The 57,671-nt window shown below is 40.2% G+C and carries 51 protein-coding genes, 1 tRNA gene and 3 pseudogenes (2 of these 55 only partly in view); 50 read left to right on the forward strand and 5 right to left on the reverse strand.

The window, feature by feature from the left end; translation table 11 throughout:
• The 14 genes from M1G14_RS01835 to M1G14_RS01900 form a co-directional block, all read left to right on the forward strand.
• Positions 1-2,590 carry the 3' portion of a phage tail spike protein gene (locus tag M1G14_RS01835; protein WP_247926206.1) on the forward strand. It extends 1,334 nt beyond the left edge of the window, so 2,590 of the gene's 3,924 nt are visible here — the last part of the coding sequence; the start codon falls outside the window, past its left edge; the stop codon is at positions 2,588-2,590.
• A gap of 12 nt (positions 2,591-2,602) precedes the next feature.
• Complete coding sequence (locus M1G14_RS01840; protein WP_247926207.1) at positions 2,603-2,824, forward strand: hypothetical protein; 222 nt, start codon at positions 2,603-2,605, stop codon at positions 2,822-2,824.
• Positions 2,824-3,495, forward strand: a complete 672-nt coding sequence (locus tag M1G14_RS01845; protein WP_247926208.1) for a hypothetical protein — start codon at positions 2,824-2,826, stop codon at positions 3,493-3,495. Before M1G14_RS01840 ends, M1G14_RS01845 begins: the two co-directional genes overlap by 1 nt.
• Before the next feature lie 19 nt (positions 3,496-3,514).
• Positions 3,515-3,979, forward strand: coding sequence for a phage holin family protein (locus M1G14_RS01850; protein ID WP_247926209.1), 465 nt, complete (start codon positions 3,515-3,517; stop codon positions 3,977-3,979).
• Positions 3,963-4,292 (forward strand): phage holin, encoded by a 330-nt coding sequence (locus tag M1G14_RS01855; RefSeq protein ID WP_129824211.1) that lies wholly within the window; start codon positions 3,963-3,965, stop codon positions 4,290-4,292. The genes M1G14_RS01850 and M1G14_RS01855 overlap by 17 nt, the downstream gene beginning before the upstream one ends.
• 9 nt (positions 4,293-4,301) lie before the next feature.
• Complete coding sequence (locus M1G14_RS01860) at positions 4,302-5,048, forward strand: CHAP domain-containing protein (RefSeq protein WP_247926210.1); 747 nt, start codon at positions 4,302-4,304, stop codon at positions 5,046-5,048.
• Positions 5,049-5,340: 292 nt separating this feature from the next.
• Positions 5,341-5,428, forward strand: a tRNA-Ser gene (locus tag M1G14_RS01865).
• 83 nt (positions 5,429-5,511) lie between these two features.
• Positions 5,512-8,613: a DNA polymerase III subunit alpha gene (locus M1G14_RS01870; RefSeq protein WP_247926211.1), complete on the forward strand. Its 3,102-nt coding sequence runs from the start codon at positions 5,512-5,514 to the stop codon at positions 8,611-8,613.
• Positions 8,614-8,697: 84 nt separating this feature from the next.
• Positions 8,698-9,711 carry a 6-phosphofructokinase gene (pfkA, locus tag M1G14_RS01875; RefSeq protein ID WP_021152956.1) on the forward strand — a complete coding sequence of 338 codons (1,014 nt, stop codon included), beginning with the start codon at positions 8,698-8,700 and terminating at the stop codon, positions 9,709-9,711.
• Positions 9,712-9,780: 69 nt separating this feature from the next.
• Positions 9,781-11,286, forward strand: coding sequence for a pyruvate kinase (gene pyk / locus M1G14_RS01880; protein ID WP_049472257.1), 1,506 nt, complete (start codon positions 9,781-9,783; stop codon positions 11,284-11,286).
• Between the two features lie 159 nt (positions 11,287-11,445).
• Entirely contained in the window at positions 11,446-12,006 is a 561-nt protein-coding gene (gene lepB, locus M1G14_RS01885; protein ID WP_070673890.1) for a signal peptidase I, read from the forward strand.
• A gap of 100 nt (positions 12,007-12,106) precedes the next feature.
• A complete protein-coding gene (locus M1G14_RS01890) occupies positions 12,107-12,748 on the forward strand; it encodes an amino acid ABC transporter permease (protein ID WP_024055964.1) in 642 nt (213 codons plus the stop codon).
• Between the two features lie 12 nt (positions 12,749-12,760).
• Entirely contained in the window at positions 12,761-13,390 is a 630-nt protein-coding gene (locus tag M1G14_RS01895) for an amino acid ABC transporter ATP-binding protein (RefSeq protein WP_024055963.1), read from the forward strand.
• A 9-nt stretch (positions 13,391-13,399) separates the two neighbouring features.
• A complete protein-coding gene (locus M1G14_RS01900; RefSeq protein ID WP_247926212.1) occupies positions 13,400-14,227 on the forward strand; it encodes an amino acid ABC transporter substrate-binding protein in 828 nt (275 codons plus the stop codon).
• A gap of 295 nt (positions 14,228-14,522) precedes the next feature.
• On the opposite strand, the gene M1G14_RS01905 is transcribed toward M1G14_RS01900, so the two are convergent.
• Positions 14,523-15,713 carry a cation diffusion facilitator family transporter gene (locus M1G14_RS01905; RefSeq protein WP_247926213.1) on the reverse strand — a complete coding sequence of 397 codons (1,191 nt, stop codon included), beginning with the start codon at positions 15,711-15,713 and terminating at the stop codon, positions 14,523-14,525.
• Between the two features lie 151 nt (positions 15,714-15,864).
• Between M1G14_RS01905 and pcrA the strand changes: the two genes are divergently transcribed.
• From pcrA to M1G14_RS01925, 4 genes are all read left to right on the forward strand, one after another.
• Positions 15,865-18,150 (forward strand): DNA helicase PcrA, encoded by a 2,286-nt coding sequence (gene pcrA, locus M1G14_RS01910; protein WP_247926214.1) that lies wholly within the window; start codon positions 15,865-15,867, stop codon positions 18,148-18,150.
• A gap of 157 nt (positions 18,151-18,307) precedes the next feature.
• Positions 18,308-19,582, forward strand: a complete 1,275-nt coding sequence (locus M1G14_RS01915; protein WP_049474800.1) for a DUF2130 domain-containing protein — start codon at positions 18,308-18,310, stop codon at positions 19,580-19,582.
• Positions 19,583-19,591: 9 nt separating this feature from the next.
• Positions 19,592-20,035 (forward strand): GNAT family N-acetyltransferase, encoded by a 444-nt coding sequence (locus tag M1G14_RS01920; protein ID WP_049482313.1) that lies wholly within the window; start codon positions 19,592-19,594, stop codon positions 20,033-20,035.
• Positions 20,036-20,065: 30 nt separating this feature from the next.
• Complete coding sequence (locus M1G14_RS01925; protein ID WP_049474798.1) at positions 20,066-20,866, forward strand: alpha/beta fold hydrolase; 801 nt, start codon at positions 20,066-20,068, stop codon at positions 20,864-20,866.
• 35 nt (positions 20,867-20,901) lie between these two features.
• Here the strand turns inward: M1G14_RS01925 and M1G14_RS01930 are convergent, their stop codons facing one another.
• Positions 20,902-22,218, reverse strand: coding sequence for an FAD-containing oxidoreductase (locus M1G14_RS01930; protein WP_049474797.1), 1,317 nt, complete (start codon positions 22,216-22,218; stop codon positions 20,902-20,904).
• Between the two features lie 181 nt (positions 22,219-22,399).
• Here M1G14_RS01930 and truB point away from each other — a divergent pair, with 181 nt between their 5' ends.
• The 13 genes and pseudogenes from truB (at position 22,400) to M1G14_RS01995 (ending at position 35,018) form a co-directional block, all read left to right on the forward strand.
• A complete protein-coding gene (truB, locus tag M1G14_RS01935) occupies positions 22,400-23,296 on the forward strand; it encodes a tRNA pseudouridine(55) synthase TruB (RefSeq protein ID WP_049472264.1) in 897 nt (298 codons plus the stop codon).
• 4 nt (positions 23,297-23,300) lie between these two features.
• Entirely contained in the window at positions 23,301-24,236 is a 936-nt protein-coding gene (locus M1G14_RS01940) for a bifunctional riboflavin kinase/FAD synthetase (RefSeq protein ID WP_129299387.1), read from the forward strand.
• A gap of 308 nt (positions 24,237-24,544) precedes the next feature.
• Positions 24,545-24,946 carry a Spx/MgsR family RNA polymerase-binding regulatory protein gene (locus tag M1G14_RS01945; RefSeq protein WP_021152971.1) on the forward strand — a complete coding sequence of 134 codons (402 nt, stop codon included), beginning with the start codon at positions 24,545-24,547 and terminating at the stop codon, positions 24,944-24,946.
• 12 nt (positions 24,947-24,958) lie between these two features.
• The gene (locus tag M1G14_RS01950) at positions 24,959-25,237 is read left to right on the forward strand and encodes a UPF0223 family protein (protein WP_049472021.1); all 279 of its coding nucleotides are present in this window, start codon (positions 24,959-24,961) and stop codon (positions 25,235-25,237) included.
• Positions 25,227-25,997: an inositol monophosphatase family protein gene (locus tag M1G14_RS01955; RefSeq protein WP_129299386.1), complete on the forward strand. Its 771-nt coding sequence runs from the start codon at positions 25,227-25,229 to the stop codon at positions 25,995-25,997. Before M1G14_RS01950 ends, M1G14_RS01955 begins: the two co-directional genes overlap by 11 nt.
• On the forward strand, positions 25,998-27,302 hold the full coding sequence (locus M1G14_RS01960; RefSeq protein ID WP_247926215.1) for an RsmF rRNA methyltransferase first C-terminal domain-containing protein: 1,305 nt from the start codon (positions 25,998-26,000) through the stop codon (positions 27,300-27,302).
• A gap of 106 nt (positions 27,303-27,408) precedes the next feature.
• Entirely contained in the window at positions 27,409-28,275 is an 867-nt protein-coding gene (locus tag M1G14_RS01965) for a phosphate ABC transporter substrate-binding protein PstS family protein (RefSeq protein ID WP_247926216.1), read from the forward strand.
• Between the two features lie 16 nt (positions 28,276-28,291).
• Positions 28,292-29,202: pseudogene (gene pstC, locus M1G14_RS01970) on the forward strand (phosphate ABC transporter permease subunit PstC).
• Positions 29,192-30,076, forward strand: a complete 885-nt coding sequence (gene pstA / locus M1G14_RS01975; protein ID WP_003006597.1) for a phosphate ABC transporter permease PstA — start codon at positions 29,192-29,194, stop codon at positions 30,074-30,076. The pseudogene pstC and the gene pstA overlap by 11 nt, the downstream one beginning before the upstream one ends.
• Before the next feature lie 10 nt (positions 30,077-30,086).
• Positions 30,087-30,890: a phosphate ABC transporter ATP-binding protein PstB gene (pstB, locus tag M1G14_RS01980; protein ID WP_003011874.1), complete on the forward strand. Its 804-nt coding sequence runs from the start codon at positions 30,087-30,089 to the stop codon at positions 30,888-30,890.
• A 29-nt stretch (positions 30,891-30,919) separates the two neighbouring features.
• Positions 30,920-31,678 (forward strand): phosphate ABC transporter ATP-binding protein PstB, encoded by a 759-nt coding sequence (pstB, locus tag M1G14_RS01985; protein WP_003003393.1) that lies wholly within the window; start codon positions 30,920-30,922, stop codon positions 31,676-31,678.
• Positions 31,679-31,690: 12 nt separating this feature from the next.
• Positions 31,691-32,344, forward strand: coding sequence for a phosphate signaling complex protein PhoU (gene phoU, locus M1G14_RS01990; RefSeq protein WP_031577047.1), 654 nt, complete (start codon positions 31,691-31,693; stop codon positions 32,342-32,344).
• Positions 32,345-32,474: 130 nt separating this feature from the next.
• The gene (locus tag M1G14_RS01995; RefSeq protein ID WP_247926217.1) at positions 32,475-35,018 is read left to right on the forward strand and encodes a M1 family metallopeptidase; all 2,544 of its coding nucleotides are present in this window, start codon (positions 32,475-32,477) and stop codon (positions 35,016-35,018) included.
• A gap of 56 nt (positions 35,019-35,074) precedes the next feature.
• On the opposite strand, the gene M1G14_RS02000 is transcribed toward M1G14_RS01995, so the two are convergent.
• Positions 35,075-35,608, reverse strand: a complete 534-nt coding sequence (locus tag M1G14_RS02000) for a biotin transporter BioY (RefSeq protein WP_247926218.1) — start codon at positions 35,606-35,608, stop codon at positions 35,075-35,077.
• Positions 35,609-35,812: 204 nt separating this feature from the next.
• On the opposite strand from M1G14_RS02000, the gene M1G14_RS02005 reads away from it, so the two are divergent.
• The 5 genes from M1G14_RS02005 to M1G14_RS02030 all read left to right on the forward strand — a co-directional run bounded on the left by M1G14_RS02005 (position 35,813) and on the right by M1G14_RS02030 (position 40,563).
• Entirely contained in the window at positions 35,813-36,352 is a 540-nt protein-coding gene (locus tag M1G14_RS02005) for a hypothetical protein (protein ID WP_247926219.1), read from the forward strand.
• Between the two features lie 135 nt (positions 36,353-36,487).
• Entirely contained in the window at positions 36,488-37,168 is a 681-nt protein-coding gene (locus tag M1G14_RS02010) for a response regulator transcription factor (protein WP_021152983.1), read from the forward strand.
• Positions 37,152-38,513, forward strand: a complete 1,362-nt coding sequence (locus M1G14_RS02015; RefSeq protein ID WP_247926220.1) for a sensor histidine kinase — start codon at positions 37,152-37,154, stop codon at positions 38,511-38,513. Before M1G14_RS02010 ends, M1G14_RS02015 begins: the two co-directional genes overlap by 17 nt.
• A 29-nt stretch (positions 38,514-38,542) precedes the next feature.
• Positions 38,543-38,923 carry a lactoylglutathione lyase gene (gene gloA / locus M1G14_RS02020; protein WP_003006623.1) on the forward strand — a complete coding sequence of 127 codons (381 nt, stop codon included), beginning with the start codon at positions 38,543-38,545 and terminating at the stop codon, positions 38,921-38,923.
• 257 nt (positions 38,924-39,180) lie between these two features.
• Positions 39,181-40,563 (forward strand): polysaccharide deacetylase family protein, encoded by a 1,383-nt coding sequence (locus tag M1G14_RS02030; RefSeq protein ID WP_247926221.1) that lies wholly within the window; start codon positions 39,181-39,183, stop codon positions 40,561-40,563.
• Between the two features lie 42 nt (positions 40,564-40,605).
• Here the strand turns inward: M1G14_RS02030 and M1G14_RS02035 are convergent, their stop codons facing one another.
• The gene (locus M1G14_RS02035) at positions 40,606-41,691 is read right to left on the reverse strand and encodes a DEAD/DEAH box helicase (protein WP_247926222.1); all 1,086 of its coding nucleotides are present in this window, start codon (positions 41,689-41,691) and stop codon (positions 40,606-40,608) included.
• Positions 41,688-42,668 (reverse strand): Gfo/Idh/MocA family protein, encoded by a 981-nt coding sequence (locus tag M1G14_RS02040; protein ID WP_247926223.1) that lies wholly within the window; start codon positions 42,666-42,668, stop codon positions 41,688-41,690. Before M1G14_RS02040 ends, M1G14_RS02035 begins: the two co-directional genes overlap by 4 nt.
• Before the next feature lie 102 nt (positions 42,669-42,770).
• On the opposite strand from M1G14_RS02040, the gene M1G14_RS02045 reads away from it, so the two are divergent.
• From M1G14_RS02045 to M1G14_RS02105, 14 genes and pseudogenes are all read left to right on the forward strand, one after another.
• Positions 42,771-43,505, forward strand: coding sequence for a glycosyltransferase family 2 protein (locus tag M1G14_RS02045; protein ID WP_247926224.1), 735 nt, complete (start codon positions 42,771-42,773; stop codon positions 43,503-43,505).
• 1 nt (position 43,506) lies between these two features.
• The gene (locus tag M1G14_RS02050) at positions 43,507-43,842 is read left to right on the forward strand and encodes a DUF2304 domain-containing protein (protein WP_049472006.1); all 336 of its coding nucleotides are present in this window, start codon (positions 43,507-43,509) and stop codon (positions 43,840-43,842) included.
• Positions 43,826-45,109 (forward strand): lipopolysaccharide biosynthesis protein, encoded by a 1,284-nt coding sequence (locus M1G14_RS02055; RefSeq protein ID WP_247926225.1) that lies wholly within the window; start codon positions 43,826-43,828, stop codon positions 45,107-45,109. Before M1G14_RS02050 ends, M1G14_RS02055 begins: the two co-directional genes overlap by 17 nt.
• Positions 45,093-45,875 carry a glycosyltransferase family 2 protein gene (locus tag M1G14_RS02060; RefSeq protein WP_049482506.1) on the forward strand — a complete coding sequence of 261 codons (783 nt, stop codon included), beginning with the start codon at positions 45,093-45,095 and terminating at the stop codon, positions 45,873-45,875. The genes M1G14_RS02055 and M1G14_RS02060 overlap by 17 nt, the downstream gene beginning before the upstream one ends.
• A 98-nt stretch (positions 45,876-45,973) precedes the next feature.
• Positions 45,974-46,948, forward strand: a complete 975-nt coding sequence (locus M1G14_RS02065) for a glycosyltransferase family 2 protein (RefSeq protein ID WP_239683028.1) — start codon at positions 45,974-45,976, stop codon at positions 46,946-46,948.
• Between the two features lie 56 nt (positions 46,949-47,004).
• Entirely contained in the window at positions 47,005-47,931 is a 927-nt protein-coding gene (locus M1G14_RS02070; RefSeq protein WP_247926226.1) for a glycosyltransferase family 2 protein, read from the forward strand.
• A gap of 65 nt (positions 47,932-47,996) precedes the next feature.
• Positions 47,997-48,848, forward strand: a complete 852-nt coding sequence (rfbD, locus tag M1G14_RS02075) for a dTDP-4-dehydrorhamnose reductase (protein ID WP_247926227.1) — start codon at positions 47,997-47,999, stop codon at positions 48,846-48,848.
• Positions 48,849-48,907: 59 nt separating this feature from the next.
• Entirely contained in the window at positions 48,908-49,120 is a 213-nt protein-coding gene (locus tag M1G14_RS10970; protein ID WP_214255186.1) for an acyltransferase family protein, read from the forward strand.
• Between the two features lie 13 nt (positions 49,121-49,133).
• Complete coding sequence (locus tag M1G14_RS02080; protein WP_345773023.1) at positions 49,134-49,958, forward strand: acyltransferase family protein; 825 nt, start codon at positions 49,134-49,136, stop codon at positions 49,956-49,958.
• Positions 49,959-50,034: 76 nt separating this feature from the next.
• Positions 50,035-50,278 (forward strand): annotated as a pseudogene (locus M1G14_RS02085) (glycosyltransferase family 2 protein); the annotation flags it as partial.
• A 315-nt stretch (positions 50,279-50,593) separates the two neighbouring features.
• Entirely contained in the window at positions 50,594-52,120 is a 1,527-nt protein-coding gene (locus M1G14_RS02090; RefSeq protein WP_247926228.1) for a beta-carotene 15,15'-monooxygenase, read from the forward strand.
• 212 nt (positions 52,121-52,332) lie between these two features.
• Positions 52,333-53,179, forward strand: a pseudogene (locus M1G14_RS02095) (IS30 family transposase); the annotation flags it as partial.
• 292 nt (positions 53,180-53,471) lie between these two features.
• A complete protein-coding gene (locus tag M1G14_RS02100) occupies positions 53,472-56,423 on the forward strand; it encodes a rhamnan synthesis F family protein (protein ID WP_247926269.1) in 2,952 nt (983 codons plus the stop codon).
• Positions 56,410-57,671 carry the 5' portion of a DUF2142 domain-containing protein gene (locus M1G14_RS02105; protein ID WP_049496030.1) on the forward strand. The gene runs 40 nt beyond the window's last position, so only the first 1,262 of its 1,302 coding nucleotides appear in the window; it begins with the start codon at positions 56,410-56,412; its stop codon lies beyond the right edge, outside the window. Before M1G14_RS02100 ends, M1G14_RS02105 begins: the two co-directional genes overlap by 14 nt.

Raw genomic sequence — 57,671 nt, forward strand, 5'->3', positions numbered from 1 at the left:
CTTTAAGAATACAACTGACCAATTAAAGACCAGCGATGCAGATATCAAGAAAATAATCAATGACTTCAAAGCTCAAACACAAAGCCAATTTGTAGGAGTCCAAGGCGCACAATCACGCTTTGAACAGACCACAGAAAAAGCTATCTCTGACCTGACCAATGTAACGAATGGCAAGGCTGATCGGTCATTTGTTGAGCAGACGGTGGCAAGAGTCAAAGAAGAGTTCACAACAATCGGTGTTGTTGGTGGCCCTAACATGCTCAGGAACTCAAGGGCAGATGAGGGTTTGAAATATTGGACGGAAGTAAATAACAGATTAGCTTTCACAGCCCATCAATTCTACTTCAATGGTCAAAAACGAATGTTTGAATTGAGACCTGGTGCAGTCGTTAAAAGTCCTCGTTTCATTGTGAAGCAAAATGCAGACTATACATTGAATTTTTTAGGTTTTGACAACAATTCCAAAATGTTCAAGGTTTATTTCTGCAAACGCAGAAAAGGATCAACAGCAGATTTTGAAGAAAAACAACTAGTATATGATGGGAAACCAAGATGGACAGATGGACCTATTTTGGATGAAAATAGAGCAATCAAGAAATCATTCCAATTTAATGTTGGAAATTTTGATGATGGTTATCTCCAATTTGAATACGATAAAAACAATCCAAATAAATGGGGCGGCCTATTTTTGACAGAGCTAGACTTCTACGAAGGTACCAATGACCGCAAGTGGCAGCCTGCTCCAGAAGATCAAAATTATCTGGTAGAGCAAGCACAGGCTACTTTTGAGAAGACAGTGGAAGGCCTAACCACTCAATTAACTAAATTAGAGACCAAAACTGGTCCAAGTGGTGAACTTGAACAGCGCATGCTGACATACTCTGAGAAAGCTGCTGTGGACGCTTTAAAAGCAACCAGACAGATTCTAGAACAAGGGTATGTTGCTAAATCTCAATATACGGAAGATGTGGCTGGAATCACAAGAAGATTTGATGAAATCGTGCAAGCAGGGGAGAACCTGCTTAAAAACAGCGGTAATCCTCAAAATGTGGAGGGATGGGGGTATTATGATCCCGGATTGAGTCCAGCAGTAACGGTCTCAACTAATCCAATCTACTACAATGAATCAAGAAAACTCTTCAAACTTGATAATTCAACTGATAATGTCAAGGTAGCAGCATCCCAACGCTTCAACATCAAAAGAAATACAACTTACACAATTTCATTTGATGCAATTGGATCAGATAATCTTAAGAATGCCACATTCTACTTCCTAGCACGAAAAAAAGGTGAGACGGGGACTTTTACAAAAGTCTTTACTCTTGCTGATAAGATCACAGTGCCACAAGACAGAATCACACGTTACTATTTCACAGTCAACTCTGAAGACTACGATGAAGCATTCTTGCGATTTGACAATAACGGATCATCAAATGGACAGCCATCAAGTCTCTTTTTTGGTGACATTGATGTGTATGAAGGATCTATCAAGAGAGCTTACCAACCGCCAACAGATGACGGTTCACCAGTGATTGAAGCTAAACTTGCTGAATTTAAACAGACGGTGGATGGACAATTCACGACAATCACCAATCAAATGGGTGACACGTTGAGAAAAACAGACATCCAGATCACATCTGGTCAGATATCATTCGGCACAGGTAAGACTATCAACGGAAGAACCATCAGCTCCTTGCTGGTGCAAGAGCCAGAATCCATTGCTTTGATCGCACAATTGATCAAGGTTAAAGGTGATATGGTAGTTGATGGATCAATCACAAGCAGGCATCTGGCATCTCAAAGTGTCCGAACAGGACACATGGAGTCTGGATCAGTAACCACTCAGATCCTTGCTAGTAATGCAGTAACAGCGGATAAGTTACTGGTGGACTCCGCAATGATTAACAAGCTTGTATCAAATCAAGCATTCATCAGAGAGTTGACTTCACAGAAGGCATTCATTACTCAATTAAACTCTATTGACATCGCTTCAAATCGTTTTACTGGTGATAGAATAGCCTCTTCTGATGGATCACTAACTTTTGATTTGGTAAAAAATCAATTAAGAATGACGAACAACACAGCTTCGATATCAAGAGAAGACGCTGGATATCCAACCCAATTCATATGTTACGAGTCTTCTATTGAAAACGGACAAAAACATTCCAAAACAATCATTGGTAGCAATCGGGATGGCTCAAAAAATTGGAATTCCGTATCATTCTCTGGGATCGTAATAGATAACAACTCGAACAATAGTGTTGATAAAGTTTTTCAGTATGGAGACTATAACAACATGCGTCATGCTTCGTCTGACGAAGGTTGGAATTTTAGCGTAGTAACTCAAATACTAACACCGGGTATTTGGAATAAAAACTCAGAAATTTGGTGTAGGCATTTTGTTATTCCAAAGAAAACAAAATCAGATACGGACGTACCAACGGAATTTATCCGTCTAGACGAAAGCGTGGCTGCTTTGTGGAAGTTATTCGAGCATTTAAATGGACAAATTTCTACGACTGGTGCAATGCATGCAAAAATAACACAAATGGTCAATGATTTTGGATACAAACGGGATCATATTAAATAATGGAGTAAATAAATGAAAGAAAACACTTATGTATCAATCATCACAGATCTAGCCAATCAATTGGCTAGTAAATCAATCAATGAAGCTGAGTTCAAGGCACGATTGACTGAATCACAGCAGGAAAAAGAACAGCTCATCAAAGAGCTAGAAATCTATCGCTCTGTCCTTGAATCTGACAAAGATTTGAAGGACCTATTTGAAGAAGTTAAGAATAAGAATGAGGTAAATGCTTAATGAATTATAAAGTACAGTTCAAATCCTATGATCCCGTAGCGAATGCCACAAAGGTTTCCATCAAACAAGATTATCCTTACCGTGTGTTTGAAGAATCCCTTCCAAACAACCGCATGGGAGATGAAGAATCAACTCTTGTGGAAGCTGTTCTAAACCTTGTACGAATGGAGTTAGACCCTTCTTGCGCTATCGTAGCCCTCAAAAAAGAGCTTGACAAGTCTGTTGATGCCAATAAGAACGCAATCCTGAAAATTCAAGAACTCACTCAAGAGAACGAAAAGAAAGATGTCCTAATCCAAAATAACAAAGCTCTTGCTGATTGGTCTGTCCTTGTAGCTGTAACCAATCAAGACAATCCACTTGATCCAACACTCTACAAACGGGCGCTTGAGCTTGTGGAAGCTGCTCAAGTAGGTAAAACCTACAAACAACATGACATCTTCACCCTCGTAGATTCTGATCACACTGAAAAATACAGTGAAGGAAAGCGTGTCCTTGTACAAGTTAACTATGATTTCACATACAATGGGGAATCAATCAAAGACTTGAAAGGCCCACTACTCCAAAATGGTAAGCTTGCAATCTACAATTGGGAAGTTCCCAAAGAAGAGAATCAGAAAAAACCTTCAGGAGATCTTGAAACCCAACCAGTAGCACAACCTGAATCATAAATTGAGAGGAGTGTGATTGATGTATCAAGAACCAGATGGAATCTTTGGAATTATTGAAGTAGTACGGGATTTCTATGATCACGGAATTGATGAACACATGATTGTGTTCATGTTCATGGCCATTGTTGCTCTAGATATCGTTATAGGAGTATCTAGAGCGTGGGCCTATCACGAGTTTTCAAGTCGAAAATGGAGAAAAGGGCTGGTAAGTCACACAGCTATGATCTTAATTGTAGCCATTGGCTATCCATTCGCCTTATATATGAATCTTGGAGCTGTGGTTGATGCCTTCATTGTAGCAATGATGGCAGCATACGGTTCCAGTATTCTTGCCAGTCTCTCAGCTTTAGGAGTTGAAATTCCTGGCCTAGATCGTCTTGTGAAACAAAATATTGATCATGAGAAATTTCAGTTAAAAGATGGCTTGGAAGAGCCTAGTAAATTAATCAAAAGAGGAGAAAAGAAAAATGAATCAAATCACTGATATTGTTACAAGTAGCGCAATGAGTATTCTTGTAATTCTGGTTGGAATTGTTGTTCAAGCAGTCAAGAAATATCTTTTGACTCGTGGAGGGAAGAAAGCTCTTGAAGTGGCTGAAATCCTTGCAAACAATGCTGTCCATGCCACTGAACAAGTAGCAGGAACATTGGACATCCACGGCAAGGATAAGATGGAGCATGCTAAAACTAGCTTGATTGAAGGACTAGAAGCATATAACATCAATTTAACCAATGACCAACTAAACACATTCATTGAAGCGGCTGTGAAAAAAGCAAATGAACAATGGAAGAAATGAGGTTCTAAAATGGCAACACTAAATGACATTCTAAATTATGCAGAATCTTTGGCAAATCAAGGTGTGGGAGCTGATGCAGATGGTGCATACGGAACCCAATGTGTAGACCTCCCAAATTCAATTTCTATCAACTTTTTTGGGAAAGCTCTCTGGGGAAATGCTATTGACCTACTTAATTCAGCCGCTGGGTTAGGATATGAAGTAGTATATGACGCAATTGGAGTCAATCCACGAGCAGGAGCCATCTTTGTCATGGACACAACTTATCTATGCGGTCATCCCTACGGTCACACAGGAATTGTAATTGAAGACAGCGATGGAGTCACTATGAAAACCATTGAACAGAACATTGATGGGAATGCTGATTCCCTTTATGTTGGAGGTCCTGCACGATACAACACACGCAACTTTGATGGAATTGTTGGATGGTTCTATTTCCCAACTGATGACACATCTGTGACATTTGAACAGCCAGAACCATCAGAACCATTGACAATTGAATCAAATGGATTCAATCCAGAAACAGGAACATTCACTGTTGAAGTATCTGCTCTAAATGTACGAACTGAAGCCGGTCTTGGAGCTGAGATTGTAGCTGTATACAGTACAGGTCAAGAAATCAATTACGATGGATGGATTGATAATGATGGATATATCTGGATCACATACATTGGCGGTTCTGGAAATCGTAGATATGTAGCTGTAGGAAAATCCGAAAACGGTCAACGCATCACAGACTTTGGATCTTTTAAATAAGAAACAGAAACCCTCCTCATCGGAGGGTTTTTCTGTTATAACGGAAAGTTTCAGAAATGTCCGGTATAACCTCAAACAATTATCGAAAAATCTTTTCCTATTAAATGACTTTCTTTTGTCTCTAAGATAAAAAAAATAAAACTTGAACTTTCTTGAAAGCTATGCTAAACTAACAATGTGAGCAATGGACTTGTGGAGTTTTAGAGTCAGTACCTAAAACAGACCCTAAAAGCTAAAAACAGCGATATGAACAACTTTCAGAAACTCCCACCGGCTCCATATTTTTATTCATGGAAGATTACTCAAGAGGCTTAAGAGGCCGTGTTGGAAACGCGGTAGGCGTGTAAAAGCGTGCGTGGGTTCGAATCCCATGTCTTCCGTTGTTGAGACATCATTGTGTAGCAGTGGTGTTTTTTTGTACAAAAAAGAGTCCCAAAAATAGACAAGTGAGGGAGGAGAAAAAGTGATTGCACAGCTAGATACCAAATCAGTCTATACTTTTATGGAAAGCCTTGTGACCATAAAAGATTATGTCCACGTGGCTAAAAGCATGGGGTATGGCGCTTTGGGAATCATGGATGTAGATAATTTGTATGGTGCCTATGAATTTATCGAAGCCTGTCAGGCCCAAAAGCTCAGCCCCTTGGTCGGTTTAGAAATTGGACTAGAGGTAGACAATGTAACAATTTCGTTTCGAATGATCGCCCTGTCAACGAAGGGCTACCAGAATCTGATGAAGATGTCGACCGTCAAAATGATGGGGAAGAGCAATTGGGAGGATGTGAAGCACCTAACAGAAGGAGTAGCAGTCATTGTCCCTGCGCCTTTTGCTAGTGGAGACTTGCCGCCTGGTCTAGATTACTTCATCGGAGTTTTTGCGGATACGCCGGTCCAAGAGTTTAGCCACCCTGTGCTCCCTCTTCATACCGTTCGATTTTTTGAGGCTGGGGATGTGGAAGCCATGCAGATGCTGGCAGCCATCAAGGACAATCAAAGCTTGACAGAAACAGGGCCAATTGATCCGACAACAGTCCTAAAAACTCCTCAGGATTTAAAGAATGATTTTGCAGAGCGATTTCCGCAAGCTATCACAAATCTGGAAAACCTTGTCCAAGGGATTCAATATGATATTGACACCCAGTTGAAATTGCCTCGCTTCAATCCCCAGAAACCAGCTGTTGAGGAACTGAGAGAATTAGCACAAGCGGGTCTTCTTCGAAAGAACTTGACCAGTCCGGTCTATCAAGAACGTCTGGAGTATGAATTAGACATTATTCACCAAATGGGCTTTGATGATTATTTCTTGATTGTCTGGGACCTTCTTCGTTTCGGACGGAGTCAAGGCTATTATATGGGAATGGGGCGTGGGTCTGCTGTCGGCTCACTGGTAGCCTATGCCTTAGAGATTACCGGGATTGATCCTGTGGAGAAGAACCTCCTATTTGAGCGCTTTTTAAATGTGGAGCGCTACACCATGCCGGATATTGATATTGATATTCCAGATATCTATCGTCCAGAATTTATCCGTTATGTGAGAGACCGTTATGGAAGTTACCATGCGGCACAGATCGTGACCTTTTCAACCTTTGGGGCTAAACAAGCCATTCGAGATGTCTTTAAACGTTTCGGGGTCCCTGAGTATGAATTAACCTCTATTACCAAGCGGATTGGCTTTAGGGATACACTGACGACGGCTTATGAACAGAACCTAGCTTTTCGGCAAGTGATTCATAGTCGAGCAGAATTTGAACGTGGCTTTGAAATTGCCAAAAGAATTGAAGGTCAACCAAGACAGACCTCTATCCACGCGGCTGGGGTTGTGATGAGTGACCAGGATTTGACAGATCACATTCCTCTCAAGTATGGAGAAGACATGTTTGTCACCCAGTATGATGCCCATGCGGTTGAAGCCAATGGTCTGTTAAAGATGGACTTTTTGGGTCTGCGAAATTTAACCTTTGTTCAGAAAATGAAGGAAGCCGTCTATGAAAAGTACCAAGAAAAGATCGTGATTGAAGCCATTGATTTAGAAGATCCAGAAACCTTGGCCTTGTTTGCTGCTGGGGATACCAAGGGGATTTTCCAATTTGAACAGGCTGGAGCCATTCGCCTCTTGAGACGAGTGAGACCCAATCATTTCGAAGAAGTGGTAGCGACCACCTCTCTCAATCGTCCAGGGGCTAGTGATTACATTGATAATTTCGTCAAAAGAAAGCATGGCCAGGAAAAAGTTGACATTCTGGATCCAGCTATTGAAGAAATCTTACGGCCCACTTATGGGATTATGCTCTATCAAGAGCAAGTCATGCAGGTTGCCCAACGTTTTGCAGGCTTTAGCCTGGGAAAAGCCGATATTTTACGTCGGGCTATGGGCAAAAAAAATGCAGCTGAAATGCACAAGATGGAAGACGATTTTGTCTCAGGTGCGCTTAAACTTGGGCATACGGAAGAAAAAGCTAAAGAGGTCTTTGCGATCATGGAAAAATTCGCAGGCTATGGGTTTAACCGTTCCCATGCCTATGCCTATTCTGCCTTGGCCTTTCAGATGGCCTATTTCAAGGTCCATTATCCAGATGTTTTCTTTGATGTCATGCTCAATTATTCGAGCAGCGATTATTTGACAGATGCTCTCCAGTTTGATTTTAAAGTCGCACCATTATCCATCAATACCATCCCTTACAGAGATAAGTTCCAGGATCGAAAAATCTACTTGGGAATGAAAAATATCAAGGGACTCCCAAGAGATTTAGCGTATTGGATCATTGATAATCGTCCCTTTGAAAGTGTCGAAGATTTTATTTTACGACTCCCCAATCAGTATCATAAATTGCCTTTGTTAACACCTTTAGTGGAGCTTGGATTGTTTGATATTTTTGAAAAAAATAGGCGCAAGGTGCTTCACAATTTGCCGAATTTGTTTGTCTTTGCCGATGAGCTAGGTAGTTTATTTGCAGATTCTAACTATTCCTGGACAGAAGCAGAAGACTTTAGCCAGGCTGAAAAATATGAGAAGGAAGAGGCCATTATTGGTGTCGGGCTCAGTACTCACCCATTGGTTGCGATTGGGCAAACGAGTCCCTACGAGATCCAACCAATTTCTCAACTCATACAAGGAGAGCAGGTACGCATTCTCATTGAGGTACAAAGCATTCGAACCATTCGAACCAAGTCAGGTGATCTCATGGCTTTCTTACAAGTCAGTGATACCAAGAAAAAATTGGATGTGACCCTTTTCCCTGAAACCTACAATCGATTTTCCTCCTTGATAAAAGAAGGTGGCTTTTATTACTTGACAGGGAAAATACAAGAGCGTGATGGGCGCTTGCAGATGATTCTAGCAGAGGCACAACTGGCAACCAATGAAAAGTTCTGGATCCAGTTGCTCGATCATCGTCAGGATAAAACGATTCTTTCTATCTTGAAAAAATATCCGGGCCCATATCCTGTGATATTACGCTATGAAGACGAGAAAAAAACTCTTCAATTGAAGGGCTATACAGTCCAGAAAAACAAAGAATTGGAAGATGAACTAAAGAATCTCGTTATGAAAACGATTTATCGGTAAAAACTGCGAAAAATACGAGAATTTTAGTCTTCTTTGTGTTATAATTACGTAGAATGTAAAAGAAAAAAAGGAGCAAACAACGAAATGAAACGTATTGCTGTTTTAACTAGTGGTGGAGATGCCCCTGGTATGAATGCTGCCATCCGTGCAGTTGTTCGTCAAGCAATTTCAGAAGGAATGGAAGTTTTCGGTATCTATGATGGATATGCGGGAATGGTTGCTGGTAAAATTCAGCCCCTTGACGCCTCATCTGTTGGAGATATTATTTCCCGTGGTGGTACCTTCCTTCATTCAGCTCGTTACCCTGAATTCGCACAACGCGAAGGTCAATTAAAAGGGATCGAGCAATTGAAGAAACACGGGATCGAAGGTGTTGTCGTTATTGGTGGAGATGGTTCTTACCATGGTGCGATGCGCTTGACTGAGCTTGGATTCCCAGCTGTGGGTCTTCCTGGTACGATCGACAACGATATCGTCGGAACTGACTTTACAATTGGTTTTGATACGGCAGTCACAACTGCAATGGACGCGATCGATAAGATCCGTGATACTTCATCTAGTCACCACCGTACTTTCGTTATCGAAGTGATGGGACGTAACGCTGGAGATATCGCTCTTTGGGCAGGGATTGCATCTGGTGCAGATGAAATCATCATCCCTGAAGAAGGATTCAAGATCGAAGATGTTGTTGAGAGCATCAAAGAAGGTTACGCAAAAGGTCGTACCCACAACATCATCATCTTGGCTGAAGGCGTGATGTCTGCAGATGAATTTGGTAAAGCTTTGAAAGAAGCTGGTGATGAAAGTGACCTTCGTGTGACTGAGCTTGGCCACATCCAACGTGGTGGTTCACCTACAGCGCGTGACCGTGTTCTTGCTTCACGTATGGGAGCACACGCTGTTAAATTGTTGAAACAAGGAATCGGTGGTGTAGCCGTTGGTATCCGTAATGAAAAAATGGTTGAAAACCCAATCCTTGGTAAAGCAGAAGAAGGAGCCCTCTTTAGCTTGACAGAAGATGGTAAGATTGTGGTAAACAATCCACATAAAGCTGATCTTGGTCTTGCCGAGTTGAACCGTAGCTTGTCTTCAATCTAATTTTATTTCATTAATTCGTTAACCTTGTCTTAAAAAGACAGATATATTAAAAAAGGAGTCATATATATCATGAACAAACGTGTAAAAATCGTTGCAACTTTAGGTCCTGCGGTAGAAATCCGTGGCGGTAAAAAATTCGGTGAAGATGGATACTGGGCTGAAAAACTTGACGTTGAAGCTTCAGCACAAAACATTGCTAAATTGATCGAAGCTGGCGCTAATACTTTCCGTTTCAACTTCTCACACGGTGACCACCAAGAACAAGGTGAACGTATGGCGACTGTTAAACGTGCAGAAGAAATCGCTGGTAAAAAAGTTGGTTACCTTCTTGATACAAAAGGTCCTGAAATCCGTACTGAATTGTTCGAAGGCGAAGCTAAAGAATATTCATACAAGACTGGTGAACGTATCCGCGTTGCTACAAAACAAGGTATCAAATCAACTCGTGAAGTGATTGCTTTGAACGTTGCTGGTGCGCTTGATATCTTTGATGATGTTGAAGTTGGACACCAAGTATTGGTTGATGATGGTAAATTGGGTCTTCGCGTTGTAGAAAAAGACGCTGCAAAACGTGAATTCGTTGTTGAAGTTGAAAACGATGGTATCATCGCTAAACAAAAAGGTGTAAACATCCCTAATACGAAGATTCCTTTCCCAGCACTTGCTGAACGTGATAACGACGATATCCGCTTCGGTTTGGAACAAGGTATCAACTTTATTGCGATCTCATTTGTACGTACTGCAAAAGATGTTCAAGAAGTTCGTGCTATCTGTGAAGAAACTGGTAACAGCCACGTTCAATTGTTTGCGAAAATCGAAAACCAACAAGGTATCGAAAACTTGGATGAAATCATCGAAGTTACTGACGGTATCATGATCGCTCGTGGTGACATGGGTATCGAAGTACCATTCGAAATGGTTCCAGTCTACCAAAAAATGATTACTTCTAAAGTAAATGCTGCTGGTAAAGTTGTTATCACTGCAACAAACATGCTTGAAACAATGACTGAAAAACCACGTGCAACTCGTTCAGAAGTATCTGACGTCTTCAACGCGGTTATCGATGGTACTGATGCTACAATGCTTTCAGGTGAATCTGCAAACGGTAAATACCCACTTGAATCTGTAGCTACAATGGCGAAAATCGACATGAATGCTCAAACACTTTTGAAAGAATATGGTCGTTTGAACCCAGCTACATTCGAACGTAACTCTAAGACAGAAGTTATGGCTTCAGCTGTTAAAGATGCTACAAACTCAATGGATATCAAATTGGTTGTAACATTGACTAAGACAGGTCACACTGCACGTTTGATCTCTAAATACCGTCCAGATGCTGATATCTTGGCATTGACATTTGATGAATTGACTGAACGTGGATTGATGTTGAACTGGGGTGTTATCCCAATGTTGACAGATGCTCCTTCATCAACTGACGATATGTTCGAAATTGCTGAACGTAAAGCAGTTGAAGCTGGTCTTGTTAAATCTGGTGATGATATCGTTATCGTTGCTGGTGTACCAGTTGGAGAAGCTGTTCGTACAAACACAATGCGTATCCGTACAGTACGTTAATAGACAATTCTATCTTAAAGCCTTGCTGGTTGGTCTGAAAGGACTGACCGCGAGGTTTTTCTTGTTTAGAGCGCTAACAAGAATTCTCACTAATGCTTACTTTCTCTTTTTTAAAGATCAAAAAAATGGTATAATAAACAAAAAGGAAGGGAGACATACATGCCAAGGAGAGATTTAATTAGAAATGTCATCATTGTCGGTGTTCTGGTTTTAGCACTGATTTTGCTTCGTATCTTTGTATTTCATCCATTTAGTATCAATGATAAGATGGCCAATGCTTCTGTGAAAAATGGAGATCTTGTGGTAGCGACTAGAAATGCTCAGGTAGATCGCAGTGATTTGGTCTTATACAAGGTCGGTGGAAAAGAATACCTTGGACGTGTTATTGCCAAAGAAAACGATGAAGTCAGCTACGTAGATGACGTCCTCTATTTGAATGGACAGGCAACACCAGAACCTTACCTGAATAAAATGCTGAACAAACATCTAGCTGCTCCAACGAGTAATGGGTATTATACTGATGATTTCTTTTTATCAGAGTTAAAAGGGACCAAGGCTGGTCGTGTACCATCCGATACCTTTCTAGTCTTAAATGATAACCGTGGGGATACAGAAGATAGTCGTGAGTTTGGTTATATCCATAAAAATCAGATCGAAGGAGTCGTGAATCTACGTCTCTACCCTCTCAATAAATTTGGATTTATAAAAGTAGAAGAATAGCCGAAAGGCTATTTTTTTTATAAATATCAAAATGAACTAGTTATTTTTTTCATTTTTGTGGTAAGATGTTCATTAAATAATTTTTTAGGAGGAGAATGCTATGCAGTATGCTTTGGAAATTTTACCAAGTTTGTTAAAGGGAGCAAGCCTCACCTTGCAAGTGTTTGCTTTCGTATTGATTTTATCGATTCCACTTGGAATCGTTGTTGCCTTTTTGCTTCAATTGCGCTCAAAGATCCTGCATGGACTCCTAACGATTTATATCTGGATCATGCGAGGGACCCCTCTATTGCTCCAGTTGATCTTTATTTATTATGTCCTTCCAAGTATTGGGATTCGGATTGACCGCTTGCCTGCGGCTATTATGGCCTTCACCCTTAATTATGCAGCCTATTTTGCGGAAATCTTTCGTGGAGGAATTGTCGCCATTCCGACAGGTCAGTATGAGGCGGCTAAGGTCTTAAAACTGAGTTCATGGCAAACGATTCGCTACATTATTTTGCCTCAGGTGGTGAAGATCGTTCTTCCAAGTGTATTCAATGAAGTCATGTCCTTGATCAAAGACACTTCCTTGGTCTATGCTCTGGGAATCAGTGATTTGATCCTCGCAAGTCGGACGGCAGCCAATCGTGATGCCAGTCTAGCACCCATGTTTTTAGCGGGAGCTATTTATTTAATCCTCATTGGGATCGTGACCATCATTGCCAAGCGGGTTGAAAAGAACTTTTCATATTATAAATAGGAGGAGAAGCATATGTTAGAATTAAAACAAATTTCGAAACGTTTTGGGGATAAGCAGATCTTATCAGATTTCAATCTTCTCGTTCCTGAAAAACAAATCGTTGCCATTGTTGGACCTTCTGGAGGAGGAAAGACCACCTTGCTTCGTATGCTAGCTGGTCTTGAAACGATCGACTCTGGTCAGATCATCTACAATGGTGAAAACTTGCCTCTGGATGCCTTAGAAAAACGAAATCTTCTCGGATTTGTCTTCCAGGACTTTCAATTATTTCCACACTTATCGGTCATGGAAAACCTCATTTTGTCCCCCATCAAGACCATGAATATGAGTAAGGAAGATGCTAGTAAAAAAGCCATGAGTTTACTGGAGCGCTTGGGGCTCGAACATCATGCGGATGCTTATCCCTTCTCCCTATCGGGTGGTCAGAAGCAACGGGTGGCATTGGCACGTGCCATGATGATCGATCCGGAAATTATTGGCTATGATGAGCCGACTTCGGCCTTGGATCCAGAATTGCGATTAGAAGTTGAGAAGTTAATCTTGCAAAATCGTGAACTGGGGATGACCCAGATCGTTGTTACCCATGATATTCCATTTGCAGAAGCGATTGCGGATGTTCTTCTCAAGGTTGAGCCTAAATAGGAGGAGAGGATGAAACGAGTAATACCATGGTTGCTAGGTGTCCTTAGTCTTGTCTTTCTGACAGCCTGCGGGCAGACAGTGAGTGATCCTAAAGTGGACAATTGGCAAAAATACCAAAAAGAGCAGTCCATCACGATTGGTTTTGATAATACTTTCGTTCCTATGGGCTTTGAACAAAAAGATGGAACCTATGCGGGTTTTGATATTGATTTGGCCAATCAAGTCTTTGAATCTTATGGGATTCATGTGAACTGGCAACCCATTGATTGGGACATGAAAGAGACGGAACTAAAAAATGGGACTATTGATGCCATCTGGAATGGCTATTCGGCTACAGATGAACGTCGGGAAAGTGTTGCTTTTACAAAGCCCTATATGAAAAACGAGCAAGTCTTGGTTACAAAGAAAGCATCTGGGATCCAATCAGTCGATGGGATGAAAGAGAAACGATTAGGTGCCCAGACCGGATCGTCTGGCTATATGGATTTTGAAGCCAATCCTAAAATCTTGAAAAATAAGGTCAAAAATCAAAAGGCTACCCAATACCAGAGTTTTAATGAGGCACTGATCGATCTCCAGAACGATCGGATCGATGGTCTTTTAATCGACCGTGTCTATGCCAACTATTATTTACAAACAGAAGGAATTTTAAAAGACTACAATGTCTTTCCTGTCGGTTTTGAGACAGAATCCTTTGCAGTAGGGGTACGCAAGGCAGATAAAACTTTGAAGAAAAAAATTGATGAAGCCTTTGTAATACTCTATCAAAAAGGCCAGTTCCAAAAGATCTCTAAGAAGTGGTTCGGAACTGATGTAGCAACAGACGATATCAAGTAAAAAAGCTAGAAAATACTTCCTAGCTTTAGATAAAAGACAAAGTTATCTTAAAAACTTTCCTTAGGTGAGTACGGACGTCAGCGAACTTCTACGAAGTTCCATGACTTAGTTTTGAACCTAAGGTTTCAAAACTCCCGAGTGCTAGAAACATTACTGTTTCTAGCACTTTTCTCACAGCGGAAAGTTTTGGTATACTTTTGATTCATTTTAAAAATTAGAAAATTTTTAGAGAATCAATTAACTTTTTTTATAAGATTTGGATACTCTCTCAAGCTAGGAAATGATTCCTAGCTTTTTAGTCGGTTTTATTAGTGATTTGATGGAAAATCTTTTGCCAAGTTTCGTGGCGACGCCAGAGACTGGTATGGATTTGACCGTCTAGTTCATAGCGTATGAGTTTGGTTTTTTGGCTGATGGACTCCAGTTCAAAGTTTTGGAATTGAACTTGGTCGCTTGCGAGAGCCTCTATTAATTCTGCCTTGTTGTGTTCGTGACCGGTATCGTCAATCAAGGTATAATTATCCGCTAGCAATGTATCAAACTCTTGCTTAGCATAGAGGCGTTTTTCGTAGGTCAAGAGTTTCTTTTCAACGTTTTCGATCAGCTCATCTTCAGGAATTGAGCTAGGTTCCACATGGACGTCAATGTCAAAGACTCCAAATTCTTCTTTCAGGAGATTCTCGACTTCTTCTGTGATCGCATGACTTTCATAGACGGAAAGGTCGGGATTCATCTCCAAGACAACGTCCAGATAGATATTGCTTCCGTAGGTCCGCCCGCGTTGGTATTTCACACGCGCAATCTTAGGGAGTTTTAAAATAGCTTTTTCGTAATCTTCGAGGAGACTATCGTCAAAGCCGTCTGAAAGACTAAAGGAAGATTCCATAAAAATATCGTAGGCTGTTTTGAGGATAAAGAAGGTGATGATGATGGCTGCGATCTTATCAACAATTGGATAGTTAAAAGCACTAGCAGCGATCGCGATCGACGTCCCAAGAGATGTGACGACGTCTGAAAGATTGTCTTTTGCGGCCGCTTTTAAGGCTTTTGATTTAGCTCGTTTTGCTAAGCGAAGATTGTAGAAATAAACGCCTAGCATGACAAGGGCTGAAACCACTCCGACACCAACACCGAGTGGATCAATGCTAACGGTTTCATTGCTGAAGATCTTTTGGAGGGTATCGCGTAAGACATCAAAACCGACATAAAACATAATGATGGAGGTGACTAGACTAGCTAGATCCTCAATTTTCCAGTGACCAAACTTGTGATCACGGTCAGCTGGTTGGCGAGCGAGACGAATCCCGATGAGCAGGGCAGCATTGCTGATGATATCAGATAAGTTGTTAAATCCATCGGCTACCAAACTGGATGAATGAAGTAGATGGCCGGTAGCCAATTTTACTGAAGAGAGCAATAAATAGGCTAGAATACTAATGATAGCGCCACGTTCGGCCAGTTTTAAGTTACTGTATGGTTTATCCAAAATATCCTCCTAGACCTCGGATGAAATCCTGTTTTCTTTAAGCTACTATTATATCGTTTTTGGAAGGGAAATTCAAATGAGTCCTTTTTTAAAAGAAGCTAGACCGGTTTTTGTGGTATAATAGAACGATTGAATGAATGAGGAGTATGAGATGAATCCTTTATTGAATGGTATGAATGATCGCCAAGCAGAGGCGGTCCAAACGACAGAAGGTCCCCTCTTGATCATGGCGGGGGCTGGTTCTGGTAAGACACGTGTCTTGACCCACCGCATCGCTTACTTGATCGATGAAAAAATGGTCAATCCTTGGAATATTTTGGCCATTACCTTTACCAATAAAGCCGCTCGGGAGATGAAGGAGCGGGCTTATCAATTGAATCCAGCCACCCAAGATTGCTTGATTGCGACCTTCCACTCCATGTGTGTGCGCATCCTTCGCCGAGATGCGGATCATATTGGCTACAATCGCAATTTTACTATTGTAGATCCAGGAGAACAACGGACCTTGATGAAGCGGATCTTGAAGTCCTTGAACTTGGATCCTAAAAAATGGAATGAACGGACAATCTTGGGGACTATTTCCAATGCCAAAAATGACCTGATCGATGAAGTGGCCTACGCCGCCCAGGCTGGCGATATGTACACCCAGATCGTCGCCAAGTGCTATGAGGCTTACCAAAAGGAACTCCGTCAGTCAGAAGCAGTGGACTTTGATGATTTGATCATGCTGACCTTGCGTCTTTTTGATCAGCATCCAGATGTGCTGACCTATTACCAGCAGAAGTTCCAATACATCCACGTAGACGAGTATCAAGATACCAACCATGCCCAATACCAGTTGGTCAAACTCTTGGCTTCACGCTTTAAAAATATCTGTGTCGTTGGGGATGCGGACCAGTCTATTTATGGCTGGCGGGGAGCAGATATGCAGAATATCCTGGACTTTGAGAAGGATTATAAGGAAGCTAAGGTCGTTTTGTTGGAGGAAAATTATCGTTCCACTAAAACTATCCTGCAAGCAGCCAATGATGTCATCAAAAACAATCGCCACCGCCGTCCGAAGAATCTCTGGACACAAAATGAAGACGGGGAAGATATTGTTTATTATCGGGCTAATGACGAGCAGGATGAAGCAGTCTTTGTTGCTAAAACGATTGAAGAGCTCAGTCGCGAAGCTGGCTACAAGCACCGTGATTTTGCTGTTCTCTACCGAACCAATGCCCAGTCACGGACCATTGAAGAAGCGCTGCTCAAGTCCAACATTCCCTACACCATGGTGGGAGGCACCAAGTTCTACAGCCGGAAGGAAATTCGGGATGTCATTGCTTATCTGAACTTGATTGCCAACCTCAGTGACAATATCAGTTTTGAGCGCATTATCAATGAACCCAAGCGGGGAATCGGGCCAGGTACAGTGGATAAGATTCGTGACTTTGCCCAAATGCAAGAGTCTTCACTCCTGGATGCTTCAGCCAATATCATGCTCTCAGGCATCAAAGGAAAGGCCGCTCAAGCCATCTGGGACTTTGCCAATCTCATTCTTGATTTGAGAGAAAGATTGGACCAGCTCACCATTACAGAGTTGGTCGAAGAAGTCCTTGACAAGACAGGTTATATGACAGCCCTAACCAATCAGGGAAATTTGGAAAGTCAGGCCCGCATCGAGAATATCCAAGAGTTCCTATCTGTTACCAAGAATTTTGATGAAAATGGAGAGACCGTCGAAGACGAATCAGGTGTGGAAACCTTGAGTCGTTTCTTGAACGATTTGGCCTTGATTGCCGATACAGACGATGGGGCCCAAGAAACTTCAGAAGTCACCTTGATGACTCTTCATGCAGCCAAGGGATTGGAGTTCCCGGTCGTCTTCTTGATTGGAATGGAAGAAAATGTCTTTCCTCTTAGTCGTGCAGCAGAGGATCCAGATGAATTGGAGGAAGAACGTCGCTTGGCTTATGTGGGGATCACGCGGGCAGAGAAGGTTCTCTTCTTGACCAATGCCAACTCTCGTTTGCTCTTTGGGCGGACCAGCTACAACCGTCCGACGCGCTTTATCAATGAAATTAGCTCAGATTTGTTAACCTACCAAGGATTAGCGCGTCCGGCCAACACTAGCTTTAAGGCTTCTTATAGCAATGGTGGCGGAACGACCTTTGGAAAAGGCATGAGTCTGTCACAAGCCCTTCAAGAGCGCAAGAGACAAGCAGCTCCAAGTGCCCTCACATCATCAAGCCTCCCCTTTGGCAATAGCAACCGTTCTAGTGACAAAGAGAGCGTCGCTTGGTCTATTGGCGATATTGCTATTCACAAGAAGTGGGGAGAAGGAACCGTGCTTGAAGTATCAGGCAGTGGCAATACCCAAGAGCTTAAGATTAACTTCCCAGAAGTGGGTCTCAAGAAACTCTTGGCCAGTGTCGCGCCGATTGAGAAGAAATAAGTGGAGATCAGGAAGCTAAGTTCACTGTTTCAGATTATAAACAATCAACCTCTATAGAGAAATGAATATTCAGTTAAAACCAGCAAGCCTCGTTTGCTGGTTTTGATTTTACAGGTGACATGATATAATATACTAAGAATAGAGAAAGAGGCAGGCTATGAACGAAATCAAGTGCCCCAACTGTGGGGAAGTTTTTACAGTTAATGAAAGTCAATACAGCGAGCTCTTGTCACAGGTACGGACAGCTGAGTTTGACAAGGAAATTCATGAGCGGATTCGGCAAGAATTGGCTTTGGCAGAGCAAAAGGCCCTAAATGAGCAGCAAGAGAGGTTAGCTAAGAAGGACCAAGAAATTGCCCAGTTACAGAACCAGATTCAACAGTTTGATACCGAAAAAGAATTGGCCAAAAAAGAGGTGGAGCAAACCGCTAGCCAAAGTCTGCTAGAGAAAGAAAAAGAAGTTCAACAACTTGAGAATCAGCTGGCGACCTTGCGCTTGGAGCATGAAAACAAACTGCAAAAGACGCTTTCTGACCTAGAGAAAGAAAGAGACCAGATCAAAAATCAGCTCCTTTTACAAGAAAAAGAAAACGAGCTTTCTCTGACTTCGGTGAAACAAAACTATGAAGCCCAGCTTAAAGCGGCCAATGAGCAAGTTGAGTTTTACAAGAATTTCAAGGCCCAACAATCAACCAAGGCCATTGGGGAAAGTCTGGAGCAGTATGCGGAGAGTGAGTTTAACAAGGTTCGTAGCTTTGCCTTCCCTAATGCCTATTTTGAAAAGGACAACAAGGTCTCTGCACGTGGGTCTAAAGGGGACTTTATCTTCCGTGACTTTGATGAAAATGGGCTGGAATTCATTTCCATCATGTTTGAGATGAAAAATGAAGCAGATGGAACTGAGAAGAAGCATAAGAACGCTGATTTTTACAAAGAATTAGACAAAGACCGTCGGGAAAAGAACTGTGAGTATGCTGTTTTGGTAAGTATGCTTGAAGCAGATAATGACTACTTCAACACAGGGATTGTCGATGTTAGCCACGAGTATGAGAAGATGTACGTCGTTCGTCCTCAGTTCTTTATCCAGTTGATTGGTCTCTTACGCAATGCGGCTCTTAACTCTCTAAAATACAAGCAAGAACTAGCACTTATCCGTGAGCAAAATATTGACATCACCCACTTTGAAGAAGACCTGGATGCATTTAAAGTTGCCTTTGCTAAGAACTACAATTCGGCTTCTGTCAACTTTGGCAAGGCTATCGATGAAATCGACAAGGCCATCAAACGGATGGAAGAAGTCAAGAAATTCTTGACTACGTCAGAAAACCAACTCCGCCTCGCTAACAACAAGTTGGATGATGTTTCCGTTAAAAAATTGACTCGGAAGAATCCAACCATGAAGGCTAAGTTTGATGCCTTGAAGGAAGACTAGGAGGCTCCTATGCAGATACGAAAAGCAACCATAAAAGATGCTGAAGCCCTACTGTCTTTATACGAAGACTTGGGCTATCCAACAACCGCTTCTAAGCTGTCTCGACGTTTAGAAATGATACTTTCTCAGCCACATTATGGCTGTCTTCTAGCTGAAAGAAACGGAGTAATTTTAGGTTTCTTAGGTTATGCAAAGCTCTTCTTTTTTGAAGCAGATGGGTCTTACTATCGAATTTTAGCTTTGTCAGTTGCAAAAGAAACAAGACGACAAGGAATTGCTAGTAGGCTAATCGATGAATTGAAAAAACAAGCGGTAAAAGAAGGGGTTAAGGCGCTGGCTCTAAATAGTGGATTAACCGCTGAACGAAATGCTGCACATCAGTTTTATCAGGCAGTTGGATTTGAAAAAGTAACTGCCGGCTTTGCTCTGTATTTAAAAACTCAACATGAATAAACATGATAAAATAGGAGAGAAAACGAAGTAATGTCTTCAACAAAAGGGAAAACCTTATATTTGAACAAAAAGAGCATGGACTATGTAACATTTGGAAAAGGTAAACAGCCATTAGTGATCATACCAGGATTGGGGGATGGATTGCAGACGGTTAAAGGTATGGCTATGCCTTTTTCAATCACATACCGTATACTTGCCAAACGTTACAAAATCTATGTTTTTTCTCGAATCAATGAGCTGAGACAGGGCTATACAACGCGGGATATGGCAGCAGATGTAGCAGAAGCAATGGAGGCGCTGAACTTAGATACATCTTATGTTATGGGGATTTCGCAAGGTGGAATGATTGCCCAATGGTTGGTGGTGGATTTCCCTGAAAAGGTTCAAAAGCTCATCTTAGCCGTGACTACTGCAAAACCTAGTCAACTTGCTAGAGAGCGAATTGAGCATTGGCAAAAGCTTAGTCAATCTGGAACTTTTAAGCATCTCATGCTGGATATCGCAAAGCACTCCTATACGCAAAAGAGCTATCAAAAGTGGCGGTTCCTTTATAATATCATGGGTCGCTTGGGGCGAATCAAAGATGAAAATAGAATTGCCATTCAGTCTCAGTCTTGCCTTACTCACGATAGCATTGAGGTCTTAAAGGAAATTCAGTGTCCAACCTTTGTCCTTGGTGCGCTTGAAGATGATGTGATTGGTGTGGACGGATCCAAGGAACTAGCAAAAGCGATTTCGGATTGTCAACTCCTCATTCTTAAGCATTCTGGGCATGCTCTTTATGAAGAAAATAAAGCATTTCAAGAGGCTGTCTGTGGATTCTTAAACTAAAAAACGCTGGAAAAATTCCAGCGTTTTTATTCTAGTTAAATCGCAAAGAGATCGTTTAGGTTTTCTGCCATGGTTGGGTGGGTAAAGATTTGTTTTGCGATGTAAGTATAAGGGATCTTGTTGTCCATCGCCATGGTGATCAGGTTGATGATTTCGCCTGCAGCTTCTCCAAAGAGCGTCACTCCAAGAATTTCTTTAGTTTCTGGGTTGACCACGGCTTTGAAGGCACCTCGAAGGTCTGCATTGACGTGTCCGCGTGGCATAGCAGCAACTGACAATTCTTTAACAGCAACTGGAAGCCCTTTGTCGCGTGCTTCTTGCTCGGTCAAGCCGACTTGGGCCAAAGGAGGAGCAATGAAGAGTGTTGTCGCATAGTTTCCGCGTGTTTCGAGATTGTAGCTACCATCGCCTGTGAGGTAGTTGAAGACGATGCGGAAGTCATCGAGGGACATATAGGTGAATTGAGGACCACCATTGACATCCCCAACTGCAAAGACACCAGGGACGCTGGTTTCCAAATGACGGTTGACTTGAATCGCTCCACGATCAGTGACTTGGATGTCTGTGTTCTCAAGACCAAGACCAGCTGTATTTGGCTTACGTCCTGTTGCGTAGAGGAGGATATCGAACTCGAAGTTTCCTTTATCGGTTACAAGGGTTAAGCTGTTTTCGCCATCCTTAATTTCTTGGGTATGAACGCCTTGCAAGAATTGAATGCCATCTTCTTCAAGGTAGCCTTTTGCAAGAGCTGCAATGCTTGGCTCGATCCGTGGCAAGAATGCTTCAGAAGCGTCTAGTACCGTTACTTGGCTGCCCAAGGTATTGTAAAGGTGGGCAAATTCCAATCCGATTGGTCCACCACCAAGGACACCGAGGCGTTTAGGTAGGTTTTCCAAACGTTGAATACCGGTTGAATCCACGGCAAATTTACTTTCAGCTAATCCTGGGATCGGAAGGACATTTGGCACAGCACCAGTATTAATAATAATGGTTTCAGCTGTCAATTCTTCCTTTTCCTCACCAGCTTGAATTTCGATGACCTTGTTAGAAACGAAACGAGCCGTCGCATCGATAATGTCTACACCAGTTCCAGCAATCGTTGCGTAGTTCTTACCATTGAGACGAGTAGTGACTGCATTTTTCTCATTCATGGCTTGCTCAAAATCCAAGCCTTTTTCTGCTGCAACAATCAAGGTCTTGGTGGGAATACAAGCGATATTGATACAAGTACCACCGTACATAGATTTGCTCTTTTCAATCAGAGCGACTTTTTTTCCTTGGCTTGATAATTTCGCTGCGAGTGTTTTACCAGCTTTACCAAATCCAATCACAATAACATCATACATTAACATATGTTACACCTTCTTTCGCTTTCTATTGTATCAAATCCATTTTAAAAAGTCTGAAATCTGCTACGGGATTTTTTAGGAGCTCATGAGAAGGGGGAAAGAGGGACAAGAAGTCTTGTTTCATGGTATAATAAAGGGTCGGTGGACCGGATGGTCACACAATCAGTTAGAAAGAGCAAATCAGATGGACGGAATTATCAATGTAAAAAAGGAAGCAGGCATGACCTCACATGATGTGGTATTTAAACTGCGAAAAATCTTAGGAACTAAGAAGATCGGCCATGGGGGAACGCTGGATCCGGATGTGGTGGGAGTGCTTCCAATAGCAGTTGGCAAGGCGACCCGGATGGTCGAATTCATGCAAGATGAAGGCAAGGTCTATGAAGGAGAAATCACTCTGGGATTTTCTACCACAACGGAGGATGCCAGCGGGGATGTCGTGGAGCGGACCCCAGTGGAAGTGCCTTTAGATGCAGAAGAGGTCGATCGCATGATTGCCCAAATGGTGGGAGAGATCGAGCAGGTACCGCCTATGTACTCCGCGGTTAAGGTCAATGGGCGTAAGCTCTATGAGTATGCACGGGCAGGAGAAGAAGTGGAACGCCCTGTCCGACAGGTGACGATTTATGAATTCACGCGTACCAGTGAGATTGGCTACGAGGAAGGACTAGCCCGTTTTCGCTTCCGAGTTAAATGCAGCAAGGGCACCTATATCCGGACCTTGTCGGTGGATTTGGGTCAAAAACTGGGTTATGCAGCCCATATGTCTCATCTGACACGGACCAGTGCTGCCGGTTTGTCACTGGAAGATTCCCTGACCTTAGAAGAAGTGGCTGAAAAAGTAGCACAAGGAGATTTGAGCTTCCTTCACCCACTTGAAATTGGCACCGGGGATCTGGAAAAAGTAGAGCTGACAGTAGAAGAGGTTGGCGAAGTTCAAGTGGGACGCTTTATTCCAGTTGAGAGTGACTCCAAAGAGTTAGCTGCTTTTTACCAAGGAAAATTGGTAGCCATTTTAGAAAAAAGAGAAGAACTTTACAAACCTCGAAAAGTCTTTCTAACAGAAAGTGTGTTACAATAAATTCATGAATATTCGTACGATTACTACTGCTAACCAGATCCATTTGGAGAATGAGACAGTTTTGGTTCTGGGCTACTTTGATGGCCTGCATCTGGGGCATCAAGAACTCTTTAAAAAGGCGCGTCAGATCGCGGATGAAAAAGGCTTGAAGGTCGCTTTGTTAACCTTTCCTGAATCTCCTAAGTTAGCCTTTGTTCGCTACCAACCAGAATTACTGCTTCATTTGCAGAGTCCTGAGGATCGGTTCCAAAAATTAAACGAACTAGGAGTGGATGAGCTCTTCCTCATTGATTTTACGACCGATTTTGCTTCTAAAACTGCCAAAGAATTTGTTGATCAATTTGTCAAAGCCTTGAGGGCCCGAGTTTTAATTGCTGGATTTGATTATAGTTTTGGCTCTGATAAGAAAACGGCCTCTGACTTAGCTGATTATTTTGATGGTCAAGTGGAAGTCATTTCTCCTGTATTGGATCAGGGGGAAAAGATTAGTTCAACCCGCATTCGTCAAGCTATCCTAGAAGGACGCGTCCAAGAAGCTGCCCGTCTACTTGGTCACCCTTTATCCAGTCGGGGCATCGTCGTGCATGGGGATGCGCGTGGCCGCACCATTGGCTATCCTACTGCCAATTTAGCACCGATTGACCGGACCTATTTACCATCAGATGGGGTTTATGTAGTTGATGTCGATTTTAAAGGGCAGATCTATCGAGGCATGGCTTCTGTTGGCAAAAATGTCACCTTTGATGGAAAAGAGCTTCGTTTCGAAGTCAATCTCTTTGATTTTTCTGGAGATATTTATGGCCATACTTTGACCATTCATTGGTTGGATAAGATACGGGAAATGGTCAAATTCGATGGGATCGATCAACTAGTGGCTCAATTGAAAGAAGATGAAGCAGTTTCACGAAACTGGACCAAGAGAGTGGGACAGAAGTCCTAGCCTCTCAATTGTTTTTGGATTGTCGAGCAAGACGCAGTGGTTGAGTGTGCTCTACTACGCTGATTTCATCAGCTTTTACAGCCCTACTCAACTGTGCGGAGGTGGGACGACGAAATCGAATTCTAACGAATTACCGATTTCTGTCCCACTCTCTTTTTTCGGGCTTCTTCTTGGGGAAAATGAAAGGGATTTCTTTTTTCCACTGAAATTCAGAAAAATCGTCGAGAAATCAAAAAAGCGCTTTTCAAGCACCTATTTTTTTTGTATAATAGAGTCAGATAGTTATATATAAAAAAGAAGTGAAACACATGATTACATTATTTTTATCACCGAGTTGTACATCATGTCGAAAAGCTCGGGCTTGGTTAAAAAAGCACGATGTTCCATTTAAAGAACACAATATTATGACAAGTCCTTTGAGCAAACAGGAGTTGACAAGTATATTGGCCTTGACCGAAAACGGAACAGACGACATTATTTCAACTCGTTCAAAGATTTTTCAAAAATTGGATGTTGATGTTGAAGATTTATCCATCTCAGCCTTGATCCGTCTGATTGAGGAAAATCCAAGTCTCTTGCGGAGACCGATTATTTTAGATAACAAACGTATGCAGATTGGCTTTAACGAAGATGAAATTCGGGCCTTCTTGCCACGGAGTTATCGCAAACAAGAGTTACGCTCTGCCACTCTAAGAGCAGAAATAAACTAAGAAGTATGTCGAATGCAAAAATATTATAGTTACCCACTGGACTTATCGTGGAGCACTGAAGAGCTTGCTTCAGTGCTTTCTTTTTTCAATAAAGTTGAAGAAGCCTATGAAAGTAAGGTAGAGGCCAAAGAATACATGGAAGCCTACCGCGCTTTTAAGAAGGTCGTACCTAGTATCGGAGAAGAAAAGCGTCTCGGACGGGAGTTCGAAGAAGTGAGCGGTTATTCTCTCTATCGTGCGACCCAGGCTGCAAAGCAAAAAGAGGAAGGATGGTTTTCTCTTGAAGAATAAGTTAGAGTTTGCCAAACAAATCGTTTTAGAGTCTGGAGACTATTTGCGTCTTCATCTCCATGATGACTTGATGATCTCAAAAAAAACTGGGCCGACAGATTTAGTCACCCAGATGGACCAACAGGTTCAAAAGGATTTGGTTGAAAAAATCAAACATCGCTACCCAGAAGATCGGATTTTTGCGGAGGAAGATGGCCTTCGTTCCCCAATTTCAGAAGGTTCCGTTTGGGTGATTGATCCTATTGATGGGACCAATAATTTTGTGACCCAAAAGGAAGATTTTGCGGTGATGGTGGCCTATTTTGAAGACGGAATTGGTCAGTTTGGCCTGATCTACGATGTGATGCGGGATCACCTTTTTTACGGGGGTGGAGAATTCCCTGTTTATCGCAATGAGGTTGAACTGACGCCCTTTGTGGACCAACCTCTGGAAAACCTTTTGATTGCTTCAAATGTCGGCATGCTTGAGAAAAATGACTGGGGCATGGCCGATCTTGGTATGGACTCTCTTGGCATTCGGGTCTATGGCAGTGCCGGTATTAGTTTTTCAAAAATTCTCTCAGGTGGGATTCTAGCTTATTTTAGCTATATCTGGCCTTGGGATTATGCCGCAGCTGCGATCATGGGGGAACAGTTGGGCTATACCGTTTTAAATCTAAATGGAGATAAACCTAATTACCAGTCAGTGGAACCCATTATGATGGTTCCAAAGGTGAAGTTAACAGAGATTCAAACCTATCTTAAGAAAGGGAGAAGTTAAATGAATTTTCCCAATGGTTTTAAAGAAAAATACCAGCATCTTCTATGTGAGGATGCTGCTGCTTTTTTTGCGACCTTTGATCAAGAAGCAGTAGCAGCCTTTCGCACCAATCCTTTGAAAGAAGCACAAAAAATATTTGATGATTCGATTCCCAATACTCCTTGGGGCCATTATGGAAAGGTCTCAGGGAAATCCATCGAACACGCGACGGGCTTGGTCTATTCACAAGAACCAGCAGCTCAGATAGTGGCCCAAGTCGCCCAGCCAAATCCTGGGATGAAGGTTCTAGACTTAGCCGCAGCACCTGGTGGTAAGACGACGCAACTTTTGTCTTATTTGGACAATCAAGGACTCTTGGTCTCCAATGAAATCCACAAGGGTCGTTCGAAAATTCTTGTAGAGAATGTAGAACGCTTTGGTGCGCGAAATGTGCTGGTGACCAATGAGTCTGCCGATCGTCTGGCCAAAGTTTTCTCAGGCTTTTTTGATCTGATTGTACTAGACGCCCCGTGTTCAGGTGAGGGGATGTTCCGTAAGCAACCAGATGCCATGGACTATTGGTCCATCGATTATCCTCGAGAGTGTAGTCTTCTTCAAAGAGAAATTCTAGAGGATGCTCTCAAGATGTTGGTTCCAGGTGGTTCCTTGGTTTATTCAACCTGTACCTGGGCTCCTGAGGAAAATGAAGAGATCGTATCCTGGCTCTTAGATAATTTTGATCTAGAATTGGAAACGATCGAGAAGATCAATGGTATGGCAGAAGGCATTGACCATCCAGAAACGGCGCGCATGTATCCTCATCTCTTTAAAGGGGAGGGACAATTTGTTGCTAAGTTCCGTTATCTAGGAGAGAATCGTCCTGCCAAAATCCCTTCCAAAAAGGACCAATTATCTGCGGAGCAAAAGAAATGGTGGCAGGAGTTTTCTAAGAAACACTTGAAGATCACTCTAGAAGGTGTCCTCGAAACCTTTGGTGACGAACTCTACTTGGTTCCGCTTGATTTACCAGATTTGCGAAAAGTAAAAATCGCCCGAAATGGTTTGCACCTAGGGACCTTCAAGAAAAATCGATTTGAACCTAGTTTTGCCTTGGGCCTTGCTCTGAAACCGAGTGAGGTAAAAGAGACCGTTTCGATCACGCCTGAAGACTTTGTTCATTATGTGGCGGGAGAGACGGTTCAATTGAAGGAAACGCATCCAAATGGATGGTACCAGGTCCTTGTCGAAGGCAATGGTTTGGGCTTTGCCAAAGTGACCGGACAGACCCTGAAAAATTTCTATCCAAAGGGGCTTCGTTTTAGGTAAAATGCTGGGCAAAGAACTCGTTCTATGATATAGTGGGAGTACAGGTTTTTTTGAAAAAACTTGTCAAAATCATAAGTGAAATAGTGAAATATCAAGGAGACATGATTTGAAAAAGTCTAAAAAGCTGATCCTAGGACTAGCGACGATCGCATTAGCAGGAAGTTTATCTGCTTGTGCTTCTTGGATCAATCGCGGAGAATCCATCACTGCTGTCGGATCGACTGCCTTACAACCCTTGGTTGAAGGAGTAGTAGATCGCTACATTGAAGAACATCCTGGTAAGATTGTAAATGTACAAGGAGGAGGTTCTGGTACAGGACTTTCACAAGTTCAATCAGGCGCTGTGGACATCGGAAATAGTGACCTCTTTGCAGAGGAAAAATCTGGGATCGATGCCTCTAGTCTGGTCGACCATCAGGTAGCCGTAGCAGGAACAGCCATCATTGCCAATAAAAATATCTCAATCGACAATTTGACAACGGAGCAATTGCGAAAGATCTTTACGGGTGAATATACCAACTGGAAGCAATTGGGAGGTCCAGATCTTGAAGTCACGATTGTGAACCGGGCGGTTGGTTCTGGTAGCCGAGCTGTCTTTGATGCCATTATCATGGATGGCAAACAACCCAAGCAGGCTCAAGAGCAAGACTCTAATGGAATGGTGAAAAACATCGTTTCTCAAACGCCAGGAGCCATCTCTTATCTAGCCTTTACCTATTTGGATAGCAGTGTCAAAACCATGAAGCTTAATGGCTATCAACCAACCAAAGCCAATGTTGTCAACAATAACTGGCCAATCTGGTCCTACGAACACATGTATACCAAAGGAAAACCCAATGAGTTGTCTAAAAAATTCATTGACTACATGATGACCGATGAGGTTCAGCAAAAGGTTGTTGGTAAGATGGGTTATATCCCGATCAATGACATGAAAGTCACCCGTGATTTAAAAGGGAATGTGTCAAAAAAATAAAAGAATTAGGTAAAAAATGAACGAAGTAGCAAAAAAAATGCTGACGAAATCAAAAAACTCCCGCCTAGAAAAATTTGGGAAAACCATTACTTTTTATGTATGAGTTTGATTGTTGTCGTCGTTGCCATGATTTTGATTTTCGTGGCCCAAAAAGGTTTATCGACTTTCTTTGTCAATAAAGTCAATATCTTTAGTTTTCTATTTGGGAGTACTTGGAATCCTGCTGCAAAGGAATTCGGAGCCCTACCAATGATTCTAGGTTCCTTTATTGTAACCTTGCTTTCTGCCCTCTTGGCAACGCCGTTTGCCATTGGTGCAGCAGTTTTCATGACAGAAGTCTCCCCCAAAGGAGCTCGTTTCTTGCAACCAGCCATTGAGCTCTTAGTGGGGATTCCTTCAGTTGTTTACGGATTCATTGGCCTTCAAGTGGTCGTCCCATTTACGCGTAGTCTCTTTGGAGGGACTGGTTTTGGGATCCTCTCAGGGGTCTTTGTCCTCTTTGTTATGATCCTGCCAACTGTTACCTTTATGACGACCGATAGCCTCCGAGCTGTGCCCCGTCATTACCGGGAAGCTAGTATGGCTATGGGTGCGACACGCTGGCAAACCATTTGGCATGTCACGCTCAAGGCAGCCCGCTCAGGAATCTTTACAGCGGTTGTCTTTGGTATGGCGCGTGCCTTCGGGGAAGCCTTGGCTATCCAGATGGTGGTCGGAAACTCGGCAGTGGTACCAACCTCGCTCACTACACCAGCTTCCACCCTCACCTCTATTTTGACCATGGGAATCGGAAATACCGTCATGGGTACGGTCAATAACAATGTTCTTTGGTCACTCGCCTTGGTATTGCTCCTCATGAGTCTTGCCTTTAACAGTGTGATTAAACTGATTACGAAAGAAAGAGGTAAGAAGAACTATGCACGCTAAACGAATGGATAAAATTGCGACAGGAGTGCTGTATGCTATTTCCGGGATCATCGTTGCGATTCTTGCCTCATTGATCCTTTATATCTTGGTCCGTGGCTTGCCCCATGTATCTTGGCACTTCTTGACTGGGAAATCTTCTTCTTACCAAGCAGGAGGAGGGATCGGAATTCAATTGTATAATTCCTTCTTCCTCTTGGTCATTACCTTGGTGATTTCCTTCCCACTTTCTCTTGGAGCTGGGATTTACCTCTCTGAGTACGCTAAAAAAGGTCGCTTGACCAATTTGGTTCGTACCTGTATTGAGATCTTGTCTTCTTTGCCATCTGTCGTTGTAGGTCTCTTTGGTTACCTGGTCTTCGTTGTCCAGTTCAAATACGGATTTTCGATCATTTCAGGGGCCTTGGCCTTGACCGTCTTTAACCTGCCACAGATGACCCGCAATATCGAAGATAGCTTGCAGCACGTTCACCATACGCAGCGCGAAGCAGGTCTAGCACTGGGCTTGTCTCGCTGGGAAACTGTGATTCATGTTGTGGTACCAGAAGCTCTTCCAAGTATTATCACCGGGGTCGTCTTGGCCTCAGGACGGATCTTTGGGGAAGCTGCTGCCTTGATCTATACTGCAGGTCAATCGGCTCCAGCCCTTGATTGGTCAAACTGGAATATCTTTAGTGTGACCAGCCCGATTTCGATCTTCCGTCAGGCTGAAACCTTGGCTGTCCATATCTGGAAGGTCAACAGTGAAGGGACTATTCCAGACTCGATCGAAGTCTCAGCTGGTTCTGCCGCAGTTCTTTTGATCTTTATCTTGATCTTTAACTTTGGAGCTCGCAAACTCGGAAGTTACCTCCATAAAAAACTAACATCTGCTTAAAGGAGAAGAAATGTCAAAATACAATTGGGATGAGAGACACATCATTACTTTTCCTGAAGAAAAGGTGGTTCTATCGACCAAAGATTTGCATGTCTATTATGGAACGAACGAGTCCATTAAAGGCGTCGACATGCAGTTTGAAAAGAATAAGATTACAGCCTTGATCGGTCCTTCAGGATCTGGGAAATCAACCTACCTCCGTAGTTTGAACCGGATGAATGATACCATCGATATTGCGCGTGTAACGGGTGAAATTTGGTATGAAGGAATCGATGTCAATCGTCCAGATATCAATGTTTATGAAATGCGCAAGCACATTGGGATGGTTTTCCAACGGCCCAATCCTTTTGCCAAATCGATTTATAAAAACATCACCTTCCCGCATGAACGTGCTGGGGTGAAAGACAAGAAGATCTTGGACGAATTGGTCGAAACTTCTTTGAAACAGGCGGCTCTATGGGATCAGGTCAAGGATGATCTTCATAAATCAGCCCTGACACTTTCAGGTGGCCAACAGCAACGACTTTGTATCGCGCGGGCCATCTCTGTGAAGCCAGATATCTTACTCATGGATGAGCCTGCTTCAGCGCTTGATCCGATTGCGACAGCGCAATTAGAAGAAACCATGCTTGAGTTGAAGAAGAATTATACCATTGTCATCGTGACCCACAGCATGCAACAAGCAGCCCGTGCTAGCGATTATACCGGTTTCTTCTACCTAGGAAACCTCATCGAGTACGATAAGACTTCGAATATTTTCCAAAATGCGAAATTGCAATCGACCAACGATTATGTATCGGGTCACTTTGGATAAAGTAAAATGACAACAAAAAGGAAAATAGAATGACAGAACCAATTTTGCAAGTCAAGGACTTGTCGGTTTATTACAATAAAAAGAAGGCGCTAAATAGCGTCTCCTTGGACTTTGCTCCAAAGGAGATCACAGCCTTGATTGGTCCTTCAGGATCAGGGAAATCTACCCTTTTAAAAGCCATTAACCGCATGGGCGACCTCAACCATGAGGTCACCACTACAGGAACCATCCTCTACAATGGACATAATATCTACGGACCACGGACCGATACGGTCGAATTGCGTAAGGAAATCGGAATGGTCTTCCAACAGCCCAATCCTTTCCCAATGTCCATTTATGATAATGTGACCTATGGCTTGATGATTAATGGTGTCAAGGACAAGGCTGTCTTGGACGAAGCAGTTGAAACCTCTTTGAAACGCGCATCCATCTGGGATGAAGTCAAGGATCGCTTGCATGATTCAGCTATCGGACTTTCTGGTGGTCAGCAACAGCGGGTCTGTGTGGCGCGGGTCCTTGCGACCAGTCCAAAGATTATTCTTTTGGATGAGCCAACTTCAGCGCTGGATCCAATTTCAGCTGGCAAGATTGAAGAAACCTTGTATGGACTAAAAGACCGCTACACCATGCTCTTGGTGACACGTTCCATGCAACAAGCAAGTCGGATTTCCGATAAAACAGCCTTTTTCTTGGATGGGGATTTGATTGAGTACAATGACACCAATGAAATGTTCTTGAACCCAGCTAAGAAAGAAACAGAAGACTATGTCTCTGGTAAATTTGGATAGGAAGAAAATAAAATGTTACGAGTTCAATTTGAAGAAGATTTAGAGAAGTTGCATAACCAGTTTTATGCAATGGGAAATGAAGTGTTGAGTCAGATCAACCGTACGGTCCGTGCTTTCGTGACCCATGACCGTGAATTGGCCCGCCAGGTCATCGAAGATGATGCGGAGATCAACGACTACGAAGTGAAATTAGAGCGTAAATCCTTTGAGATTATTGCCCTTCAACAGCCCGTTTCACAAGACCTTCGTGTCGTGATGACTGTCTTAAAAGCGGTCTCTGACTTAGAGCGGATGGGTGACCACGCAGTATCAATTGCCAAGGCAACCATTCGCATGAAAGGGGAAGTCCGTATTCAATCTGTTGAGGAAGAGATCAGCAAGATGGGCCGTGAAGTCAAAGATTTTGTCGAAGCGACACTAGATGTTTACCTCAAAGGCGATGTGGATTTGGCCTATGAAGTTGCTTCACGAGACGAAGTCATCAACCATTACTTCGATAGCATCCAAGAATTAGCAACAGAAGAAATTCGGAAAAATCCAGAGTCCATCGTGACCGGACGGGATTATTTCCAAGTGATCAACTTCTTGGAACGCATCGGAGATTATGCAAAAAACATCTGTGAATGGGTGGTTTACTTCGAAACAGGTAAAATTATCGAAATGTAAGATCATGGAGTCTTTTCGATATCAGACGGGCATTCTAATGCTTGTCTTTTCTTTTATCTTAACTTTGTGATAAAATAGTTTTATTAGGGCTTTTGATTGGGAAAGCATGAAACATTTAAAGGAGGAAATTATGCAAGCAGTTGCACATTTTGTAGAAACATTCGTTCCAGAACATTACGAAGTGTTTTTGGATTTAAGTCGTAAAACCAAGACCTTTAGCGGTCGTGTGGTGATCACAGGTCAAGCCAAGGCGGACAAGATCTCGCTTCACCAAAAGGATTTGACCATCGAAACAGTAGAAGTAGCCGGTCAAGCCCGTCCATTTACGATTGATGATGCCAATGAAGCAGTTTATGTTGAATTGGAAGGCACAGGTCAAGTGACAGTTACCCTGACCTATTCTGGTAAGATCACAGACAATATGACTGGGATTTACCCATCTTACTACAGTATTGATGGTGTGAAGAAGGAAGTCCTTTCAACTCAGTTTGAGAGCCATTTTGCGCGTGAAGCCTTTCCAAGTGTGGACGAGCCTGAAGCTAAAGCAACGTTCGATCTTTCTTTGAAATTTGACCAAGAAGAAGGTGAAATTGCCCTTTCAAATATGCCTGAAATCGATGTGGAGAACCGCAAAGAAACAGGCATTTGGAAATTTGCTACGACTCCACGGATGTCTTCTTACCTCCTTGCTTTTGCTGCTGGAGATCTTCAAGGGATCACAGCCAAAACAAAAAATGGCACTCTCGTAGGTATCTATTCAACCAAGGCGCATCCGTTGAAAAACTTAGAATTTTCTCTTGATGTAGCGGTACGTGTCATCGAATTTTATGAAGACTATTATAGCGTGAAGTATCCAATTCCTCAATCCCTCCATGTAGCGCTTCCTGATTTCTCAGCTGGAGCGATGGAAAACTGGGGCTTGGTGACGTACCGTGAAGTCTATCTCCTTGTAGATGAAAACTCAACTGCAGTTAGCCGTCAACAAGTTGCTCTTGTAGTCGCTCACGAATTGGCTCACCAATGGTTTGGTAACCTAGTAACCATGAAGTGGTGGGATGACCTCTGGTTGAACGAAAGTTTTGCCAACATGATGGAATATGTATCTGTCAATGCCATCGAACCAAGCTGGAATATCTTCGAAGACTTCCAAACAACAGGTGTTCCATTGGCCTTGAAACGCGATGCAACCGATGGAGTTCAATCTGTCCATGTGGAAGTTAAACACCCTGATGAAATCAATACTCTTTTTGACCCAGCTATCGTCTACGCTAAAGGTAGCCGTCTCATGCATATGCTCCGCCGCTGGTTAGGGGATGATGCTTTCCGTAAAGGTCTTAAAGCTTACTTTGAAAAACATCAATACGGCAATACCATCGGTCGTGACCTTTGGAATGCCCTAGGTGATGCATCTGGCCGTGATGTAGCAGCCTTCATGGATTCTTGGTTGGAACAACCTGGTTATCCAGTTCTTACAGCAGTGGTGGAAAATGATACCTTGAAGATCAGCCAAAAACAATTCTTCATTGGAGAACATGAAGACCAAGGCCGCCAATGGGTTGTGCCATTGAACAGCAACTGGTCTGGTATTCCAGACACACTTGAAACAGAAACGCTTGAAATCCCAGGTTATGCTGCCCTTGCTACTGAAAATAATGAACCGCTTCGTTTCAATACGGAAAATACAGCCCACTACATTACAGATTACCAAGGAGAGCTCTTGGATGTGATTGTAGACAACATGGCTTCCTTGGATAACTTGAGCAAGCAACAAATCCTTCAAGAACGCCGTCTCTTGGCAGAAAGTGGTGTCATCTCTTATGCAAGCCTCTTACCAGTTATCGAGAAATTGACCCAAGAAAGTTCTTATTTGGTTGTATCAGCAGTTTCATCAATCCTTCAAGGTCTCAGCCTCTTTGTGGATGAAGGAACTGAAGTAGAAGCAGCTTATAAGAAATTGCTCGTAACCTTCAACCAATTCAACTTTGAACGCCTTGGTTTTGAACCAAAAGCCGGAGAAGCCGATGAAGATGAAATGGTCCGTCAATTGGTTATTTCAAATATGATCAAGGGAGACGATGCCAAAGCAAGCGCTAAAGCAAGTGAAATCTATGCAGCCCATGCAGAGGATATCAGCAAGCTTCCAGCCGCTATTCGTTTGCAAATTTTGATTAACCAAATCAAACACCATGAAAGCAAAGAATTGACTGATTTGTACTTGAACACTTATGCTCAAGCGACAGATGGTAACTTCAAGCGTCAATTGTCTACAGCTCTGGCTTATACAACCGATGCAGACACAGTTGAAAAGATTTTGACAGAGTGGAAGAACAAGGATGTTGTGAAACCACAAGACTTAGCAATGAGTTGGTATTTCACCTTCTTACACCATGAGTTCACCCAAGAATCTGCCTGGACTTGGGCGCGTGAAAATTGGGAATGGGTCAAAGCAGCCCTTGGCGGAGACATGAGCTTTGACAAGTTTGTCATCTACCCAGCCAATACCTTCAAAACAGCAGAGCGCTTAGCAGAATTCAAAGCCTTCTTTGAACCACAATTGTCTGATATGGCTATCAGCCGAAACATCAGCATGGGAATCAAGGAAATCGCAGCGCGTGTGGATTTGATTCAACGGGAAAAAGCAGCAGTAGAAGCCGCTATCCTTGCGACAAAATAGATTTAAAAAAATCGATACAGAAATTTCTGTATCGATTTTTTAGCGTCCTTTGAATCTTATTTGAAATACCAGTGGTGTTTGAGGCTGGCAAAAATCGCCTTGCTGGTGATCGTGATGATGACCAGTTTAATGAGGTCGGCAAGGATAAAGGGAGCAACGACCAAAGTAAATGCTTTTTGGACATCGGTATGCGTGACCAGCATAAAGCCGATAGCTCCTGACACAAAGAGGAGAGCACTACTGAGGAGATTGGCCAAAAAGATAGTGAAAATGCTGGATTTAGCATTGGTAAATAGAGACGTGATCCATGCTCGGAATGGGAAGAAGAGGAGGAAACCAGCAGTAGGACCAAGGAAATGCGAAGCGCCACCAGCACCGCCTGCAAATACTGGAAAGCCTAAGAAGCCTAAAAGCAGGTAGAGGCAGACTGTGACAAAGGCATGGCTGGGTTTATAGATGGTCCCGATGATCCCGATCATGAGTGTCTGTAGGGTCAAAGGAATTGGTCCAAAGGGAATGGTGAATTGAGATAGGACGGAGATCATGGCCACTCCAATGGAGATGAGAACTAAGGGAAAGATTTTCTTCATAACAGTTAACCTCTGATTTATTTTATGGTAACTATTCTACAATAAGGAGCTCAACCTGTCAATAGCCACGCTTGTTTTAGGTTTTTTTAAGTGAAAATTTAGGCAGGCTTAAGACTCCTGAAGTATAATCGCCTTACTAAAGGATCGAGCTCCCTTTAAATTTTAAAAGACAAGTACTTGTACAAAAAGATAAAAGGTAAAAAGATGAATCAAAAAGAAACAAAACAAGTTGTCGAAACGCAAGAATCAAAAGAAAAAATGGTTGTCCTCAAACGAAGCCCTAAGTGGTGGATTGGCATGGCAGCAGTTGGTGGATTGTTGGTCGGTGCTGGAAGTGGCTTTGGTGTCGGTGTCATCGCCTCTCAATCTTCCAATAACCAACAATTTTCTCAACCGGTCCAAACGGGTCAAAACCAAGGATCCAATCAGCAACAAAATAGTCAAAATAGCCATGCTTCACAAGGAAACCAGCAAAATGGCGGCCCACAGGATGGCGGCCCTCAAGGCGGTGGCCCTCAAGGTGGTGGCCAAGGACAAGGCGGCCCACAAGGTGGCGGACCTGGTCAGATGCCACAAGAAGGCAATGGTGGCCCACAAGGGAATGGTCCAGATAATGACATGAACCAATCTGGCGGACAAGAAGGGAACCAGGGTTCCTCTAAAAAGTCCAATAAGAAGAATTCAAAAAATAAAAACAAGACGAGTGACAGTCAAAGTAACAAAGAAAACACGACAAATTCATAGAATTAGCCTTCCTCAGGCAGGCTGAGTTTGATCATAAAACCGGGTTCTAAACTATAGGAAATGAAGGCAAGTCGTGTTATAATGGTTAAGAATAGATTAGAAAGACTCACTCACGAAAGAGAAGAGGATACGACGATGATTAAAATTCTATTGGTCGAAGATGACCTTGGTTTGTCAAATTCAGTATTTGATTTTTTAGATGATTTTGCAGACGTCATGCAGGTCTTTGACGGAGAAGAAGGTCTTTATGAAGCAGAAAGTGGCATCTATGATTTGATTTTGCTGGACCTCATGCTTCCTGAAAAAGACGGGTTCCATGTCTTGAAAGAATTGCGTGAAAAAGGCGTGACAACCCCTGTTTTAATCATGACAGCCAAAGAAAGTCTGGATGACAAAGGGCACGGCTTTGAGCTAGGGGCAGACGATTACCTCACCAAGCCTTTCTACCTAGAAGAGCTTAAGATGCGGATTCAAGCCCTCTTGAAGCGCTCAGGAAAGGTCAATGAAAACACCCTTAATTATGGCAATTTGAAGGTCAATTTATCTACCAATTCGACTTATGTGGATGGGAAAGAAGTGGAACTTCTTGGGAAGGAATTTGATCTTTTGGTCTATTTCCTTCAAAACCAAAATGTCATCCTTCCAAAGACCCAGATCTTCGATCGTCTCTGGGGCTTTGATAGTGACACAACCATCTCAGTGGTTGAAGTCTATGTTTCAAAAATCCGTAAGAAATTAAAAGGTACTGATTTCGTTGAGAACTTGCAAACATTGCGCAGTGTGGGGTATATCTTAAAAGATGCTAACCAGAATTAAGAAAACCGTCGGGGAAGATGATTTTTCCTACTTCATCCGATATTTTGGGCTCTTTACTTTGATATTCTCAGCCATGACCCTGATAATCATCCAGGTCATGCGCTCGAGTCTCTATACAACGGTCGATGAAAACCTCAAGACTCTCAGTCAGGATCCCTACTCACTTGTAGCGATTGCTTATCGAGACCAGCGACAGTCAAATACCAAAGGAGATGATAATGATCATGAGATGATGACCCCAGATCATGATAAATCAGAACCTAAAGGGGATGTCACATCCAATACCACTGTTGTTTTGCTCAATAAAAAATATGAAAACTTGACAACCGGTAATGGGTTTTTAAACTTCAAAACGGTGACGTTTGGTCGAAAGCTCCTCAACAAGGTTTCCCAGCTTCAAATTACAAATAGCTATGGGAAAAAAGAAAGTTACCGGGCCTATATGGCAGAGTTGAGTTTATCTGATGATGAAAGTGATAGTGACATCAAGTATGCGGTTGTCATGACCAATATCAGTCAGCTAGAGCAGACTAGTGAAGAGCATGAAAGTCAAATCGCCCTTGTCATGATCTGCTTCTGGGGAATCTCCTTATTCGCTAGTCTCTTCTTAGCACGTCTTAGCGTTAAGCCCCTTCTTGAGAGTATGCAAAAGCAAAAGGCTTTCGTGGAGAATGCTTCCCATGAGTTGCGGACGCCTTTAGCAGTCCTGCAAAATCGCCTCGAAACGCTTTTTAGAAAGCCTGAAGCGACCATTATGGAATCGAGTGAGAATATTGCATCCAGTTTGGATGAAGTTCGAAATATGAAGCTCTTGACCACCAACCTTCTCAATATCGCCCGAAGGGATGACGGCTTGAAGCCGGAGATGGAAGATATCGAACCAAGCTTTTTCGATCAGACCTTCTCGAATTTTGGGATCATTGCGGAAGAAAATGATAAAATCTTCCGAGGAGACAATCAGGTGGACAAAGTCATTTGTTCTGATAGAACGCTCCTCAAGCAGTTGATGACCATTCTCTATGACAATGCCTTAAAATATACCGATGAAGATGGCGAGATCCAGTTTGAAGTCCAATTGAAGGATAAAAATCTTCTTTTGAGAGTGCTGGATAATGGTCCAGGGATTCGAGATGAGGATAAGAAACGGATCTTTGATCGTTTTTACCGGGTCGACAAGGCCAGAACCCGTCAAAAAGGTGGATTTGGTTTGGGGTTATCCCTCGCTAAGCAGATCGTAGAAGCCTTTAAAGGGACCATTCAAGTCAAAGATAATAAACCAAAAGGGACCATCTTTGAAGTGAAATTATCCATTAAGACGGAAAGTCGTAAAAAAAATCGTTCATAATCTTTAAAAAATAGAAAAGAGGAAAACCTATGAGTTCAAAAATGTTGCACACTTGCCTTCGTGTGGAAAACTTAGAAAAGTCAATCGCTTTTTACCAAGATGCTTTTGGTTTTGAAGAAAAACGTCGGAAAGATTTCCCAGACTACAAGTTCACGATTGTTTATTTGGCCTTGCCTGGAGATGACTATGAGTTGGAATTGACTTACAATTATGATCATGGTCCATATGTTATTGGAGATGGCTATGCTCACGTTGCCTTGAGTACTCCTGATCTAGAAGGTTTGAATGCGGAACACAAGGCTAAAGGCTATGAAGTGACGGAACCAAAAGGTCTTCCGGGAACACAACCGAATTATTATTTCGTTGTAGATCCGGATGGATATAAAGTAGAAGTCATTCGCGAAAAATAAGAGGGACTAAAAATAGGAGGCTGGGATAAAAGTCCTAGCCTCTCAATTATTTTTGGATTGTCGAGCAAGACGCAGTGGTTGAGTGGGCTCTACTACGCTGACTTCATCAGCTTTTACAGCCCTACTCAACTGTGCGGAGGTGGGACGACGAAATCGAATTCTTACAAATTACCGATTTCTGTCCCACTCTCTCTTTTTTATGAAACCATTTACAAAAAAGGAATGTTTTTTCGAGAGAAATTTGCTATAATAAAGTTATGAGATTCAAACACACGAAAACTATTTTATTAATCATTACAAATCTCCTTTTACTGAGTCTTTTGTATATTGGCTATCAAAAGATTCAAAGGGTTCGTGAACAAAAAGCCTATCAGGATCAGTTTGATAAGGTCACCCAACTCGAGAAAAGCTCTGAAAAAGGGAAAGATGTTCAAGTTCAGGAAGGGATTTTAGGAACTTCTTATGTGACGGCTTATTATCCTACTAAAGATGGACAAGCTGTTGAGATCGTGAAAGAGAAGATCCAAGAAGACCTTCAGCGTCTAGGAACCGATGAGAAAACCAAAGAGCCTAAGCATCTGACCTTCTACCATAGTGAAGAAGCAGAGGCGCCTTTTGTTGGCTATCACCCTATCCAAATCAAACGGGCTGAATACCAGTACAAAAAAGGGAAATTCATCAAAGATGAGACGGTGAAGTTGCCCCTCTTTTACTTGGATGATGAGGGCAATCCTCTGACCCTGAGCCAAGTTTTTTCGGACCCAGATGGAGCCAAGCAGATCTTTTTGGGGGAATTACGGGGGAATCTAGCCTTTCGTCAGCTGGATGAGGAAAGCATTGATCAAATGGTTGCCCACTTCGCAGAGTTGGATTTGAGCCAATGGGAATTCCAATATGAAAAAGGGATTTTCACCATTCCATTTCCAACTAAGGTTAAGGGAGACGATACCTTCACTGTTCCCTTGTCTAAATTCTATGATGTGATTGATACAGAGCGCTTGCTTCCTGACGATCTAGCTTCTTACCAATCCTATATTGAAGAACGCCATCGTAAGATGATTGCCCTGACCTTTGATGATGGACCAGATCCAACGACGACCCCTCAGGCACTTGCCATCTTAAAGAAATATAATGCCAAAGCTACCTTCTTTATGGTCGGAAAAAATGTTAGTGCCAATCCGGATATTGCTAAGCAAGTCCGCAAAGAAGGTCATCAAATCGGGAACCATACCTGGGATCACCCTCAATTGCCAAAATTGAGCTTGGATAAAGCTAAAAAAGAGATCCTGGATACCCAAGAAGCTATTCAAAAAGCGACAGGTGTACAGACCAAGATCACACGCCCTCCGTATGGAGCCATCAATAATGCCATCCAATACGGTGTAGATCAATCCTTCATCATGTGGGATGTAGATAGCCTAGATTGGAAGACACATAATACGACGGCTATTCTCAATGAAGTGAAAAAAGAAGTCAAACCGGGTTCGATTATCCTCATGCATGATATCCATCAAACCACGATTGACGCTCTACCGACTGTCCTTGACTACCTCAAATCGCAAGGCTATACCTTTGTAACGGTGGATGAATTGTTGGATTACCAACTTGAAAGTCATCGCATTTATTACAATGGAAATTAACATAAAAATCCTCTGCAGTAAATTTACTAGCAGAGGATTTTCTTATTCATTTAAAAAGAGTTGAGAATTTTTTAAAACAAGTTCACGTACAGAAGCGTATTTTTTCAAGGATTTGAGTTCTTCTGGGTGGGTGATAAAGGTGATCACATAGCCCTCACGCCCCATTCGCCCTGTTCGACCAGCACGGTGGGTATAGGTCTCTACGTCACGAGGGATATCGTAGTTGATCACACATTCAAGATGTTCAATATCGATTCCACGAGCGACCAAATCGGTGGCAAGCAAGAGAGTTAGCTGATGATCTTTGAAGCGTTCCAGGATGACCTTGCGGTATTTGACATTGACATCACTGGCCAGTGACACGGCCTCAACGCCACGGTATTGTAGTTTTTCTTCAGCACTACCCAGATCAGACAGGCTGTTGAAAAAAGCCAGACCACGAAAATCTTCGACGTAGGCGAGTTTTCGGAGCAATTCGACCTTGTCACGCTTATCCACTTGCATATAAAAATGTTGGATATTGTCCAAGGAAACTCCATCAACCGTAATGCGAAGGGTATTTTCTTCTAGTTGATCAGGATCGACCTTGGCTGTGGCGCTCATGTAAATATATTGGTGGTCACGGGGAGCATAGTGGCTGATCTTGTCGACGAAGTGGTACTGAGAATCACTTAGTAATTGGTCGAATTCATCTAAAATGATGGTTTCTACATTCATCATTTTGATCTTTTTCATCTTGATCAGTTCAAAGATCCGACCAGGCGTCCCGACCAGGATTTCGGGTCCTTTTTTGAGGCGTTCAATCTGCCGTTTTTGACTGGATCCTGAAAGGAAGAGTTGGGTTTGGAGACCGAGAGGCTCTGCCCATTGTTTGGTGACATCAAAAATCTGACCTGCTAACTCCGTATTAGGAGCCAGAATCAAGAGTTGTTGGGCCTTCTTAGGTTTGAGTTTGAGCAAGCTCGGGAAGAGGTAGGCAAGTGTCTTACCAGTACCAGTAGGACTGATCCCAAGGACATTTTCTCCTTCATAGATAGGGGTGAAGATTTGTTCTTGAATTTCGGTGAATGTATCAAATCCGAGTGTTTCTAACTGGTCTTTCCAGCTTTGTGGAAATTGTTCTTTCATTCTTTTTCATCCTTAAATTGTATTCCAGCGCTTTGACGCATCTGGTAGAGGGTTTCATGGACCTGAGCAGCCGTTTGTAACCATTCGAGATAAGCAGTCTCCTTTTGACCAGTCATGGCATGGGCAAAGGCTTCTGCCTCTTCTTGCATGACATGACTGCAAGGCGTGAGAGGAAGATCGATGACTTCACCGGAATGGCTGACAAATTGGGCCTGATTGATGGCTGCTACAGCATTTAGAGTTAGGGTTCCGGTCTTAGTATAGATTTCAGCAGGTAGATGGCTGGTGATATTTTTCCCCGCCTGAATGTCAACCTGAAAATCTGGATAGATCAAAACACCCTGACCATAGAGATCAACCGAATTGGGTAATTGCTGAGCGGTGTAGTGGCTGGAGATCGGTTCTCCAAAGAAGCCAATCGCCAGGTAGAGGCAGTAGACTCCCAAATCCATCAAGGCTCCACCTGCATAGACATCTGAAAAAATATTGGGCATCTCACCTGCTAGAAGAGCGGGCAACTTGGAAGAATATTTGGCAAAGGTAAAGTTGGCGCCGAGTATTTCCTGATTAGAGAGGAAGTCTTTAACCACTTGAAAGGCTGCTTCTTGGTAATTTCTGGCAGCTTCAAAGAGATAGACCTGGTGCTCCTTAGCAAGCTTGACCAGTTCCTTCCATTCTGAAGGCTTTGTCACAGCCGGTTTTTCAATGATGACATGCTTCTTTGCCAGAATAGCAAGCTTGGCCTGAGTGAAGTGAAGAGAATTAGGGCTAGCAATGTAGACCACATCCAGCTCACTGTCTAAGAAATCGACCAAGTCTGTGTAGCAAGAGATCGACCCATAAGACTCACAAAAATCTTGAGCTGTCTTCATCTTTCTCGAATACACAGCCTCCAAGTGATAGTGGCCTGTCTCATGAGCAGCTTTAATAAATTCATGTGAAATCCAACTCGTACCAATAATTCCCAGCTTTAACATAAGGTGTCCTTCCGTCATCAATTCACTCTATTATACCATGAAAAGGGGGAGGGGACAGTATAAAGTAGAAAATATGCACTGATTATTGTATAATGAAGTGATATGCTTAGAAGGGAAAACATAGGATTGAGAAATTCAGAATTACTGATCATTATTCCTGCTTATAATGAGAGTGGAAATATTGAAAAAACAATCAAGATGATTGAAGAACATACACCTGAATTTGATTATGTCATTATCAATGATTGTTCTACAGATCAAACACTTGAAATTTGTCGCAATAACAACTTTAATGTTATCGATTTACCGATTAATTTAGGAATTGGTGGTGCTGTCCAGACTGGTTATCAATATGCAGTTAAAAATGGCTATCAATATGCTGTTCAAGTGGATGGAGATGGTCAGCATAATCCTGAATTTATCAGAAAGATGCTTCAAGTCCTTCAAGAGAAGAATGTGAACATGGTGATTGGCTCTCGTTTCATTGAAAATCAAGGTTTCCAATCCTCCTTCGCGCGACGGATTGGAATTTCATTTTTTGAAAAATTAATTAAGATTTTAACCGGTCAAAAGGTAACAGATCCAACCTCAGGATTGCGGGTGGCTGATCGAAAAGTGATTGAAGAATTTGCTAAACAATATCCAAGTGATTATCCAGAACCAGAGACGATTGTGTCCCTCTTAACCTCAGGCTATTCCGTAGCAGAAGTACCTGTATTAATGAACGAGCGAGAACACGGAGAATCATCGATTACATTCAGTAAGTCTGTCTACTATATGATCAAAGTGACAATGGCAATGCTATTGGCTAGAATTGGTGGAGGATATAAGAAATAACATGTTAAATATTTGGTTAACCCTTATTGTAATTATTTTTATCGTTTATATTCTACGCCTAGTTGCAAAGAAAGTCGTTGAACTGAGAAATGTCATTTCTTGGCTCATTCTTTGTTTGCTATCGTTGCCAGTCATTTGGTTTCCTAATTTGATTGGAGCAATATCTTTATTTCTTGGTATTCAGACGCTAAGTAACTTTATTTTTTTATTAAGTACATTTTTATTAATATTTTTAATTTTTTCATTAACTCGTACTGTATCAAAACAATCAGTACAGATTAAGAAATTGTCACAAACGATTGCTTTATTAAGAAGTGAGAATGAAAATGAACAATAAAGTAAATAGGAGTATTTATTTTTGGAATTTTGCAGGAAATATAGCAGCAGCTGCAGTCTCAATATTGTATTTGATTATTGTCTCTCGTTATACTTCCGCAAGTGATGCTGATAATTTTAGTTTGGCTTATGCAATTGGGAATCTCTGGATTGTCATTGGTATGTTTCAAGTAAGAAATTATCAGGCGACTGACTTGAAAGAAGCTTACTCGTATTTGGAATACTGGTTAACTAGGGTTATTACAGTTTGTTTGATGTTAGTTACATTATTTCCATATTTACTTTTTAGTGGAAATAATGTTGGAAAAGGGGATTTATTTTTAATTATAATACTAACCGTGCTTTATCGTTCTTGTGACGCTTTTTCTGATTTATTCCAAGGGTTATTTCAACAACATGAACGTTTAGATATTGCAGGGAAATTAATGGTGCTTCGTTATAGTTTAAGCACAATCATTCTCCTAATTAGTTTGTTACTTTCAAATTCTTTAATTTTTTCTTTAATTTGTTTATGTTTTTTTAATGTTCTTTTTGTTTTTGGGGGTGATTACATCCAATCCAAACAAATAAGAACGATACCTTTTAATCAGATTTCATCTGCTACATTTAAGCGATCAATTAGCATCATGAAAACTTGCCTTCCATTGTTTGTCAACGGCTTTTTATTGGTATATGTATTGAATTATCCAAAACAAGTGATTGATAAATTGCTAGTAGAGGGCGTATTACGTGAAGGTGCTCAAAGGGATTTCAGTATTCTATTCATGCCTGTTTTCTTTATGAGTTTATTTGTATTAGCACTAAGACCGTTAATAACCGATTTGGCAAAACAATGGTCAGAAAAAAGATTTTATACATTTAATGCTATGATTCGTAAGATTTTATTATTGCTTATGATTTTGGGACTAGTAGTATCAATACTGGCCTATTTGATAGGGATTCCTATTTTGAATATTATAAGTGGTATTGATTTATCAAATTATAGTTTATTACTTACTATTTTAGTGCTTTCCGGCTTTTTATATTCTATAGCTTCTGTCATAGGTGATTTTTTAATTATATTGAGGAAACAAGTCTATCTACTCTATGTTTATGTCGCAATGGCGTTATTGACGAATATTCTTACGCCTATAGCGATGAGGGAGTTTGGCTTGTTTGGAGCAGGGCTTAGTTTTGTTATTGTTATGTTGTTTTACACCATTGCTAGTTGGATTGTCTTTGTAATTATGAGAAGGAAGGAGATTCAAAAATATGAATCAGTGGAATGATCATACATTTGTAATCTGTGCTTATGGGGATAGTCCTTTTTTAGAGGATTGTATAAACTCGTTATTAAGCCAAACCGTAAAAAGTAATATCATTTTGTATACTTCTACTCCAAGTGTATTTATCGAAAGTATTTGCCAAAAATATGCCATTCCGTTTAATACAACTGTAGGTGGCGGGATTGGGAAAGATTGGAATAATGCTTTATCTTTTGTTACTACCCAATATGCTACAATAGCCCATCAAGATGATTATTATGAGCCAACCTATTTAATGGAAATTCAAGAGAGGATAAAGAAGCATCAAGATGCTATCATTCTTTATTCTGATTATTTTGAAGAAAAAAATGGAGAGGTCATTAAACCGACTTCAAATCTAAAAATCAAATCATTAATGTTAAAAACAATCTCATTATTCCCTAAAACTAAGTGGTGGAGAAATCGGATTCTTGCTTTTGGAAATCCAATTTGTTGCCCTGCTGTAACTTATAATTTAGAATTGGTTAAGGGCTTTAGATTTGATGAGGAATGGAGAGTTAGTCTAGATTGGCTTGCCTGGTACCATTTGGCTAAATTTGATGGCAGATTTGTATATGTTCCAAAGAAATTAATGTGTCATCGTATTCATGAAGACTCTGAAACGAGTAATACCATTAGTGACAATACTCGAACAAAGGAAGATTACATGATGTTTAAACTCTTTTGGCCAAACGTATTAGCGAAATGTTTAAATCGTTTTTATAAAAAGAGTCAGGATACGAATGGTTAAAGATTGCGTGCTCGAGGTTTGATAAAAATATAAAAGTTTGAATATCTTAATTATTTGCAAAACTATGGGTTCTATTAAAATATATAAAGGATAAGATTGTGAAAGAAGCGCCTAAGATTAGTGTCATTATTCCAGTATATAATGCAGAATTATATCTCAAAAGATGTATAGATTCCGTTTTGAATCAAAGTTTTAAATCATTTGAAATTATTGCAATTGATGATGGTTCAAAGGATAATTCGTTTAAAATATTGAATGAATACCAACAATTTTCTCCAAATATTAGAACTTTGAGTCGAGAAAATAAAGGTGCAGCCTATACTAGAAATGAAGGTATCAAGCTTGCAAAAGGTGAATTCATCATGTTTATCGATAGTGATGATTATATAAACCCAGATTACTTGCAGGTGTTTTATGATGAAATATCAAGTGGGATAGATGATGCAGTTATTGGTGGTCTTCAGAGAGTAAACCAAGATGGTAAACAACTATTTTCTATCCAATTGGGTAAAGATAAATGGTCGAAATATAGATCGATTTCACCATGTGCTCGCATCTATAGAAAAAAATTTTTAGTAGATCACGAACTTTCTTTTCCAGATATTCCGCTGGCTGAGGACTTGTTATTCAGCTTAACGGTATATACAAAATCTAAAAATATAAGAACTATCCCATATTGTGGATATAATTGGTTTTATAATGAGAATAGTGCCTCTAATACATTAAATAAAGGATTTAACCCAAATTTAGATATCAAGAATGTACTTGATAAAATTGCAGCGATTATCCCTAAAGATTTTTCTGAAACTAAATTAATTAAATTTTTTATAAAAAAATTTACTCTTTATTGGTTATTGGACGGTGGGAGACATTCTACAAGTGCAGAGTTTTTACGTCAATATAAAGAAATTAATGATTGGATCAGGATAAATGGAATGAAGTCCACTCTTTCTGTTTTTGATCGAGAAATTAGAGATGAGAGGTTTATGGTTAAACTAGCTATCTTTACAATGAACTTGATTGAAAAGCTCGGTTTATTAAAACTGTTTGCAAAACTGTATTGTAAAGGGTAGTTAGAAGATATACAGTTTACTGATAATTTAGTAGCAGATGTTAATAGGAGCAATGAATGGTTATATCAGTTGTAGTCCCATGTTTTAACGAAGAAGAATCGATTCCATTGTTTTATCGAGAAATGGAACGTGTTCGGATGAAGATGGGAGAAAAGTTTGAATATATTTTTATAAATGATGGCTCTTCAGATGGTACGCTATCTGTTCTTCAAAAGCTACATGTTACAGATTCAAATGTGCACTACCTTTCTTTTTCACGAAACTTTGGGAAGGAAGCAGCTCTCTATGCCGGACTTCAGCATGCTTCAGGGGATTATGTGACGGTCATGGATGTAGATCTGCAGGACCCTCCGGAGTTATTGATTGAAATGAAGCAAAAGTTGGAGGAACAGCCGGATTTAGACTGTGTCGGAACGAGACGCGTAACCCGGGATGGGGAACCACCGATTCGTTCCTTCTTTGCACGGATGTTTTATAAATTAATCAATCATATTAGCCAAGTGGAAATGGTTGACGGGGCGCGTGATTTTCGTTTGATGCGTCGTCAAATGGTCGATGCGATTCTTGAACTTTCGGAGTACAATCGTTTTTCAAAAGGGATTTTTGCTTGGGTTGGATTTGAGACAGAATATCTAGAGTATAAAAATGTAGAGCGCGTGGCAGGAGAGACGTCTTGGAATTTTTGGTCCCTCTTTAAGTACTCGATTGAAGGGATTGTCAATTTCTCGGACGCCCCATTAAACATTGCTTTTATTGGTGGACTGTTATCTTGGATTTTGGCATTTATCATGATGATTTTGATTGTAATCCGCACCTTGGTCTTTGGGGATCCTACTTCAGGTTGGCCATCCCTCATGACAGTGATTCTTTTCCTTGGGGGCTTCCAATTGCTAACCATTGGGATTTTAGGAAAATATATAGGCAAAATATTTATGGAAACTAAGAAACGTCCAATATATGTTATTAAAGAGAAAAGCAAGTAAAAAGCAGAAAACTTCTGCTTTTTTTGCTATAATGATAGGGAAAGAGCATTTGAAAGGAATTTAACATGATATTAATCACAGGAGCAAATGGGCAACTTGGAACAGAACTTCGCCATTTGTTAGACGAACGAAATGAAGAATATGTAGCTGTTGATGTAGCTGAAATGGACATCACAAACGCAGAGAAGGTGGACGAGGTATTTGCGGAAGTAAAACCAACCTTGGTATATCACTGTGCCGCCTACACAGCTGTTGATGCTGCTGAAGATGAAGGAAAAGAATTGGACTACGCTATCAACGTGACTGGTACGGAAAACGTAGCAAAAGCGTCTGAAAAGCACGGTGCAACCTTGGTCTATATCTCAACCGACTACGTGTTTGATGGGAATAAGCCAGTTGGTCAAGAATGGGAAGTAGACGATGAACCAGATCCTCAAACAGAGTACGGTCGTACAAAACGTATGGGGGAAGAATTGGTTGAGAAGCATGTTTCTAACTTCTATATCATCCGTACAGCTTGGGTCTTCGGGAACTACGGTAAGAACTTTGTCTTCACCATGCAAAACCTTGCGAGGACTCATAAGACTTTGACCGTTGTAAATGACCAACATGGTCGTCCAACTTGGACACGTACTCTTGCAGAGTTCATGACCTACTTGGCTGAAAATCGTAAGGAATATGGTTACTATCACTTGTCAAATGATGCAGAAGAAGATACAACTTGGTATGACTTTGCAGTTGAGATCCTCAAAGATACGGATGTAGAAGTGAAGCCAGTGGATTCCAGCCAATTCCCAGCTAAGGCTAAACGTCCACTTAACTCAACGATGAGCTTGGCAAAAGCGAAAGCAACAGGGTTTGTCATTCCAACTTGGCAAGATGCCTTAAAAGAATTTTATAAACAAGAAGTGAAATAATTAAAATGGAAAGATGGTGCGAAACCATCTTTTCATTCGGTAATACAATAAGGAGATTTATGAAAGAGCGAAAACTAAATATAGATATACTAAAATGTATTGCAATAGTATTTATAGTAGCTGTGCATTTTTTTCTTCATACCAATTATTATGGTCGTTCTTATACCTATAAAAGTATATTTTTATCATCTTTTATTTGGATGTTTTTTATGACCTGTGTTCCCATATTTATCATGACTACAGGTTATTTAATGAAAGATAAGACTTATTAGTAAAACTTACTTTATAAAATTACTACCAGTAATTGGAATTTATGCTCTCGCGGCAGCAGTATATACTTTCTTTGATATGAGAGTTTTCAATGAAGAATATTTTGCGAAGTTATTAGAAAATATTTTTTTCTTTAGTCACTATGCGTGGTATGTTAATTTGTATATTGGCTTATACCTGTTGATCCCTTTCTTGAATGCAGGTTTCAATTCGTTAACTAGCCGTAAGAATCAAGTTGTAGTTTTAGCTATTTTAGTTTTACTAACTATTGTTTCACCTACTCTTTCATTATTGAACAACAATGAACAAAATTTTTTGATTTTACCGCACATCATTCCAGATTATTGGAAAGGACTCTGGCCTATCACATACTATCTTCTTGGAGCTTTTCTCGCTTCATCAAATAAGAAGTTGAGTTTCAAGGAACTTGTTATTGTTATTTTCATTCTTGATATTTTAAATGTTTTTGGGTTAGCAGCAATATCAGAAACTAGTTTCGGAATCGAATATAGAATTCTTCCGGTATTCCTATTGTCTAGTTTAATCTTTTATTCAGTTATACACTTAAAAGTCTCTATAAAAAATGAGTGGTTGAAAAGAGTTATTCTATTTATCTCAAAGAACACTCTTCCTATTTACTTATTGTCTGTGATCGGAGATTTATATTGGTATCCTAAAATACTCGCGAAATGGGGGGATTTTGCGAGTATTTTACCGAAATTTCCTTTGATTGTTTTCTTTTTGTTATGCCAATCTATATTAATAACGTTTTTATTATTAAATGTTTTGAAATTTATACAAACTATATTTAACAATCCAACAATTAAAAGTAGTAAGTAAAAATGTTATTTGAAAATATTTCTATGTGAAATATTTAATAACAAAGGCAGTCTCAAAGTTATTTTATCGATATTGAGAGAAATTGAAAATCTTCTATTTTGATGAAGGAGCGAGAGTGAGTTTGGATTAGTACGCATGGTATTAGATCAGTGAGTATAAAGGCCTATATGATAAGGTTATATGCCATCGTATACACGAAAATTCTGAAGCATCAAAAACCATCGCACTTAACACTCGTGGTAAAGAAGACCTACCAATTCTTCTGGCCTATTTGGATTGCCAAGTTGTTGATGAGACAATATTTGAAGAGCCAACATTAAAATAATTAGTTTGTTTATGATTAGGAGGAAAAAATGAAAAACAGTAAAAGATTTTATTTATATATATTTATTGTGAATGTGTTGTTTGCAATACAGTATTAGAAAGTACTTAGTGTACATTTAAGATTAATTTTTATAATAAAGCGAATCTAAATCTTTAAAATAGTCAATGCTATCGGAATGAAATCGTTTAATAGCTAAATAGTGTTATTATCTTTCTTACATTACGTTCTAAAAAGTATATCTTACCAAATTTTGAATAGAAAAGGTCTATTATTCAGGCTTAGTTAAACACACATAAAAAAGGTCGATACAATGAAAACTTTTAACAATTTTAAAAAAATAACATCATTATTTTATAAATTTATCTTCTATTTAACATCCGCTATTCTTTCAGGTCTAATTTTATCTTCTTTAGTGTTTACAGTGTATATGCCCCTATCTGCAAACGAAAGAATTGAATTTTCTTATTCAAATTGGTATTTTCCACTATTAATTCTGCTTTTTATACTGTTACTTTTTAAAAGTAAAGATTTAATAGAAAAAATTTCATCGAAAAAATTATTTTTAATCCTGTCCATTGTCTATTTTGTTTTAGGACTCTTTCTTATTATTCGTATAGTTGGTGGATTAAGAGCAGATGCTGCCATTGTTTATAATGCTGCAACAGATTTTAATAACGGTGTTTTTAATAGTTTAACTGAAAAAGGTGATTATCTGTACGTAAACCCTCATCAATTAGGCTTAACCACATTAGACAGAATATACGTTTTATTCTTTAAGAATGAAAGATTTATTTACTTTTTTAACCTCCTCTTTATTCTAGGAACAAATTTCCTTATTTATAAAATTAGTTTCAAACTTTTTAAGAATAAGTTAATAACAAATTACACCATCCTTTTATCATTCTTATTTTTCCCACAGTTTTTCTTTCAACTATTTGCGTATGGAACTATCCCAGGGTTATTTTTTGTTTTATTGGGATACTATCATCTTTTAAAATATAATGAAACTTTACACTATTCTAATGCGATGAATAGTATACTAAGTTTTGCTTTAGCATGTCTGATTAGAAATAATTACTTCATTTTCGTTATCGCCATTACATTGATACAAGTTTTCAATTTCTTAGAAAATGTTAATTGGCGAAAATTAATTGTAACATTCTTAATAGTAATAAGTATTCCTATGTCATCATTCCTTTTGAAGAGCTATTATCAAAGTGTTACTCATGTTCCTGTTCCTCAAGGGACACCTATGCTTGCTTATATTACCATGGGAACACAAGATAGTCCTGTCGCACCTAGTATCGGAGGCTGGTGGGATGGTTACAATTCTTTGTTGCTAAAAAATAATGATTTTGATCGACCTAAAGCTGTCGAGCAAGCAAAAAATGATCTTAAAAAAAATTTGCTAACTTTCTATAATCAACCAATGTATGCAGTAGAATTTTTCTATAAAAAAATTCTATCCACATGGTTGGAACCGACTTTCCAATCAATATGGACTGGCCCACTTCCTGACTTAGGGAATGTCCAGAATTCTAGAATTTTGAAGAGTATTTATGAAGAAAAAAGTGGATACTATTTTTTGAATTCTTTTGGTAAAGTTCTTACTGTTTCAATCTATTTACTAACTGTGATTTCTGTAGTCTATAATATTAAAAGTAAAAAGTTTTCTGCTTTTGAGCTATTTACAATTATTTTCTTCCTCGGAGGGTTCTTTTTCCATATCTTCTGGGAAACAAAGAGTCAATATGTTTACATATATGTTCTCCTTTTGATTCCTTCTGCTGCTAAAGGGTTAGAGAAAGTGGGATCAATACAATTTTTAAAAGGATAGCAGATGAGAGTCACAATCAAATCTCTAAAGTGCATAGTCTAATAATGGATGGAATTACTAGCCAGTCTGTAAAACCTATTAGTTTGATTACCAACTTAGGCATCATAACTTCATTTTTTAGTTTCCCAATTTGTAAAATTAAGCTAGACGGAAAAAGCCATCTATGTTAAGCTCAGATAAACACCACATTTGTCTGAAAGGAACTAACATAAATGACCAATACTCATCTTACCACAAACGAACTTAATGATAGAGGCTTACTATCAAGAAAACATAAAAGTTTCAGATATTGTGACTTCACTTGGCAGATCAAAACAGACAATCTACAATGTCATCAACTATCTGAAAGAGGGACACTCTGTTTATGATTACTATAACTGATATAAAATCAATAAGAAACGCTGTGGCAGGAATAAAACCAGTCTTGCGCAATCAGAAATAGATTTTATCCAAACTCATTTAGAACAAAATTAGAGCCTTGATGTCATTAAAGGAACTTATCCAGATAGGGTTTCTTGTTCTATGAGAACTCTCTATCGACTAGCAGACCGTGGTATTCTAAAGAAAGAGGATCTCCCTTGGAAAGGCAAAAGAAAACCAAATGGTCATAGCGAAAAACGAGGAAAACAAGCGTTGCGCAGAGATTTGCGTGAGAGAGCAGACAGTTATCCTAATTTTAAGACGGAATTCGGTCATCTAGAAGGGGATACAATTGTGGGAGAAAAACACAAAAGAGCAGTCATTACCATAGTAGAACGCTGCTCAATAGCCATCATCACACTGAAAACCAATGGACGGAAAGCAAGTGATATTGAAGCCTCCATCAATCAATGGTTGTCTCAAGTTCCCAGTCATCTCTTTAAGGCGATAACTTTTGATTGTGGGAAAGAATTTTCTAATTAGAAATCTATTTCGAATGAACATGACATTGATATTTACTTTGCGGATCCAGGATGTCCTGGTCAACGAGGTCTAAATGAACATTCTAATGGCTTATTAAGACGAAACGGATTACCGAAACAAATGGATTTTACGAATATTTCTCAAAATTATGAGAGTGGGACAGAAATCGGTAATTTGTTAGAATTCGATTTCGTCGTCCCACCTCCGCACAGTTGAGTAGGGCTGTAAAAGCTGATGAAATCAGCGTAGTAGAGCCTACTCAACCACTGCATCTTGCTCGACAATCCAAAGACAATTGAGAGGCTAGGACTTTTGTCCCAGCCTCAAGAAATAGAATTCCTAGGAAATCATTGAATTATCAATCACCCTACCAAGTTTTTCTGGGTTACTTGAAAAGTCTAACTTAATTTGACAATTTAGGAGAATAAATATCGAAATGGATAAAAAAATGACTAAATTAATATCAGTAGTTGTGACATGCTACAACCATGAAAATTACATTGAACAATGTTTGCGAAGTATTTTTAACCAAACCTATCGTAACATTGAATTAATTGTTCTTGATGATGGTTCGACAGATTCTTCCTCAGAAGTTATTCAGGAGGTTTTGAAAGAATCGCCTTTTGTGACGATATTTGAATCTCACGAAAATATAGGTGTTGTGAGAACAAGGAATAAAGGACTCAATCTTTTAAATGGGGACTATTTTTTATTCGTAGATAGTGATGATTTCTTGGATGATAGATATGTAGAGGAGTTATATGATTGTGCGAATAATCATCAAGCTGATATAGTGTATTGTGATTTATACAATTTTGAAAAAGATGAAACCTATTTAAAAGCACAAGAGTTTGATTTACATAACTTATTGGAATCAAACTATATTTCAAACTGTTCTTTAGTAAAAAAAACAATATTAAAGGGTATCTATTATGATGAAAAACTTTCAGGGAAAAAACTTGAAGACTATGATTTTTTCTTGAACCTCATTATTAATAATGGTGCTAAAGCAGTATATCAGCCGAATACCAAGCTTAATTATCGCGTTTTTGAGAAAGATTCGATTTCAAAAAGGGACTCCGTACGATATCATTATGAGATCTATCTCGAAGTTCTTGAGAAATATCTGGATAGGCTTCCTCATGACATTTATCAAGCAGTTTGTGATAATCTCATGACTTTAGAAGATCGTTTAGAAAGTTTAATAAGTCACCATAATGATGTTTCTGAATATGTAAAAGAATTACAAAGAAAGCAGAAACAGCTTAATCGTAAGAGTCAAACGCAAGTAGTAGAATTGAAAGAGGCTCGTAAAGAGATACAACTGATTCGAAGTTCTCTTTCGTATCGTATAGGGAATTCTCTGATTAAACCTATTAAAATCACGAAGGTTTTATTAAAAAATCCACGAAAAATCAAGTCTTATTTAAATGCTACAAAGGATAAAATTGTTAGATTACGTCGTCATGTGACCCCACTTAAGGTTCGTCGGTTACGTCGTCTTAGAAATAGTCAACGGTCTGCTCTGTCATTTACTGGTAAAAGAGCGCTAGTCTATGTCATTTTCGAATCTGAAAATCGGTTGCAAGAATACAAATTACGTTTTTTACAGGCCTTGTTCTCGTTGGTGGATGATGTCATTGTTGTTGTAAACGGTCAGCTTCATGTTGAAGATATCAATACACTTGAACCCTATGGACAAGTTTTGACTCGTGACAATAAGGGATATGACACAGCAGCCTTTAGAGAGGGGATCTTTGTTCTTGGTAAAGATAAGCTTAAAGATTATGATCAACTGTTCTTGGTCAATGATACCAATATTGGACCGATGAGGGATCTGTCTCAAGTTTGTCAAGAGATGACTGATAAGCATCTTGATTTCTGGGGTATTTCATTTGGAGAAGAGCAAGAAGATGTTACTAAGGAGAACCCATACGGCTATATTCCTAAGCACCTTCAGTCGTATTTTCTAGTTATTGAAAAGCTCATGTTAAATGATGATGCTTTTTATGAATATTGGACACATTTGACAGACACAGATTCTCGCGATAAGGCTATTGGTCGACATGAGACACGTTTTACCAAGTATTTTTCTGATTTAGGTTATCGTTTCGATGCTGTGGTGCATGAATACGAAGATTCTGCTATGTATATTCACCCGTTGAGGATGCTTAAAGCAGGTAGCCCTTTGGTCAAATACACAGCTTTGAAAAATTATGATGAGGATCAATTCTTGTGGCAAGGTCTTGAGCGTGAGTCAGAAGTTCCAGATTTGCTAGAGTATGTTGCTGAGAAGACAGATTACCCAGTGTCAATTTTGCAAGATATTGTCAATAAATTCAAAGCTGTTCCTCGTGAACAATATATTTTATTGATTGATGGTGTTGAAAATATTATTCCACAATGTACGCGCTATCGTGTTTTAAATAAAGCAGAGCAATTACGTAAGCATGGCTTTGAAGTTATGGTTACTAACTTATCAGATTTTCAATTGTCAATGGCCCAAAATGCTAGTCATATTATTATCTATCGTTCTCCAATCTCGCCTGAACTACTGCGCTTATGTCATATGGCTCAAGATTATGGTAAACCGATTTTTTATGATATTGATGATTTAGTCTTTGATACGGTTTATACAGATCAATTGAGTTATACGCAAGGGTTGAATTCGGTTGAAAAAGGAAACTATGATGCAGGTGTTCGAAATTATGGCTATATGCTAGAAAACTGTGATGGTGCCATTACTTCGACTAACCAATTGCAGGAGGAGTTGTATAAGTACCAAAGTAAGGTTTTACTTAATCGCAACTTGGCTTCTGATGACTTAATCGCTATTAGTAGTCAATATATCAAAGATTACTCTCAAACATCTGATATTGTTAAGATTGGTTATTTCTCTGGTTCAATTAGTCATAATGAGAATTTTGAATTGATTAAACCAGCTATTAAGCAACTGCTTACAAAATATAGCAATGTCCAATTACATATTGTCGGGATTCTCGATATCCCTCAGGATATGAAGCCCTTTGAAAATCAAATTGTAACTCACGATTATGTGGACTGGGATAAATTGCCTGCCTTGATTAGTGAGGTTGATATTAACCTAGCACCGCTTGTGGATTCTATCTTTAATCGTGCCAAATCTGAGATTAAGTGGATTGAAGCTGCTTTAGTGAAAGTACCAACAGTAGCAAGCAAGATAGGAGCTTTCTCGGATATGGTTATTGATGGTGAAACAGGTCTGTTAGCTACTGATGATCAGTGGTTTGACAAGCTAGAAGCTTTAGTTTTATCTCCAGAATTAAGACAAAACATAGCAGAATCAGCTTACCGAGCAGTCCTTGAAAATTGTACCTTAAGCAAGAAAGATGAAATGGTGACTTATTTTGAACAAAATTAAACAAATAAAAGTTGAAAATTTATTTTTCATCTTAGCAACGATTTTTATTTTTTCATTTATGTTAGTATTTCCAATTAATCGTGTGCCAGACGAAACAAACCACGCGCGTATGACTTGGGAAACTGTCCACAAACCAACTCTACAGTCCTTTAAATGGATGAACGAGATTTCGAGTGATGCTCATGTAAACCCTACTGACTATGAAAAGGTTCTTAATAAAAAACTTGATATGGAAAAAGAACCGTATCAAGTCACTCTAAACCTTAAATCTCTTTCCTTTCTTCCTCAGTTGGTTGGTATGACATTGGGAAGTTTGATAAAGCCAACAGTAGGCATGATAATCTATATGGGCAGAATTTTTAATGCCTTAGCTTATATTATAGGTGTCTTTTGTTTAATTAAATATTTTAAATATGGTAAACTAGCTCTATTCTTTATTTCGTTACAACCAATAATGGTTCAACAAGCATCTTCTTTATCTTATGATGTAATGAATTATTTAGAAATCATGCTAGCAATTGGTTTTATAACGAATTTAGCATACAAAAAGACTTTTTCAAATAAAGATGGATTTTTATTAGTACCTATATCGTTATTGCTTTTAGCTACTAAACCAAATAACTTTTTATTACTATGTCTTATTCCGTTTATACCATTAAATTTTGAAGGTGTCTTTAGTTTTTTAAATACGCCCTTAAGAGTAATTAAACAGACTATTTCAAAATTTAAGTATATGTTTTATTTAGTTTTATTACTTGCAATCTTCGCTGTTCTATATTATTTAATGAGAGATAACGGTGGAGTAATCCACTACATTCGGGTGTTGTCGAATACATTATTAAAACAACATATGAACGGTGACCTAAATACTATTTTGACAATAGGTATGTTTGGTTATTTTGGGAATTTCACTATTCAGCTTCCATTATGGCTTATTTTTGTAAATATTTGCATATTATTTCTTGTGTTTTTATCAAGCGAAGAATATTTCTTCACTAAAGATTTTGCAACTGTCTCTTCATTATTGTTTCCAATACAAGTGCTTGCAACTGTAACGGTCATGTATCTACAATGGACACCTATAGTGTTAGGAAATGGGGCGAATATTTCTGTTGGAAGCCAGGGGAGATATTTCACTCCATTTCTCATCTTATTTTTGCCCATAATTGCAAATTTAGGTAACCTTAAAATTAAACAGCATAAGTTGCTAACTATTACTGTAGTTACCTTATTATTCAATTATCTGAT

Origin of the sequence: Streptococcus parasanguinis, assembly GCF_023109675.1 — a bacterium.
Classification (GTDB): domain Bacteria; phylum Bacillota; class Bacilli; order Lactobacillales; family Streptococcaceae; genus Streptococcus; species Streptococcus parasanguinis_I.

Bases quoted from the DNA above. Each gene is read 5' to 3' on its own strand.
- M1G14_RS02100 (WP_247926269.1), top strand. From the start codon at position 53,472: ATGACTAAATTAATATCAGTAGTTGTGACATGCTACAACCATGAAAAT.
- M1G14_RS02000 (WP_247926218.1), bottom strand. From the start codon at position 35,608: ATGAAGAAAATCTTTCCCTTAGTTCTCATCTCCATTGGAGTGGCCATG.
- pstA (WP_003006597.1), top strand. From the start codon at position 29,192: ATGCACGCTAAACGAATGGATAAAATTGCGACAGGAGTGCTGTATGCT.
- M1G14_RS01925 (WP_049474798.1), top strand. From the start codon at position 20,066: ATGTCTTCAACAAAAGGGAAAACCTTATATTTGAACAAAAAGAGCATG.
- pstB (WP_003011874.1), top strand. From the start codon at position 30,087: ATGTCAAAATACAATTGGGATGAGAGACACATCATTACTTTTCCTGAA.
- pcrA (WP_247926214.1), top strand. From the start codon at position 15,865: ATGAATCCTTTATTGAATGGTATGAATGATCGCCAAGCAGAGGCGGTC.
- M1G14_RS10970 (WP_214255186.1), top strand. From the start codon at position 48,908: ATGAAAGAGCGAAAACTAAATATAGATATACTAAAATGTATTGCAATA.
- M1G14_RS01845 (WP_247926208.1), top strand. From the start codon at position 2,824: ATGAATTATAAAGTACAGTTCAAATCCTATGATCCCGTAGCGAATGCC.
- M1G14_RS01950 (WP_049472021.1), top strand. From the start codon at position 24,959: ATGCAAAAATATTATAGTTACCCACTGGACTTATCGTGGAGCACTGAA.
- M1G14_RS01940 (WP_129299387.1), top strand. From the start codon at position 23,301: ATGAATATTCGTACGATTACTACTGCTAACCAGATCCATTTGGAGAAT.
- gloA (WP_003006623.1), top strand. From the start codon at position 38,543: ATGAGTTCAAAAATGTTGCACACTTGCCTTCGTGTGGAAAACTTAGAA.
- M1G14_RS01850 (WP_247926209.1), top strand. From the start codon at position 3,515: ATGTATCAAGAACCAGATGGAATCTTTGGAATTATTGAAGTAGTACGG.
- M1G14_RS02050 (WP_049472006.1), top strand. From the start codon at position 43,507: ATGTTAAATATTTGGTTAACCCTTATTGTAATTATTTTTATCGTTTAT.
- M1G14_RS01840 (WP_247926207.1), top strand. From the start codon at position 2,603: ATGAAAGAAAACACTTATGTATCAATCATCACAGATCTAGCCAATCAA.
- rfbD (WP_247926227.1), top strand. From the start codon at position 47,997: ATGATATTAATCACAGGAGCAAATGGGCAACTTGGAACAGAACTTCGC.
- M1G14_RS02015 (WP_247926220.1), top strand. From the start codon at position 37,152: ATGCTAACCAGAATTAAGAAAACCGTCGGGGAAGATGATTTTTCCTAC.
- pstB (WP_003003393.1), top strand. From the start codon at position 30,920: ATGACAGAACCAATTTTGCAAGTCAAGGACTTGTCGGTTTATTACAAT.
- M1G14_RS01860 (WP_247926210.1), top strand. From the start codon at position 4,302: ATGGCAACACTAAATGACATTCTAAATTATGCAGAATCTTTGGCAAAT.
- M1G14_RS01945 (WP_021152971.1), top strand. From the start codon at position 24,545: ATGATTACATTATTTTTATCACCGAGTTGTACATCATGTCGAAAAGCT.
- M1G14_RS01895 (WP_024055963.1), top strand. From the start codon at position 12,761: ATGTTAGAATTAAAACAAATTTCGAAACGTTTTGGGGATAAGCAGATC.
- M1G14_RS01920 (WP_049482313.1), top strand. From the start codon at position 19,592: ATGCAGATACGAAAAGCAACCATAAAAGATGCTGAAGCCCTACTGTCT.
- M1G14_RS02060 (WP_049482506.1), top strand. From the start codon at position 45,093: ATGAATCAGTGGAATGATCATACATTTGTAATCTGTGCTTATGGGGAT.
- M1G14_RS01900 (WP_247926212.1), top strand. From the start codon at position 13,400: ATGAAACGAGTAATACCATGGTTGCTAGGTGTCCTTAGTCTTGTCTTT.
- truB (WP_049472264.1), top strand. From the start codon at position 22,400: ATGGACGGAATTATCAATGTAAAAAAGGAAGCAGGCATGACCTCACAT.
- M1G14_RS01930 (WP_049474797.1), bottom strand. From the start codon at position 22,218: ATGTTAATGTATGATGTTATTGTGATTGGATTTGGTAAAGCTGGTAAA.
- M1G14_RS02035 (WP_247926222.1), bottom strand. From the start codon at position 41,691: ATGAAAGAACAATTTCCACAAAGCTGGAAAGACCAGTTAGAAACACTC.
- pfkA (WP_021152956.1), top strand. From the start codon at position 8,698: ATGAAACGTATTGCTGTTTTAACTAGTGGTGGAGATGCCCCTGGTATG.
- phoU (WP_031577047.1), top strand. From the start codon at position 31,691: ATGTTACGAGTTCAATTTGAAGAAGATTTAGAGAAGTTGCATAACCAG.
- M1G14_RS01855 (WP_129824211.1), top strand. From the start codon at position 3,963: ATGAATCAAATCACTGATATTGTTACAAGTAGCGCAATGAGTATTCTT.
- M1G14_RS02090 (WP_247926228.1), top strand. From the start codon at position 50,594: ATGAAAACTTTTAACAATTTTAAAAAAATAACATCATTATTTTATAAA.
- M1G14_RS02045 (WP_247926224.1), top strand. From the start codon at position 42,771: ATGCTTAGAAGGGAAAACATAGGATTGAGAAATTCAGAATTACTGATC.
- pyk (WP_049472257.1), top strand. From the start codon at position 9,781: ATGAACAAACGTGTAAAAATCGTTGCAACTTTAGGTCCTGCGGTAGAA.
- M1G14_RS02005 (WP_247926219.1), top strand. From the start codon at position 35,813: ATGAATCAAAAAGAAACAAAACAAGTTGTCGAAACGCAAGAATCAAAA.
- lepB (WP_070673890.1), top strand. From the start codon at position 11,446: ATGCCAAGGAGAGATTTAATTAGAAATGTCATCATTGTCGGTGTTCTG.
- M1G14_RS01890 (WP_024055964.1), top strand. From the start codon at position 12,107: ATGCAGTATGCTTTGGAAATTTTACCAAGTTTGTTAAAGGGAGCAAGC.
- M1G14_RS02030 (WP_247926221.1), top strand. From the start codon at position 39,181: ATGAGATTCAAACACACGAAAACTATTTTATTAATCATTACAAATCTC.
- M1G14_RS01915 (WP_049474800.1), top strand. From the start codon at position 18,308: ATGAACGAAATCAAGTGCCCCAACTGTGGGGAAGTTTTTACAGTTAAT.
- M1G14_RS02055 (WP_247926225.1), top strand. From the start codon at position 43,826: ATGAAAATGAACAATAAAGTAAATAGGAGTATTTATTTTTGGAATTTT.
- M1G14_RS02070 (WP_247926226.1), top strand. From the start codon at position 47,005: ATGGTTATATCAGTTGTAGTCCCATGTTTTAACGAAGAAGAATCGATT.
- M1G14_RS02040 (WP_247926223.1), bottom strand. From the start codon at position 42,668: ATGTTAAAGCTGGGAATTATTGGTACGAGTTGGATTTCACATGAATTT.
- M1G14_RS02010 (WP_021152983.1), top strand. From the start codon at position 36,488: ATGATTAAAATTCTATTGGTCGAAGATGACCTTGGTTTGTCAAATTCA.
- M1G14_RS01960 (WP_247926215.1), top strand. From the start codon at position 25,998: ATGAATTTTCCCAATGGTTTTAAAGAAAAATACCAGCATCTTCTATGT.
- M1G14_RS01995 (WP_247926217.1), top strand. From the start codon at position 32,475: ATGCAAGCAGTTGCACATTTTGTAGAAACATTCGTTCCAGAACATTAC.